This window comes from Allorhizobium sonneratiae (assembly GCF_023700755.1).
GTDB classification, from domain to species: Bacteria; Pseudomonadota; Alphaproteobacteria; order Rhizobiales; family Rhizobiaceae; genus Allorhizobium; species Allorhizobium sonneratiae.
In genome coordinates, this window is record NZ_JAMKOJ010000005.1 from 57,672 (window position 1) to 115,013 (window position 57,342).

The window sequence follows — 57,342 nt, forward strand, 5'->3', positions numbered from 1 at the left end:
TTCGCCAGAAAGAGGGCGCATTGTTCATCACCGATGGCGGCCATTATATCCTCGATGCTTCTTTTGGCCGCATTCCTGATGCAGAGGCCCTTTCAGATGCATTGTTTGCCATACCCGGCGTTGTCGAACATGGCCTGTTCCTCGGTCTTGCAAAACTCGCCATCGTGGCGGGGCCTGTTGAGGCGCGAGTGATTGAACCGAAATGAATGTCAGGACACACCGCAAGAGCGGTGGTGTTCGTCAGACGAAATGACAATCGAGCGGCGGTTAAGGACGAGACCATGCCGTGGACGAAAAACAGGAGCTATAATTCATGAGACAGTATCGAACGATCGGTCGTCTGGCCGCTGGCGTTTTTGTGGCGGCATCGCTTCTGGCCGGCACTGTCGCCGCTCAGGCGCAGGACGTGACCGATGCCCAGATTCAGACCGCTCGCCAGGCCATTTCCGCCCTCGGCGTGACCAATGTTTTCGACAACATCCTGCCCAATCTGGCCGCCCAGCTCAAGGAACAGCTCATTCAGGCCTATCCCAACCTGGAAGAGCAGATCACCAAGACGGTTGATGAGCAGGCGCTGAAACTTGCTGCCCGCCGCGGTGATCTGGAGCGTGAAGCCGCCATCGTTTACGCCAAGGCCTTTACCCAGGACGAGTTGAAGCAGATTGCCACCTTCTTCAACAGCGAGGCCGGCAAGAAGCTGTTGCGCGATCAGCCGGTCGCCAACCGCGAACTCGGAAAGTCTGCCGATATCTGGGCGTCGGGCATTGCCCGCGATCTGGAAAAGAACACCAATGATGCGCTGAGCAAGGTTGCCGGCAAAGAGTTGAAGCCGATTGCGCCTCCGGCTGCACCGGCCCCCAAGCCCTGATCCAGGCGCATTTTAAACGTCAAAAGCCCGGAGACCTTCCGGGCTTTTATTTTTGAAGATGCATCGCCATATGTGGCAGGCATCTTACCGGCCCATTGCCCGTTTCTCAGGAGCTTTTGATGTCCACTTACGATTATGATCTCTTCGTCATTGGCGGCGGTTCCGGTGGTGTGCGCAGCGCCCGTCTTGCTGCCTCCATGGGCAAGCGTGTGGCCATCGCCGAGGAATATCGTTTTGGTGGCACCTGCGTCATTCGCGGCTGTGTGCCGAAAAAGCTCTTTGTCTATGCTTCGCAATTTCACGAGCATTTCGAGGATGCCGCCGGTTTTGGCTGGACGGTGGGCGAAAGCCGGTTCGACTGGCAAAAGCTGGTGGCCGCGAAGGATCAGGAAATTGCCCGTCTCGAAGGCCTGTATCGCAAGGGTCTGGACAATGCCGGAGCCGAAATCATCGAAAGCCGGGCGGAACTCACCGGTCCGCACAGCATACGGCTGACAAAAACCGGACGCGAAGTGACGGCGGAACGCATCGTCATCGCCGTCGGTGGCGCGCCCAATCCGCATGAAGCCTTGCCCGGTCATGAACTGTGCATCAGCTCGAATGAGGCCTTTCATCTGGACACATTACCGCGCTCCATCGTCATTGCTGGTGGCGGCTATATTGCGGTGGAATTTGCCAATATCTTCCATGGGCTCGGCGTGGAGACGACGCTGATCTATCGTGGGCGCGAAATTCTGTCCCGCTTCGATCAGGATCTCAGGCGCGGCCTGCATCAGGCCATGGAGGCGAAGGGCATCCGCATTCTTTTGACCGATGTCATCGAAGAGGTGACAAAGACGGAAGAGGGCCTTGCCGCACGCACCAAATGCGGTGAACTGCTTCTGGCCGATCAGGTGATGCTGGCACTGGGCCGTGAGCCGCACACAAAGGGGCTGGGGCTCGAAGCGGCAGGCGTTCAGGTGAATGAGCGTGGTGCCATCACCGTCGATGCCTATTCACGCACCAATGTGCCGCATATCTTTGCTCTGGGCGATGTGACGGACCGTGTGCAACTGACCCCGGTCGCCATTCACGAGGCGATGTGCTTCATTGAAACCGAGTATAAGAACAATCCGACCTCGCCCGATCACGATCTGATTGCAACGGCTGTGTTTTCCCAGCCGGAAATCGGCACGGTGGGGCTGAGCGAAGAAGAGGCCGCCAGCCGTTACCCGGAGATCGAGGTTTATCGCGCCGAATTCCGTCCGATGAAGGCAACGCTGTCGGGCCGGGCGGAAAAGATGATGATGAAGCTCATCGTCGAGAGTGCAGGCCGCAAGGTGATCGGCGCGCATATTCTCGGCCATGATGCGGGCGAGATGGCGCAGCTTCTCGGCATTACCCTGAAGGCTGGCTGCACCAAGGATGATTTCGACCGCACCATGGCCGTGCATCCGACGGCGGCGGAAGAGCTGGTGACGATGTACAACCCCAGCTACCGGATCAAAAACGGCGAGCGCATTTGAGCGCGAGGCAAAAGCGCTTTCCAACCCGGGCCTAAGCAGTTATAAGCCCCGCCAACTCGACAAAAAACGATGATCGCAAGGTAAAAGACCATGGCACAGAACTGGACACCGATGAGCTGGAGGCAGAAGCCGATCAAGCAGGTTCCGGCCTATCCGGATCAGGCAGCGCTGGTGGATGCCGAAGCGCAGCTTTCCACCTATCCGCCTTTGGTGTTTGCCGGTGAGGCGCGCCGTTTGAAAAAGTCTCTGGCCCAGGTGGCGGAAGGCAATGCCTTCCTGCTTCAGGGTGGTGACTGCGCCGAAAGCTTTGCCGAACATGGCGCCGATACGATCCGCGACTTTTTCCGCGCCTTCCTGCAGATGGCCGTCGTACTGACCTATGGCGCGCAATTGCCGGTGGTGAAGGTTGGCCGCATTGCCGGTCAGTTTGCCAAGCCGCGTTCTTCCGATATGGAGCGTCAGGGCGATGTCGAGCTGCCGAGCTATCGCGGCGACATCATCAATGGCATCGAATTCACGCCGGAGGCGCGCATTCCCGATCCGAACCGGCAGTTGATGGCCTATCGCCAGTCGGCGGCGACGCTCAACCTGCTGCGCGCTTTCGCCATGGGCGGCTATGCCAACCTCGAAAACGTGCATCAATGGATGCTGGGCTTCGTCAAGGACAGCCCGCAGGCCGAGCGTTATCGCAAACTGGCCGACCGGATCAGCGAGACCATGGATTTCATGCGCGCCATTGGCATCAGCGCGGAAAACCAGCCGAGCCTTCGTGAAACAGATTTCTTCACCAGCCATGAGGCGCTGCTGCTTGGCTATGAAGAGGCGCTGACCCGCGTCGATTCCACCTCGGGCGACTGGTATGCCACCTCCGGGCACATGATCTGGATCGGCGACCGCACCCGTCAGGCCGATCATGCCCATGTCGAATATTGCCGCGGCATCAAGAACCCGATCGGTCTGAAATGCGGTCCGTCCCTGCAGGCGGACGATCTTCTGAACCTGATCGACATTCTCAATCCGCAGAATGAGGCTGGCCGTCTGACGCTGATCTGCCGCTTCGGCCATGACAAGGTGGCCGAGCATCTGCCGCGCCTCATCCGCGCGGTGGAGCGGGAAGGCCGCAAGGTGGTGTGGTCCTGCGACCCGATGCACGGCAACACCATCACGCTCAACAATTACAAGACCCGGCCTTTCGAGCGGGTTCTGTCGGAAGTCGAAAGCTTCTTCCAGATCCATCGCGCAGAAGGGTCGCATCCGGGCGGCATCCATATCGAGATGACCGGCAAGGATGTTACCGAATGCACCGGCGGTGCCCGCGCCGTCACGCCTGAAGATCTGCATGACCGCTACCACACCCATTGCGATCCGCGCCTCAATGCCGATCAGGCGCTCGAACTGGCTTTCCTGCTGGCCGAACGCATGAAGCTGGGCCGCGACGAAAAGCGGCTGAAGGCGATCAGCCTGTAATGCACTTATGATAGTGGTAAAAAGCCCGCAAACCATGTTTGCGGGCTTTTTTGTTTCTGTTGGCTTTGTCTGGTTGCGGGGTGCTGGCACGATGCTTGCTTTTTGTCAGGCAGGAAAAGAGGGCAATATGACATTCAAGAAACTTATGAGCGCCGCCATCGGCACAATCGCATCCATCCTCCTGTTTTCTCAGGCGCAGGCTGCGGATAAATTCGACACGAAGCCGCGTATTGCCGTCATGTCCGCCTTTGCGCCGGAATGGCAGGTTTTGTTGAAGGATGTTGAAAATCCGAAGGAATACAAGCTTCACGGCCGCAGCTTCGTAACGGGCACGTTGCAGGGCAAGGATGTGGTGCTGTTTCTTTCGGGTGTCAGCATGGTCAATGCGGCAATGACCACCCAACAGGCAATTGATTATTTCAACATCAGGGCCATCGTGTTTTCCGGCATTGCCGGCGGGGCCGATCCCTCGCTGTCTATTGGTGATGTCGTTGTAAGCCAGCAATGGGGCGAGTATCTCGAATCGATTTTTGCCCGTGAAACGAATGGCAGCTTCAAAATCCCTCCATTTCTGAAGACGCCATTTCCAAATTTCGGCATGATCTATCCCAATACATCGCAAGTGCTGACGGATGGCATGGACAAGCCGGAAGACAGATTCTGGTTTCCCGTCGATGGAAAACTGCTTGAAACTGCAAAAGCTGTGGCCGGCAGTGTTACGCTCGGAAAATGCGCGGGTGATGAAAAATGCCTTAACCACCAGCCGAAAATCATCGTCGGCGGTAATGGTGTTTCCGGCCCGGCTTTTATTGATAATGCCGCTTTCCGGAAGTTTGCTTTCAAGACGTTTCACGCAGAGGTGCTGGACATGGAAAGTGCGGCAACCGCTCATGTCGCCTTCGTCAACCAGGTGCCGTTCATCGCTTTCAGAAGCCTTTCCGATCTTGCCGGCGGCGGTGAGGGCGAAAACGAAATGAGCGTGTTCATGACGCTTGCGTCCAGCAACTCAGCCCGGGTTGTTAAGGCGTTTCTGGCAAAAATGCCCTGAGAACCGCGCCCGGTGTTCGGGTATGCAAAGGGCATGCTCTTGTGCCCTTTTTATCTGAATGGCTCATCTCGGCGCTCCAGTCATGGCGACTGCATTTTGAAAATCGCCATGAGCCGTCCATGTTTCACAGATGAAACGCCGATTTGATCCCATCGACGACGAATTGTACCGAGAGGGCTGCAAGGATTACCCCAAGCAGACGGGTGAGGATGGCGCGGCCAGTTGAGCCAAGAAAACGGTCGATGCGGTCAGCGATCATCATGGCTGCGAAGACGATAAAAATGGAGACGGCAATGACGAGGATCAGGGCCGCACGCTCCAGCGGTTCGGATAGCGATCCGGAAATCAGGATGGTCGCCGAAATCGAACCGGGACCGGCAATCAGCGGCAAGGCCAGCGGAAAGACGGCAATGTTTTCGATGTGGTCATCGGTGATGGCTTTTTCCGTCGTCTTTTCCTTGCGTTCATGCCGCTTTTCAAAAATCATCTCGAAAGCGATGAAAAACAGCATCAAACCACCTGCTATGCGAAAGGCGCCGATGGAAATACCGAGTGTGCCGAGAATGCCATTGCCGAAGAGCGCAAAGACGGTGAGAATGCCAAGCGCGATCAGGGAGCCGCGCAGCGCCACCTTCTTGCGTTCGGCGCTGTTCATGCCGCGGGTCAAGCCTAAAAACAGCGGCGCCATACCGGGCGGATCAAGCGTGACGAGCAGGGTAACGAAAGCGTTCAACAGGACTTCGGTTCCGGCCATGCGCGCTCCTTTTTTATCTGTTTTATCGTAAGTGGCGCTTCATAGCACGGATAACGGAAATTTTGCCGGTTTTCTCGTACAAAACCCGGAAAAGCCTGTTCAAAACCTCGCCTGAAATTGGCGCTGGCCAAGGCTTTGGGCTATAGGTTTTAAGGTGATTCTGGAGCGTTTCCGTTTTCTTGGGAATCGCATGCGATGTCAGGAAAATCGCGCTTTGGAATTTGGTTTTACGCATGTCCGCATGAAGCCGGTTTGAGGTTTCCCGACATGCCGAAAAAGGCGTGATCCGTTTTGACTGAGCAAAGCACACCCGGCTCCAAGGGGCCATCCGATATCGAACCCATCTCGATCATGACGGAGATGCAGCGGTCCTATCTCGATTACGCCATGAGCGTTATCGTGTCCCGCGCCCTTCCTGACGTGCGTGACGGGTTGAAGCCGGTGCATCGTCGCATTCTCTACGGCATGTCCGAACTCGGTATCGACTGGAACAAGAAATACGTCAAATGCGCCCGCGTGACCGGCGACGTAATGGGTAAATACCATCCGCATGGCAATGCCGCGATCTATGATGCGCTGGCGCGCATGGCGCAGGACTGGTCTTTGCGCCTGCCACTGATCGACGGTCAGGGCAATTTCGGCTCCGTCGACGGCGATCCGCCCGCAGCCGAACGCTATACCGAATGCCGCCTGCAAAAGGCCGCCCATTCGCTGCTTGACGATCTCGATAAGGAGACCGTCGATTTCCGCGATAATTATGACGGCACGCTGCATGAGCCGGTTGTCGTTCCGGCAAAGTTTCCCAATCTTCTGGTCAATGGCGCGGGCGGTATTGCCGTCGGCATGGCCACCAATATTCCGCCGCACAATCTTGGCGAAGTGATCGACGGCTGCATCGCCTTGATCGAAAACCCGGCCATCGAGCTGCCGGAGCTGATGCAGATCATTCCGGGTCCGGATTTTCCGACCGGCGCAATGATCCTCGGCCGCAGTGGCATTCGCTCGGCTTATGAGACAGGCCGCGGCTCGGTGATCATGCGTGGCGTTGCCCGGATCGAGCCGATGCGCGGTGATCGCGAGCAGATCATCATCACCGAAATTCCCTATCAGGTGAACAAGGCGACGATGATCGAGAAAATGGCCGAACTGGTGCGTGAAAAGCGCATCGAGGGCATTTCCGATCTGCGTGACGAGTCCGACCGTCAGGGCTACCGCGTCGTCATTGAGCTGAAGCGTGACGCCAATGCCGAGGTGATCCTCAACCAGCTTTATCGGTACACGCCGCTGCAGACCTCTTTCGGCTGCAACATGGTGGCGTTGAATGGCGGCAAGCCGGAACAGCTGACGCTGATCGACATGCTGAAGGCCTTCGTCTCCTTCCGCGAGGATGTCGTCAGCCGCCGCACCAAGTTCCTGCTGAAGAAGGCCCGTGACCGCGCCCATGTGCTGGTCGGTCTGGCCATTGCCGTTGCCAATATCGACGAGGTGATCAACCTCATCCGTCGCGCGCCCGATCCGCAGACGGCGCGGGAACAGTTGATGGAGCGCCGCTGGCCGGCCCATGACGTGGACGCGCTGATCCGGCTGATCGACGATCCGCGTCACCGGATCAATGAGGACAACACCTATAATCTCTCCGAAGAGCAGGCCCGCGCCATTCTGGAACTGCGTCTTGCCCGTCTCACCGCTCTTGGCCGCGACGAAATCGATGAGGAACTGAACAAGATCGGTGCGGAAATCTCCGATTATCTCGATATTCTGTCGTCGCGCCTGCGCATTCTGCAGATCGTCAAGGACGAACTGATTGCTGTGCGTGACGAGTTTGGCACGCCGCGCCGCACCGAGATCATGGAAGGCGGCCCGGACATGGACGATGAAGACCTCATCGCCCGTGAAGACATGGTCGTCACCGTTTCCCATGCCGGCTATATCAAGCGCGTGCCGCTTGCCACCTATCGCGCTCAGCGGCGCGGCGGCAAGGGCCGTTCCGGCATGGCAATGAAGGATGAGGATTTCGCCACCCGCCTCTTCGTCGCCAATACCCATACGCCGGTGCTGTTCTTCTCCTCGCGCGGCATCGTCTACAAGGAAAAGGTCTGGCGCCTGCCGATCGGCACGCCGACCTCGCGCGGCAAGGCATTGATCAACATGCTACCCCTGGAAGCGGGTGAGCGTATCACCACCATCATGCCGTTGCCGGAAGACGAGGCGAGCTGGGATAATCTCGACGTCATGTTCTCCACGACACGCGGCACGGTGCGGCGCAACAAGCTGTCGGATTTCGTGCAGGTCAACCGCAACGGCAAGATTGCCATGAAGCTGGATGAGGAGGGCGATGAAATCCTCTCCGTCGAGACCTGCACCGATCGCGACGATGTGCTGTTGACCACCGCACTCGGTCAGGCGATCCGCTTCCCGGTCGATGAAGTGCGCGTCTTTGCTGGCCGCAACTCCATCGGTGTTCGCGGGATTTCGCTGGCCGATGGCGACCGTCTCATTTCGATGACCATTCTGCATCATGTCGATGCCGATGCCGCCCAGCGTGCCGCCTATCTCAAGCGCTCCGCGACCGAACGTCGCGCAAGCGGTGTCGAGGAGGACGATATTGCGCTTGTCGGCGAAGAGGTCGGAGAAATCCAGGACCTGCCGGAAGATCTCTATCAGGAACTGAAGGCGCGCGAGCAATTCGTGTTGACAGTCTCCGAACGCGGTTTCGGCAAGCGTTCTTCGTCTTACGATTTCCGCACTTCCGGTCGCGGCGGTAAAGGCATTCGCGCCACCGATACCTCGAAAACCAATGAAATCGGCGAGTTGGTCGCCGCCTTCCCGGTCGAGGAGAAGGATCAGCTCATGCTGGTCTCCGATGGCGGTCAGTTGATCCGCGTGCCGGTGGACGGCATCCGTATCGCCAGCCGCGCCACCAAGGGCGTCACCATCTTCTCCACGGCCAAAGACGAGAAGGTCGTCTCCGTCGAGCGCATCAGTGAGCCGGAAGGCGAGGAAGATGCGGGCATCGAAGAGATTGAAACGCCCGCGGCCGATGGCGGCGAGGCTGCGCCGGAATAACCAGCCAGCGTGAGGTCAGACATCCTATCCGCCATGAAACTCTGGTTTCATGGCGGATTTTTATTATGAAAGCATTGGCCGAAAACTGGGAACCAGTTTTCGGAAAAATCCGTTGCGAAACAAAAACTTAGAGCACTTCACTGTCTCACGAAAACACCGAAGCGCTCTAGACGCTGTAGACCTTGCAGATGGCGGCATCGATTGTCCGATAACGCCTGAACCCCATGGCTTCATAATAGGCAAGACCGGTTTCGTTGGTGTCTCCGATCGTCGCATCGATGTTTTTCAGGCCAAAGCTTTTGGCAGCTTTCAATGTCGCGGAGAATAGGGCCTTTCCCACACCTTGCCGGGCGGCTTGCGGGCTGACATGGGTGCCGATGATGCCCCAGCCTTCCGCAACACCATAGGGATTGTCGGCGACTGCATAACGCAGGGATTGAAAGCCGAGAATCCGCCCTTCGTCGGTGACTGCGAGCGAGCATTCAATCCGGTCCTTATGGTTGATGTAATGCTCCAGAACCCAATCTGCGTCACCAGTGGTTTTGCGCAGTCCGGTGGCAAAAATCTCCTCGATAACACGCACCATACCGGCGGCATCGGACGGATTTGCAGGTCTGATCAGCATTGTTTTGTCCTTTAAGCGTAGACTATCGCATTCAGTGCGATTGTCCTTGATGGGGCAAATTATAAAGCCCGCGCAAGAAATAGCCATCAAACCGTTGCGCTCATTTATGCAGAGCGATACATCAATGACCATGAGCGAGATCGTTACCAGACCCGACCGGCTGCGCATCGCCGTGGCCCAGTTCAACCCGACTGTCGGCGATGTCGCCGGCAATCTCGAAAAGGCGCGGACTGCGCGCAAACAGGCGGCGGAGCAGGGCGCAGACCTGCTGCTTCTGACTGAATTGTTTCTGTCCGGCTATCAGCCCGAAGATCTGGTGCTGAAACCGGCTTTCCTCAAAGCCTGCCTCAAGGCGGTTGAGGCGCTGGCCGCGGATACGGCTGATGGCGGGCCGGGGGTGATTGTCGGTTTTCCGCGTCAAGGTGAAACCGGACGCCACAATTCCGCAGCTCTGCTGGATGGCGGAAAGATTGTCGGCATCCGCGACAAGGTCGATCTGCCGAATTACGGCGAATTCGATGAGAAGCGGGTTTTCGTTCCCGGTGACATGCCGGGTCCGGTGAATTTTCGCGGCATAAGGATCGGTATTCCGATCTGCGAGGATATCTGGAACGATCTGGGCGTCTGCGAAACGCTGGCGGAAAGCGGGGCTGAACTGCTGCTGGTGCCGAATGGTTCGCCCTATTATCATGGCAAGGTCGATATACGCCATCAGGTGGCTCTGCGTCAGGTCATTGAAAGCGGGTTGCCGCTGGTTTTCGCCAACCAGTTGGGTGGGCAGGACGAAATCGTCTATGACGGCGCAAGCTTTGCCTTCAATGCCGACAAGACGCTGGCTTTCCAGATGCCGCAATTTTCCGAAATGCTGGGGATCAGCGACTGGATCCGGGATGGCGAGGGCTGGCGCTGCGCGCACGGCCCCTTTGCCACCGTGCCGGAAGGCGAGGAGGCGGATTATCTCGCCTGCATGCTGGGCTTTCGCGATTACGTGAACAAGAACGGTTTCAAGAGCGTGGTGCTCGGCCTTTCCGGCGGCATCGATTCGGCATTGTGCGCTGCCCTTGCCGTCGATGCGCTCGGCCATGAGCGGGTGCGCACCATCATGCTGCCCTATCGCTATACCTCGGAAGAAAGCTTCAAGGATGCCGCCAATTGCGCCAGGGCGCTTGGCTGCCATTACGACATCGTGCCGATTGCCGAGCCGGTGGAAGGCTTTCTTGCGGCGCTGGGCGACATGTTCGAGGGCACGGAAAGCGGCATTACCGAGGAAAATCTGCAAAGTCGCACGCGCGGCACCATCCTGATGGCCGTCTCCAACAAGTTTGGCTCCATGGTGGTGACGACCGGCAACAAGTCGGAAATGTCGGTCGGCTATGCCACGCTCTATGGCGATATGAATGGTGGTTTTAACCCGATCAAGGACCTCTACAAGATGCAGGTCTATGCGCTGTCGGCCTGGCGCAATGGGCATGTGCCGGAAGGGGCGCTGGGGCCATCTGGCGAGGTGATCCCGGCCAATATTCTCTCCAAGGCACCCTCTGCCGAACTCCGTCCCGACCAGAAGGATCAGGACAGCCTGCCGCCTTATCCGGTGCTCGACGACATTCTTGAATGTCTGGTGGAAAAGGAAATGTCGGTGGAGGAGATCGTGGCGCGCGGCCATGATGTGGCGACGGTGCACCGGGTTGAGCATCTGCTTTATCTTGCCGAATACAAACGCCGCCAATCGGCGCCGGGCGTGAAGATCACCAAAAAGAACTTTGGCCGCGACCGTCGCTATCCGATCACCAACCGCTTCCGGGATCGCTAGGCGGATGCGCAGTTCGGTCGAGATTTTCAATATCGACACCCGTCAGTCGCGCGTGATCTGGCAGAGCGAAAGTCTGGTGGAAGCGCCGAACTGGTCGAGGGATGGGCAATTCCTTATCCTCAATGGAGACGGGCTGATCTATCGCCTGCCGCTGGTCGAACACTCGGTGCCAGAGAAGATCGATACCGGCTTTGCCACACTCTGCAACAATGATCACGGCCTCTCGCCCTGCGGCGAATGGCTGGCCATCTGCGACAAGGTCGAGCATGGCAGGACCTGCCTCTATATCCTGCCCGCAGAAGGTGGCACGCCGATCCGCATCACCGAAAACCTGCCTTCCTACTGGCACGGCTGGTCGCCGGACGGCCAAAGGATCAGCTATTGCGGCATTCGCGATCAGATCTTCGATATTTACACGATTTCCGTCGAGGGCGGTGAGGAGCAGCGGCTGACCCATGGCGAGGGCCGCAATGACGGGCCGGATTGGTCAGCAGACGGACAGTGGATTTATTTCAACTCCAGCCGCACCGGCACAATGCAGATCTGGCGCATGCGCCCTGATGGCAGTGGCCTTGAGCGGTTGACCGATGACGGCTATGGCGACTGGTTTGCCCATCCCTGCCCGAACAACCGCAAGGTCGTGTTTTTATCCTATGATGCCGATGTTTTCGACCATCCGCGCGATCATCATGTTCGGTTACGGATGATGGATTTTGATGGCGGTAATGTCGAAACCCTGTTCGAACTGTTTGGCGGGCAGGGCACGATCAATGTCCCGAGCTGGTCGCCGGACGGTCGTGAATTTGCCTATATACGGTATTTTCCCGAAGAGGGCTGATCCGCTCTTGGAGCGGCCTTCAGTTTACGCTATCTGAGCTTCGTCAGGTGCCCGTGTGATCACGGGAGAATCGGGAATGCGGTGAAACTCCGCAACGTGCCCAACGCTGTGAGGTGGAGGCTGCGACAGAAGCCACTGATCGAGAGCATATTGCGCAAACGCGATAACGACATGCTCGAACAAAGATCGGGAAGGCGTCGCATTCGGTGAAACCCAGTCAGAAGACCGGCCTGACAGGATAGCCCGGCGCGCATGGACGGCGTGAGGGGTGTTTCGGCTGGGTGAACTGTCATCCGGCCCCGCATTGTTGGGGACCAAACGATGCAGACGGACAGCATGACCGAAGCGGGCACTTTTTCCGAGGAAGAGCGCGCCGCCGTTTACCGCGCCATCATGACCCGCCGGGATGTGCGCGACGAATTCCTGCCCGATCCGATTGAGGATGATGTGCTCTGGCGCATCCTGACAGCCGCCCACCACGCCCCTTCGGTCGGCTTCATGCAGCCGTGGAATTTCATTCTCGTGCGCGACGAGGCGCGGCGGAAAGCTGTCTGGCAGGCTTTTTCCAAAGCCAATGACGAGGCCGCTCGTCTTTTTGAAGGTGAAAAGGCAGCCCTCTATCGCAATCTGAAACTCGAAGGCATTCTCAAGGCTCCGCTCGGGATCTGCGTCACCTGCGATCCGGACCGCGCCGGACCCGTGGTGCTCGGCCGTACCCATAATCCGCGTATGGACAGCTATTCCACCGTCTGCGCCATCCAGAACCTCTGGCTCGCCGCCCGCGCCGAAGGTATCGGAATGGGCTGGGTCAGCATTTTTCACGATGCCGACTTGCGCGCCATTCTCGGCATTCCCGACCGCATCGAGATCGTCGGCTGGCTCTGCCTCGGCAAGGTGAGGGAGCTTTACAGCGAACCGGAATTGCAGGTGAAGGGCTGGAGGAAGCGTCTGGTGCTGGAGGAACTGGTGTTTGAGGAGGGGTGGCAGGGGCCGACGTGAAAAGCATTCGCTATCGCTGAACTGCCTATACTGAAGCGCGATCTCACGAGGAAGTGAAACGGCTGCCATTGCCTTGCAATGACCGCATCTTATGATGCGATGGTATTTAAGCTTTTCTTTTATTTCAAGGGCTTGAACCCCTATGGCCGGTATAGAACAACGATCCCCACTTGCCAGTTTTCGCGATCCCGATAGTTCAGAGCGGGTCGTCATCATTGCGGAAATCTATCACGCGATCCGCCGTTACTTCGCACACGCGGAGGGCCTTCCCGCAGGTTACGATTTTGAGGAACAGTTCGCCGCCTATGTCAAGGCGGCTATGGACGCGCCCGACCGGCGGGGCTTTTCTTTGGCCAGCATGCGATTATTTGCTGGCTTGCGCAATGGCCACACTCGCTTCATGGACGATCAGCTCTGGGTAAATCAGAACGAGGGGCCTATGAGGATTCAGCTCGTTGAAGGGTGCTGGACCGTGGTTTGGACGCGCCTCCATGAGCTTTCCCCAGGCGATGTCATTGTCAGCATTGATGGTCGACCGGTAGCAGACTGGGTGGCGCCGTTTTATGATTATGTTGGTAGCTCTAGTCCTGCCTCGCATTTTGAAGGTTGGCATTTTGCAGAGATCTTCCCGAAACGCTTCACGGTGCTAACTGACGACGGGCGCCAGATCATGCTCGATCTCGATGATGCCGTGGAGCAACAGGCGCGGGGACGGCTTTATCCTGTCGAGGTCGAAACCATTCATCGTCACGACGGGCTGATGGTGATCAGAATTCCGGCGTTTAACGATCCGCGATATGAGCAGGCTGCGATTTCAGCGCTGCGCGATGCGACGGATGCAAAGGCTGTCTTGCTTGATTTGCGCAGCAATCGCGGCGGAACTACCCCGATGAATCTGCTTTCGGCAATCATGACCAAGCCTTATCCCGGTACAGTCTTTTCATCGCCGATGACAATTGCATATTCTGATGCATCCCGAGATGAGTATGAATTTCCCCAGTTCCCAATAACGGCGTATCGATACGGACCTTACATCGCGCAACCCAAGCCGGATGCCTGGCCTGGCTCGATGGCGATCTTGGCCGACGCTGGCTGCGCATCCGCTGGGGAAGATTTCGTCCTGCGTTTTCAGCAGGGCGGACGCGGGCTTGTGCTGGGGGAGCCGACCTGGGGCTCGACAGGTAAGCCCTATTGCCGCCGTTTCCCAGAACTCGGCATGTCTTTCCGGGTATCGACCAAACGCGAATATTTTGCCGATGGCAGACCCTTCGAAGGTGTCGGCGTGACCCCGGATAGAGCCATTCCTTTGACCCGCAAAGAGTTGCAGACGGGAGAAGATGCTCAGTTAGAAGAAGCTGTCAGAATTTTATTGTTGGCTTGACCTACAGCATCATTCTTTAAATCTGAGAGGATTTGAGATGCAAATCATGCTGCGGATATAACGTCCACCAGCGAACCTTTGTGTGCCATATATGCCGCACGGCGCTTTAGAGTTTGTCGAGGAAAACCGGATTCCACTTTTCCATGAGAAAATCTAGGCTTTTCGGTAGTTTAAGGCATCTGCTGAATGTGGCCGCTGCCTCTTATCTCGGAACGTCGCAGAACCGGGTTGCCGAACAATTTGACATCACCGCTTCCGGAGATCGATACATCCGCATCTTTTTTCGCGGTGATATAGACATCGCCGCTGCCACGGATGTCGACCTGGGCGGTTTGGGCCGTCAGATCTTTTAATCTGGCCGTTCCCGAACCTGAAACATCCAGATCAACATCATGCACATGGCCGGAGGCAGTCACGCTGCCGCTTCCGCGAATGTTGAGAACCAGATGTGGCTGCTCAAGCTGGGGCAAAGCAAGTTTTTCACTGCCGAGCAATGTCCACCGCGTGATGGGAGGGGCTGTCACGGTGATGTTCAAAGAGGAGGAAACCCAACCCGGATGGCAATCCAGTTTCAATTCAGATCCTTCAATCTGAACATGATCGATCAATGCCGGATTACCGCTGACAGCGACTTGTGCCGTGTCTCCAACGGCATAGCGAATGGATGCCGGCAGGGCGATGGTCAGCTTGTCCGTTGCGGTAAAGGGCAGGATAATTTGGGTTTTACCGGAATTGATGGGCTGACATGTCGATTTCAACGATCCCCAAAGCAAGCTGGATGGCTGATTTTGGTCCGCAAGGCCGAAGCCAACCGTCAGGAAGACTGCCGAAATGATCAGTCCGGATGCCGCAATGAATGTAAGTTTTCTTGTCATTGACATGCTCCTTAGGGCAGTGCCCCGAGAAAAGTGTGAAACGGTTTTCAGTCCGGAAATGCGTAAAAACAATGCATTAGAGTGTTTTCGTGAAACACTGAAACGCTCTAAGGGAACGTGTTGCCTGGATCTTTGGGATGAGCGAACTGAAAATGCAGACGGCTATAATGTCCGATTACGCGGATACCGCCACTCAAGGCCATCAGCAGCAAGGCGCTGCCTCCGACGCAGGCGCTGATCAGTCCCACTCCAATAAAGACATGGCTTAAGGTTGAGGCGATGGTGTTACCGACCTGATCGCTCAAGGTGACAAACAAGATTTTCAGGCCAAGAGTACCGAGGACAATCATGGCGAACCCGGCGGCCAGAGTGACGAGTGCAAGAAACAGCAAGAATGGCAGCAGGAACAGGATATCGACAATGACCAGGCCCGTGAGCGCCAGCATGGCTCTCAACATGTTGGAAACGCTCCAGTCACGTTCAAGCCGGCGTAAACCGGCATCGGCGCGCAGCTCCCGGGCCAGTCTGGCGGGGTCCCCCAGAGCGATGGCAACCTCTTCCTCCTGACGGCCGCAAGCAGCGGAATCTGCGAAATGAGCGGCATAATCGCCGAGAATTTCCTCGATTTCTTCGGGCGGCAGGCCCTTCAGACCCTGTTTCAGTGTTTGCAGAAACGTGTCCTTGCTCATGTCGACCCCTTGAGAAGTGTTTCAACGGCATCGGCAAAGCTGCGCCAATCGCGGCAATGTGCTTCGAAAACCGTCTGGCCCAGCGGTGTGAGCCGATAATATTTGCGGGGCGGTCCGCTGCTCGATTCAACAAGCCGGGTCGCAACCAGACCGTCATTTTGCATCCGCCGCATCAGTGGATAGATCGTGCCTTCCCCCATGCCGACGGCAGCAGTGAGCGTGCTGGCGATCTCGTACCCGTAACTCTCACCGCGTGACAGAACGGCGAGAACGCAGAGATCCAGCGCACCTTTGCGCAATTGGACTTGGATTGAATCGGCCATGCCATTCCTCGGATTTACAGATTATATATAACACGGTACTGTTTAATACAAGGTAGTGAGTTATGTTTTGTACCGCTACTCAACAGATTGCATTGCTATCCTTCTAATCTCCTGAAATTTCTGGGTAATCCTATCCCTTGGAGCATTGATCATGTCCTTACTGCGTTTCGCTCTTGCAGCGGCTCTTTGCTTTGCTGCGCCCGTTGCCGATGCGGCGGGCCTCACATTCATCCAGATACCAGCCGATGCAGTGGGCCCCGCCATGGATGCCGCCCTCTGGTCGCCCTGCGCCAAGTCGCCGGAAAAGATGAAAATCGGATCGCTCACTTTGCCTGCTGTGCCAGATTGCCCGATCAAGGGTGAGAAACTGCCGCTTATCGTTATCTCGCATGGCTATGGCGGCTGGTATTTGGGGCACCACGATACGGCCGAAGCACTGGCCGATGCCGGTTTTATGGTCATTGCGATCAACCATCCCCATGCCAATCATTTCGACATGAGTCGGGGAAATGGGCTGGGCGTGCTTGTCGAACGCCCTCTCGATATCAAGCGCACCGTCGATTACATGCTCATGGATTTTCCAGAGACCGCCAAGATCGATCCGAATGCTGTCGGCTTTTATGGTTTTTCCCAAGGGGGATATACCGGCTTGGTCGTTGCTGGCGCCAATCCGGATTTCAATGCTTTGCCACCCCGATGCGCGGACCCGAAAGCCTTAGGATGTCCTCCAGCCATGAAAATGCAATTGCATCGGCCAAAACTGGCAATCCCGTCTCTGGTGCATGATGTCCGTATCAGGGCGATGGTTGTCGCCGATCCGCTCAGCGTCGTCTTTCCAACCGCAGACAGTGTGAAGGACGTCACAATACCGCTACAGCTTTGGGGATCGGAACTTGGCGGCGGCGGCGGCGCCTCACCGGAAAACGTTGCGGCACTTGCTCGGGAGTTGCCAAGAAAACCAGATTTTCACGTGGTGAAGAATGCCGTCCATCTGTCGTTTTTGACACCCTGTCCGCCCATCGATCATGTTTCGCAAGCCTGTGTCGACGCGCCCGGCTTCGACCGGGCGGAATTTCACCGCATGTTCAATGCGGATGTCGTGGTCTTTTTCCGCGAGCATCTGATGGCCGCAAAATAGCATCGTTGACGATAACGGCACCCTGCGCCAATTCAGGTGCAGGATGCCTCCATGTCTCAAACCGGCCGCACCAGAATGTGCTTTTTCTTGCCGACCGATAGCTTGATCACCCCGTCTGCCGTCACCTCGCTCGTGCCGATCATGGCGCGCTCATCTGAGACGCCCTGATCGTTGATCTTTACCGCGCCGCCCTGGACGTGGCGGCGGGCTTCGCCGTTGGATGTGGCAAGGCCTGCCTTGACGATCAGGGCGAGCAGGCCGATCCCGGATTCAAGCTCGGCTTTTGCCACATCGATCGAGGGCAGGCTGTCGGCCAGTGCGCCTTCCTCGAAGGTCTTGCGGGCGGTTTCGGCGGCAGCTTCGGCGGCGTCGTGGCCATGCAGGATGGCGGTGATTTCGGTGGCCAGCACCTTTTTCGCTTCGTTGATCTCCGCGCCGCCCAGTGCGGCAAGCTTGGCGATTTCATCCATCGGCAGCGTCGTGTAGAGCTTCAGGAAGCGTTCCACATCGGCATCTTCGGTGTTGCGCCAGTACTGCCAGAAATCATAGACCGAGAGCAGGTCCGCATTCAGCCAGACCGCGCCGGAGGCACTCTTGCCCATTTTGGCGCCCGAGGACGTCGTCAGAAGCGGCGCCGTCAGCGCATAGAGCTGCGGCGTACCCATGCGATGGCCGAGATCGATACCGTTGACGATATTGCCCCACTGGTCGGAGCCGCCCATTTGCAGACGGCAGCCGTAACGCTTGTTCAGTTCGACGAAATCATAGGCCTGGAGAATCATGTAGTTGAATTCCAGGAAGGACAGCGACTGTTCGCGATCGAGACGTGTCTTGACGCTATCGAAAGACAGCATCCGGTTGACCGAAAAATGCTTTCCGACATCGCGCAGGAATTCGAGATAGTTGAGCGAACGCAGCCATTCGGCATTGTTCAGCATCAGCGCGCCGCCCTTCGGGCCGCTGTCGTAGTTGAGGTAATGGGCAAAGCAGCGCTTGATCGAGGCGATATTGTCCTCGATTTTTTCGACGGTCATCAATTGACGCGCCTCTTCCTTGAAGGAGGGGTCGCCGACCATGCCCGTGCCGCCACCCATCAGCGAAATCGGCTGATGACCGGTTTTTTGCAGCCAGTGCAGCATCATGATCTGGATCAGCGAGCCGGCATGCAGGCTCGATGCGGTCGGATCGAAGCCGATATAGGCCGTCACGCTTTCCTTGGCGAACAGATCGTCCAGCCCGGTTTCATCGGAAATCTGATGAATGAAACCGCGCTCGGACATGATGTGCAGGAAATCGGACTTGAACTTGGCCATGATGCTCACGCCTTCTGGTGTCTGGACTTTTTCCGGGCGGCTTTAGCATTGTTTTTTGAATTGTGCATCTCTTTCAGTCATGAATTGCGCAGGCTTTGCAGGAGAATCGCATGACAGACCTGATCCGGGCCCTTGGCCTGATGAGCGGTACATCGATGGATGGTATCGACATCGCCCTTGTCGAAACGGATGGGGAGGGTATCGTCAAGCGCGGTCCCGCCCTGATGCTTGCCTATGAGCCTGCCTTTCGCGCCCGGCTGAAACAGGGGCTGGAGGAGGCGAAATCGATCACCACCCGTCACGAACGGCCGGGTTCACTTGCTGAACTGGAGCGGGATCAGACTCTGTTGCATGCCGAAGCGGTGCGGCAGTTTCTCCGCCGTCATGGTTTGCGGCCCCGCGATATCGACCTCATCGGTTTTCATGGGCAGACGGTGCTGCACCGGCCCGATCAGGCGCTGACCGTGCAGATCGGCGATGGCAATCTTCTGGCCAGAACGTTGGGTGTGCCGGTCATCTACGATATGCGCGCCCATGATATGGAGCGTGGCGGGCAGGGTGCGCCGCTCATTCCGGCCTATCATGCCGCGCTGGCAGCGGGGCTTGGTGAGGAGGCATTTCCCGTCTGTTTCGTCAATATCGGTGGCATTTCCAACCTGACCTATATCGGCAGGGATGGCGAGATCGTCGCCTTTGATAGCGGGCCGGGCAACAGCCTGATCGATCAATGGGTGGAAGCACTGACCGGAAAACCCTATGATTCGGAAGGGCAGATTGCCGCAAACGGCCGGCTCGTTCCGGCTCTGGCCGACCACTATTTGTCGCAGCCCTTTTTCACCAGCAACAGCCGTCGCTCACTCGACCGCAATGATTTTCTGCCGCCGAAGCCCAATGCGGCCAGTCTGGAGGATGGTGCACGAACGCTTGCCCATGTGACGGCTGCGGCGATCTTTGCCTCTGGCCGTCACCTGCCGCAAAAACCGAAGACCTATGTGATCTGCGGCGGCGGGCGTCTCAACCGGGTGATCATGGCCGATCTGCGTCATATGGCGGAAAAACAGGGCGCCACACTCCTCTCCGCTGACGATATGGGGCTCGATGGCGATGCGATGGAGGCGGAGGCCTGGGCCTATCTCGCCGTGCGCAGCCAGAAATCTCTGCCGCTGACCTTTCCCGGTACCACCGGTGTGGCGCAGCCGGTGACGGGCGGCGTGCTGGCCCGACCCGTGATTTTGGAGACGGAACGACTGATTCTCCTGCCCTGGGAAAGAGACGATGCGCGGCTGATCGCCTCTTTGCATGACAGCGAACGGACCAGCCGCTTCGTTAGCACCAGAAAGCCGTGGAGCCTCGACTATGCGAGCCATCGTATGCAGGGCTGGCTGGATGAGTTTGAGACGGACGGAACGGGTAAAATGAAAATTCTGAACAAAGCCGATGGCCGTTTTATCGGTCGGGCAGGGTTTTCCCGGTCAAAAGAGCATGGCAGCGGCTATGAACTGGGTTATTCGATTGCCGAGAAGGAGTGGGGCAAGGGCTTTGCCACGGAAATCGCCAGGGGCCTTTCCCGCTGGTTTTTTGAAACGCAGCGTGGTGATCATTTCATTGCCTTTGCCCATGTCGATAATGCCGCGTCTCTCGCCGTTCTCAGAAAAATTGCGACGAAAGATCTGGGTGTTGCCGAGCACAAGGGCGACCCGTTCCATTTTTTTGAAACGGTCAGGACGAGTATCGCCGAAAACGATTTCTGAAACCTGTCGCTATGATGAATAACTGTCTCACGACACGTTCATCTAACGGAACCTATAGTCTCTCCATACGTTGATGCGACACAAAAGCATAAGGAGACTGAGATGAAAAAGATTCTGGCTGCCTGTGTTCTGGGCCTTGGCACTTTCGCGGCAATGGCGGCTCCGTCATTGGCGCAGGATGCAACCGTCATTATTCGGGATGGTCAACCCGGCCCGAGATATGACGGCTATCATGATCGTCATCATCGCTGGCATCCGCGCCATCATTGCCGCACTGAGGTGCAGAAATTCCGCCATCATGGCCACTGGGTCGTGAAAAAGACCACAGTCTGCCGCTGATCGTGCGATAGAAGCTTGAACATGACGACCTCTTGGGCGGGAAAACGATAAGAACATCGTTTTTCCGCTCTTTTCCCATTCAAAAATTGCCGAAATTATAGTTTTCAAGCAATTTCGCTGTCATTCGCGTTGTTGTGATAAGCTTGACAAGGAAAAAATGGCTCCCCGGGCCGGATTCGAACCGGCGACCTGTCGATTAACAGTCGAATGCTCTACCGCTGAGCTACCAGGGAATAACCGTGAGGCGTTCGTTTTCGTGCGCCCCGCGTCGGTGAGGTGGCTTCTACTCAGGCTTCATCGATTTGCCAAGACCTTTTTTGAAAAAAATTTGTCTCTTTTGGAATTTCAGTGATTTCGAATGTGGATAACTGTCGGGCAAAGGAGGGCAATTTATGGCTAAGCGCCGGAAAAACCGGTTTTTTCATCTGGATGCAGCGGCGGGTCGCTTGCATGTGCATCGGTTTTCCATGTCTTTTCCCCGGTCGCGGGCGGCGCGCATGGCGATTGGTGTCCTGTTTATTATCGGAGGATGTCTTGGTTTTCTGCCTGTTCTGGGATTCTGGATGGTGCCGGTCGGGCTGGTTATCCTGTCGCACGACAATCCGATGGTTCGTCGCTTTCGTCGCCGTTCAGAAGTGGCGATCATGCGTCGGCTGAAACAAGCAAAGTGACATTCAGCGCACTGAAACTGCATCATTTTGCATCGCACCTTGCCTTTTTCGACGGCACAATCTTTTATAGACCCGAAGAATGATAGGGTGATTGGGAACGATATGACACCGAATGTGCGTCCGCTTGTGGCGGGTAACTGGAAGATGAATGGCACACGCGACTCACTTGACCAGATCAAGGCGATGGCCGAGGGGGTCAAGGGTGCGTTGTCGGAAAAGATCGATAGTCTGATATGTCCTCCCGCGACACTGCTTTATGTCGCGACGGCGCTGTGCGATGACAGCCCTTTGATGATCGGCGCGCAGGATTGCCACCAGATGGCGTCCGGCGCGCATACCGGCGATATTTCGGCCGAGATGATCGCGGATTGCTTCGGTACCCACGTGATTGTTGGCCATTCTGAACGCCGGACCGATCATGCCGAAACCGATCATCTCGTGCGTGCCAAGGCTGAAGCCGCTCATGCCGCTGATCTGGTGGCGCTCGTGTGCATCGGCGAAACCGCCGATGAGCGCAAGGCTGGTCAGACCCTGGATATCCTCAGGCGTCAGCTTGCCGGATCTCTTCCGGAGGGGGCGAATGCTCACAATACCGTGATTGCTTATGAGCCCGTCTGGGCGATCGGCACAGGCGTGACCCCGACGGTGGCTGATGTCGCAGAGGCGCATGCCTTCATGCGGGCGGAGCTGAAAAAGCGTTTTGGCGCAGAAGGTGCGGCCATGCGCATCCTGTATGGCGGCTCCGTCAAACCGGGCAATGCCCGGGAACTGCTTGGCGTGGACAATGTCGATGGAGCGCTTATCGGCGGCGCCAGCTTGAAAGCGAGCGATTTCCTTGCCATTTACGGGGTCTATTCAGAGCTTATGGCGTCATAAGGGCTTCCTTTGACGCTTCACCTCGTGTAGAGAGCGGCCAAACAGTAATTTGACTTGGCCCTGAAGGGGCAGGGGATATTCCATGCAAACCGTTTTGATTGTCGTTCACCTTCTGATCGTCATTGCGCTGGTTGGCGTTGTGCTGATTCAGCGCTCGGAGGGCGGTGGTCTTGGCATTGGCGGCGGTTCCGGCTTCATGTCGGCGCGTGGCACGGCCAATGCATTGACCCGGATGACGGCAATTCTGGCAGCCTTGTTCTTTGCGACCTCGCTTGGACTGAATGTCCTGTCGCGGTTCGAGAGCAAGCCCACCGATATTCTCGATCGGATCAAGGCCGACGAGAAAACCCATACGGGCAATGTTCTCGATCAGCTTCCCGGCGCTCCCGCAGCGCCTGCTGCAAAAACGGGTGAGTCTGCGCCTGCTGCTCCGGCATCCGGCGCTGCGACACCGGCTCCGGCCTCGCCGGGCGCTGTTCCGACCGGCAACTGACCGGTCACAGTTTCTTTCGCTCCGGCGGGCTTTCAAGGTCCGCCGGTTTTTCTTTGTGTGAAATTCCCGAAGCGGCAAAATAACGCTGGCGGAATCAATTCTGAAACGGTATCCGGTGAAGCCCATGGCGCGATATGTATTCATCACTGGCGGCGTGGTTTCCTCTCTTGGCAAAGGAATTGCGGCCGCGGCACTCGGAGCATTGTTGCAGGCGCGGGGCTACCGCGTGCGCCTGCGCAAACTGGACCCTTATCTCAATGTCGATCCCGGCACGATGAGCCCGACCCAGCACGGGGAAGTGTTCGTCACCGATGACGGCGCGGAGACCGACCTCGATCTTGGTCATTACGAGCGCTTTACCGGTCGCTCGGCTACGAAGACCGACAACATCACCACCGGTCGCATCTATAAGAACATCATCGACAAGGAGCGGCGCGGCGATTATCTCGGCGCAACCGTTCAGGTCATTCCGCATGTCACCAATGAAATCAAGGATTTCGTGGTCGAAGGCAATGACGATTATGATTTCGTCATCTGCGAGATTGGCGGCACGGTCGGCGATATCGAGGCCATGCCTTTTGTCGAGGCGATCCGCCAGCTTGGCAATGAATTGCCGCGCGGAACAGCGGTTTATCTGCATCTGACCTTGATGCCCTATATTCCGGCAGCGGGTGAATTGAAGACCAAGCCGACCCAGCATTCGGTCAAGGAATTGCAGGCGCTTGGTATTCATCCCGATATTCTGCTCGTGCGGGCAGATCGGGAAATTCCCGAGGCGGAGCGCCGTAAGCTTTCGCTGTTCTGCAATGTTCGCCCCTCCGCCGTCATTCAGGCGCTGGATGTGGCGAATATCTATGATGTGCCGACGGCCTATCACAAGGAAGGGCTGGACAACGAGGTTCTGGCCGCTTTCGGTATCGAACCTGCTCCCAAGCCGCGACTTGATGCCTGGGACGAAGTCTGTAACCGCATTCGCACGCCGGAAGGCGAGGTAACGATTGCCGTTGTCGGCAAATATACCGGCCTCAAGGATGCCTATAAATCGCTCATCGAAGCGCTTCACCATGGTGGGATTGCCAACCGGGTTAAGGTAAAGCTGGAATGGATCGAATCGGAAATCTTCGAAAAAGAAGACCCCGCGCCTTGGCTCGAAAAGGTGCATGGTATTCTTGTGCCCGGTGGGTTCGGTGAGCGTGGCTCCGAAGGCAAGATTCTAGCGGCGCAATTTGCCCGCGAACGTAAGGTTCCTTATTTCGGGATCTGTTTCGGCATGCAGATGGCGGTTGTCGAAGCTGCTCGTCATCTCGCTGGTATCGAAAAAGCGTCTTCCACCGAGTTTGGACCGACCGAGGAACCGGTTGTTGGCCTGATGACCGAATGGATCAAGGGCAATGCGCTGGAAAAGCGTACGGCCTCCGGCGATCTGGGGGGGACGATGCGCCTCGGTGCCTATAAGGCGGCCTTGAAAAAAGGCTCCAAGATTGCTGACGTCTATGGCTCGACAGAGATTTCCGAACGTCATCGTCACCGCTACGAGGTGAATGTCGATTACAAGGAACGTCTTGAAGGCTGCGGCCTGGTTTTTGCCGGAATGTCGCCCGATGGCGTCCTGCCAGAAACGGTGGAATATCCGGACCATCCCTGGTTCATCGGCGTGCAATATCACCCGGAACTCAAATCGAGACCGCTGGAGCCGCACCCTCTTTTCAGAAGCTTCATTGAAGCAGCTCTGGAGCAAAGCAGGCTCGTCTAGAGCAGCTCCAGGAAAAGTGTGAAACGGTTTTCCGTCCGGAAATGCGGAAAAACAAAGAGTGAGAGCTTTTCAGTGTTCCGTTAAATACTGAAAAGCTCTCATAACTGAGACTTCAGTACTCTTTTATGCACATGATTTGGTTTTGATCACGCTTCTGAAGAGATATCTTGTATGCCGTCCTGTGAGATGTCATGGGACGGCTTTATTTTGGTGATCTGATTGCGCTATTGCAGCATCGTGCGTTGTATCAAGCGCAGATAAGATGCTGTAACGCTTTAAATCTGCTGCATGATTTTCTCCTTAAACCGATTCCGGTTTAAGGAATTATGTTTTAGTCGCAGCGCTGTGCAGCAATTGCAACAACGGCGGCTAAAACCGCCACCAGGGAAATGGAAGCAAGCCTCCATTTCCTGCTCCTATCCCCCGGACTTTGATCTCAACGCAGTTGTCTTCGCCAAAATCAAGGCCATCGTGCACATTGCGGCCCCAAGAGCATTTTAGATCGCCTGCGACACCTTCCGATCAGCACTCGAGACACTATTGATCATCGGGCTTTTGTTTCAAACCGATCAATTAAAGCGACCTGCAGCATGGGCGAGCATGGTGTAAACCTTGCCCGTATCGGACGTCAAATAAGACTGAGTGACGCTCTTGTCGCGATCCGTGCGGGATACGTCGGTCAGCAGCTTTTCGAAGTCAGCGATATAGCGGTCAACAGCCGTGCGGAATTCTGGTTCCCGGTCATATTTACGCTTGATCTCATCAAAGGTCTGCTGACCTTTCAGAGTATAGAGCCGCCGGGTGAAGACATCGCGTTCTCCACGCTGGTAACGACGCCACAGATCGACCGAAGCATCGTGATCAATGGCGCGAGCGATATCGACGGAAAGCGAGTTCAGCGATTCGACCATGTGGCGTGGATTGCGTGCATCGTTGCTGCGTGGCGGTTCGGCAGGACGTGTGCGGGAGGAGGGCGACGTAATGGTCTGCTCCTCACGGGAGGCGCCGCGCAGCAGGTCGCTGATCCAGCCGCCTGAAGGTTCAGAGGGCCCGGAGTTGTGGGATGCCTGATCGCTGGACATGCTACCGCGTAGACCGAGCATATCCGTTGCCGGGCGTGCTGCGGCAGGCTGTGCCGCAGGTGTTTGCGCAGCAATGGCGGGGCGCTGGGCGGCAGGGGCTGCCGGTGCGCTGGTGTAAGAGGCAGGCTGTTGTGCCGGGCGACGGTCAGGCTGGCGCTGTGGTTGCGCAGGCTGAGCGGCCTGTCGTGGGGCCTGCGGAGCTGACACTTCAAGCTGCTGCGCCGAGCGACCAACCAACTGGGAAATGTCCTGCAGTGCCTTGATCTGTTCGGCGACCGCACGGCGCATGGCACCGGCACTTTCCTTGGCTTCCTCCGGCAAGTCGAATGCTCCGCGCTTCAACTCATCGCGGGTCATGTCGAGTTCCTGGCGGATATCCTGAGCGGCACGGCGGATTTCATCCGTTGCACCTGAGAAGCGGTTGAGGGCATCTTCAACGGCTTGACGAACCGCATCGCGCATCTTCTGTGCCGTTCCATCCGATTTCTGACCGGCTTCGGAAAGAATTTTGTCAACATCGGCAAGAGATGCGGACAGGCCACCGCGCAGTCGGTTTGCCAGATCGGCAGAACGCTGTTCGGCTTCGCTGAGGGTGGATTGGATCGAGCGTGTCGCGTCCTCTCCAGCTGATAGAAGGGCATTGCGCATCGAGCTTGCAGTCGATTTGGCACGCTGTTCGGTTTCACCGAGAATCTGGCCGATATCGGAGAAGGACTGTTCGATGCTGCCGCGCAAATTGCCGGTGACCTGCATGGACCGGCTTTCTGCTTGATCGAAGGCCTGCGCCACCATGCCAGCGAGGGACTGCATGGTCTGCTCGATCGATTCCGACCGCTTGACGATACCGATGGAAAGATCACGCAGAGCTTGCTGGCGTTCCTCCAGAGTGCCGGCCAGATTGGACTGGGCTGCCGCCAGAAGATCGGAAGCCTGACCGAGAATTTTGGTGTGGTCGCCAAAGCGACCGACAATGCTGGTAACCTGATTGAGCGCCTGATCGGAAACGGCCGAGAGTCGTTCAAGATTGCTTTCCAGCAGACGGCCCGATGTACCCAGCACATCCGCAGCCTTGCTGGTGGTGGCTGCCAGACGATCGGTTGTTGCACCAAACTGACGATCGGCATCGTTGAGAGAGCGTGCAGCCTGCTCAACCGTTGTGTGAAGCGACTGGTTTGTTTCGGAAATCCGCTCGATCATCTGGGTGGCGCTTGTACTCAGAGACTGCTCGGTGGCGTTCATCTGGCGGGCTGCTTCGGCAGCACGCGCTGCAAGTTGATCGGCAAGCTGATTGTTTTCCTGGCGCAACAGGCTGGCGCTCTGCTCTCCGGCCCTTGCGATACGCTCGGCAGCTTCACGACCCACCTCGGAGACCTGCTCAACCGTTGGTCTGGCCTTTTCATCGATCAGGCGCGACAGTTCAGCCGTGCGTCCGGCGAGCATCGAGTTGAGGTCACGAGTACGCTCATCAAGCGTTGCGCGGATGGCGTTGCCACGGGCATCGAGGGCCTTGTCCACTGAAGACAAGGTCGAGGCAATGTCCTCATTGGTGGCCGACAGTGTGGTGCGAATGGCTTCAGCGCGCTCGTTCAGCGCCTTTTGTGCTTCGTTCAGAGAGCTTGCCACTGTCTCCGCCTTGCTGGTGAGCGTGGTCTGAGCATCGGCAACCTTACGCACAATGGCGTCGCCTGCTTCGGAGAAGCTCTGGGCGAGAAGGGCACCCTGACCGGCCAGACGGTTCTGGGTCTCGCCCAGACGGCGGCTCAGATCCTCAGACTGTTCGCGAACCGTGCGGGTAAAGTCCTCATTGCGGGCGCTCACCGTCTCGGCAAATTGCTGGCCTGTTCGGCTCATCAGTTCGGCGGCGCGCTGGGCTTCGCTGTCCATCTCGCGGGTGGTGCCGGCCACGGCCTCGCGCAGAGACGAGGCAAGACCTGCAGCCTTGCCCTCGATTGTGTCGTTCACGCTTTGCAGGCCCATGGTGAGCGCGCGGTTCATCGTAGTCAGACGTTCATCAATCTGGCTCGTGCGGGTGTCGAAGGTTTCGTTCACCCTGTCGGTTGCCGCCCCCAGCGTCTGTTCCAGCCTGCTTGCAGCCGTGTCGCTGGCCTGTTCCAGATGGGCGATATTGTCCGACAGCTTGGCAGCGACTTTTTCACCGGCTTCGGTGATCTTGACATCTGCGCCTTCCAGGCTGTTCTGGATATGATTTTCCAGAGAGCTGAGGCTTGTCTCGATCCGACCGCTTGTTTCGGACAGGCGGTGGGTAACACTGTCGATGGAACCTTCAATCCGTGTGGAAAACTCCTCTGCCGTGCGGCTAATGCCCTGTGCGGCTTCGCTGAACTGGCCAGCGATGGCACCAGCGGAGCCGCGCAGGCGCTCTTCCAGATCACGGCTGCTGGTTTCGATTGCTGCCCGCAGGCTGTCCTGCTTTTCCTCAAGCGTCATTTCCAGCATTCCGGCGCTTGCAGCAATGGTTGCGCCGATAGCAAGTCCCTGTTCTTGAAGTGTATTTTCAATATTGGTCGAGGCTTGGCCAAGCGTGGTGGCAATGGCGTTGCCCCGCTCGTCAAGGGTCTGGCGCAGACGGCTATGATTGGTTTCAAAGCTGTCCTGCAGCCGATGCGCTGCACTCGAAAGGCCTTCTTCTATGCGCGAAACGCCAGCGCCGAGTGACATTTCGATCCTGTCGCCATTCGTCTCAAGGGTCGATGCAAGATGCCTTGTATGGGTTTCAAGCGACTGGTCGAGCCGCATCTGGCTGCGCTCGTAAGCTCCGATAATCTGCTCGGCCTTGTTGCTGACACTGGCCTCGATCCGGCTGTCCGCATCACTGGCCGTTTCAATCAAGTGGCTGAGTTTCTGATCGATTGCGCCGGATAGGCGAGCTTCTCCATCCTGGAAGACTGAACGCAGCACGTCAGTCTTGCCTGAGAGAGCAAGTTCAATCCGCATATCGGCATCGTTTGCAGCATCCGCGATCTGCTCGATTTTGCTATCAAGCGTCTTCGCCAGACGGGCTTCACTGTCCTCATATGCGCTGCGAATGGCATCGGCCTTGCCGCCGAGAGCCCGCTCAAGACGATAATCCGCCTGGCCGAGGGTCTCAGTCAGTTCGGAGAGCTTGGCGTCAACGGTTTCTGACAGGCGACCGTGATTGTCTTCGTAAACCGAGCGAATGGCGTCCATGCGGTTGCCAAGCGTCAGCTCGAGCCGCATGTCAGCATCGGCGGCAACCATGCTGATCTGCTGGACTTTCGCATCGAGAGTGCGGGTCAGTCGTTCCTGGCCTGCCTCGTAAACGCTGCGCATAGCCTCGGCGCGTGATCCGAATGCCTGCTCCAGACGGTTGTCCGTCTGGTCTGCCGCTTCGATCAACTTGTCAAGCTTCTGATCTATCACGCCGGAGAGACGGTTTTCTCCATCCTCGAAGACGGAACGGATCACGTCGACCTTGCCGGAAAGGGCCAGATCAATCCGCATGTCGGCATCGTTTGCGGCATCGGCAATTTGCTCGACCTTGCTGTCGAGTGTGCGGGCAAGACGGCCTTCACCTTCTTCGAATGCCGCACGCATGGCGTCAGCCTTGGAACCCAGCGCCTGTTCGATACGGCTGTCGGCATTGTTAAGGGTTTCTGCGAGGTCGGAGAGCTTGGCGTCAACCGTACCGGCAAGACGTCCTTCGTTTTCCTCGTAGACGGCGCGAATGGCATCCATGCGGCTGCCCAGCGTCAGTTCAAGGCGCATGTCGGCATCGTTTGCGGCATCGGCAATCTGCTCGACCTTGGTGTCGAGTGTGCGGGCAAGACGGCCTTCACCTTCTTCGAATGCCGCACGCATGGCGTCAGCCTTGGAACCCAGCGCCTGTTCGATACGGCTGTCGGCATTGTTAAGGGTTTCTGCGAGGTCGGAGAGCTTGGCGTCAACCGTACCGGCAAGACGTCCTTCGTTTTCCTCATAGACGGCGCGAATGGCATCCATGCGGCTGCCCAGCGTCAGTTCAAGGCGCATGTCGGCATCGTTTGCGGCATCGGCAATCTGCTCGACCTTGCTGTCGAGTGTGCGGGCAAGACGGCCTTCACCTTCTTCGAATGCCGCACGCATGGCGTCAGCCTTGGAACCCAGCGCCTGTTCGATACGGCTGTCGGCATTGTTAAGGGTTTCTGCGAGGTCGGAGAGCTTGGCGTCAACCGTACCGGCAAGACGTCCTTCGTTTTCCTCATAGACGGCGCGAATGGCATCCATGCGGCTGCCCAGCGTCAGTTCAAGGCGCATGTCGGCATCGTTTGCGGCATCGGCAATCTGCTCGACCTTGCTGTCGAGTGTGCGGGCAAGACGGCCTTCACCTTCTTCGAATGCCGCACGCATGGCGTCAGCCTTGGAACCCAGCGCCTGTTCGATACGGCTGTCGGCATTGTTAAGGGTTTCTGCGAGGTCGGAGAGCTTGGCGTCAACCGTACCGGCAAGACGTCCTTCGTTTTCCTCGTAGACGGCGCGAATGGCATCCATGCGGCTGCCCAGCGTCAGTTCAAGGCGCATGTCGGCATCGTTTGCGGCATCGGCAATCTGCTCGACCTTGGTGTCAAGTGTGCGTGTAAGGCGGGATTCACCCTCTTCATAGGCGGCACGAATGGCTTCGGCCTTGCCTTCAAACGCGGCTGTCAGACGGGAATCTGCACCCTCCGTTGCTTCAACGATCGTGCGCGCCGTCTGGTTCAGTGTCTCGGCAAGACGTGTTTCCGTCGTCGTCACGGCCTCGACGATCGAGCCGGAGGTTTCTGTCAGCAGACCGGAAATCCGTTCCTGACTTTCGGACAGCTGATTGACAATGGCACCGGAACGGTTGGCCAGAGTCTCATCGAACCGTGTCTGGCTATAGTTCAGGCTGTCGTTCAAGGCCTGACTACGCTCGGCCATGATCTGGTCGATGCGGGTCTGGGCATGGGCAATCGTCTTGTCAAGCTGCTGGCGGCGCAGTTCCAGCGCATCGGCCAGTTCCTGGGAATGGCGGGCAAGGGCGCTGGTCATCACCTCCTGATTGCTGCCGAGTGTGGCAGCAAGGGTCAGGGAATGATCGGTCATAGTGGTTCCGAGCCGCTCGAGCGAGGTCGTCAGAATGCCGTCTATGGCCGTCGATCCGCCCGAAAGCGTCTCGTTGATACGGGTGAGACTGTCATGCAGCTTGCCATCCAGCGTTCCGGCGCGGCTGTCGAAGGCATTGGCGAACTCGTTCATCCGATCGTCGAATGTTGTGTTCATCTGGCCGATCGTTGCTTTAAGCCGATCTTCGAAAAGACCGGTTCTGAGCTCGATATCGACCATGGCGTCTTCGGCATTGGTCTCCAGACTTTGCCGGAAGGAGGCCGATTTTTCGTCCAGGGACGTGTTCAGTCGGTTGAGTGCCTCCGTCAGGCTGCCGGAAATTTTCGCCTCGCCGTCGTTGAAGCCCTGGGTAATGTCACGGGTGCGGGCGGCAAGCGTTTCATTGAGCTGCTTGGCCCGTTCGTTCAGCGCGAGATTGAGCTTCTCTGCACTGGCATTCAACGTGGTGGCGCGGGTTTCGAACTGTTTCAGTATTGCATCGCCATGGTCCGACATGGTCGATGTCAACGATTTCAGGCGATCATCGAATTCGTTGGAGAGCGAGAAACCGGCAGCGCTCAGCGTCTGCACCATGTCATCGGCTTTCGACGACAGAAGCTGATCCAGTGCACCAACAGCAGCATTGGATTTTTCTGAAATAGCGGCTGCTCTGGTGTCGATCATCGAGGCGAAAGCCTCGCCGGAGGTGGCCAGCCGGACACCGATTTCTTCGGCAGCAAGCGACAGCTCTTCTTTCAGAAGATCGTGTGTGCCGACAATCGAGGAGCGGATGCGGTCGGCATGGTTGACGATGGCGTCACGCTCGGCAGACAGTTCCTGCACCAGATTGCGCACGCGCATTTCATTGTCGCTATAGCTGCGCTCCAGCGCGTTGACCTCGGAGTGGACGAGGGTTTCCAACTCGCTTGCCCGGGCAATGGTGCGTTCGATACCTTCGTTCATGGCCGCGACCTCACGGCGTACGGCCTGACCGACCGACATGATGCGTTCGCTGGCAATGGTTTCCGGCTCGGAAAGACGCAACGCAACTTCAGCCATGGAGCGTGCGGCATTGCGCATGTCCTGCGCGCGCGACATCATGATGGCGAAGGAAAAGAAGACAAAAACCGGCAGAATGGTCCCGACAATCAGGGCCACCAGACCCGGATTGGCCGCAAGACCGGCGGCACCGCCGGTCCACAGCGACGATCCGTAGATAAACTGGGCAAAGCCGAAACCGGCTGCTGCCCACAGGATGGAAACGATCGTGGCATTGCGCATGGGGTGACCGCCGCCGGAGGCGTTTTCCAGCGATTTCATCAGAGCCGTCGGGCTGCGGCGCGAGCCGTCATTGGCTGGTGCAAGCGAAGGCGATTTTGCCGGCGCCTGCTTCTGCTTCGGTTCGGCTGCAGTTTTTACCGGCTTTTGCGATTTTGTCAGGGCTTCCCTTGCGGCAGGCTTGGTTGCGGCAGACTTTGCCGAACTTGCCGGTTTGGCTGCTTCTGGCGCCGCTGCTGGCTGCTGGACTGGCGTATCGTCGTCATCGTCCTCGAAGTCGATCCTCAAGGCGGCCTCAAGGGCCTGGAAAGCGCTATCGTCGATCGACTCGCTTGTCTTGTTGTTCGCCATAGGTACGCCTCGCTAACACCAAACTCATGCCGGACGCCTCAGTGGATACCAACCGGTTTCCGTGCGGATCCGTTTACTGAAGCAGGATTTTGTCCGAAAGCAGGAACGGTGTTTTGCTGCCGTTCTACCAGAACAATCCCACTATGCCGTTCATGCTAAAACGGCCTTGCGGCTGAAACCGTCTCCCGTCTCGGCGACCCAGTGTACCGCGCCTTAGCACAAAGCTCGAGGCGTATCGGCCACGTCTGCCGCGCAGGCCTTTAACCGTTGCGCCAGTCAGCTGTCGCCGGACCGTATTCGGCCCCAGCCTATCCATAGCACCACGCAGCCGGAACGGCAAAAACCCGTGCCATGGACAAATTTCCACTCGTTCCGTAGTGACACATAACCTGCGAGGATACAATTAATTCCGGGACTTATCCTGTGGTGATCTCAGGCTTATTAACATAATTTAAAGGATCACGGGCTCGAAAACACGAAATTTATCAGATTTTAACGGAAATTAACCATATATCAAAATTTTATCGCTGTGTCAGACAGAATTTAACCCCATTCCGAGGTTTGAGAAGCATGGTCAAAGATAACAAAAGAAATGACTAAATAAGGATTGTATGTGATGGCTGTTCCCAACATTGCCTTCGAGGCCCCGGAAATGGACTCCGGGCGTGCGTTAAAGCAGGGCCGACCAATCGATCTCGTGCATCTTGCCACGCAGACCATGGGTGACAAGACCCTGGAAATGGAAGTTCTTCAGATGTTTGCCAAACAGGCTCGTTCCTGCCTGCAGGCGTTGGCGCGCGAAGGGGAAAATGCAGGTGCTGTAGCGCATCGGCTGAAAGGCGCGGCCAATGCGGTTGGCGCTTTCGATGTGGCTGCCATTGCTGCTGAGATTGAGGCGAAAGGGGCTGATGCATCGCGCATTGCAGCCGTGACGCTTTCTGTCATCGAGGCGGAAAATTTCATTCTGAAATTGTCTCGAGCCTAAACTAACTGTCCTTTTATGCTTGACGCAGGGTATGTGCCGAAATGGTGCATCTTTTCTGTTTTGATACAGGGCAGGGAAGTGCCGTGCTGACATGATTGAGTATACCGGTTTGGTCCAGATGGTGTTTCCTCCGGTTGACCGGGTTTAAAAATCGTGGAACACGGGTCGTTCAGAGCCTGATGGTTGTTTTACGGGCAGCCACAGGCATGTGAACGACAACAGGACAGGCCTATGACGAAACTCACCATTATTGCCTTTGACGGCACCCGTTACGATCTCGATGTGGCCAAGGGTTCGACGGTGATGGAAAATGCGGTGCGCAATTCAGTGCCCGGAATCGACGCTGAATGTGGCGGTGCCTGTGCCTGTGCCACCTGTCATGTCTATGTCGACGATGCCTGGACGGCTGCGGCCGGCCAGCCGCAGCCGATGGAAGAAGATATGCTGGATTTTGCCACAGATGTGCGGCCCAATTCACGTCTGTCCTGTCAGATCAAGATGACGGATGCGCTCGACGGACTTGTCGTCCATGTGCCGGAACGGCAGGGATAATTTATGTCTCAGTGATATCTGGCAAAGGCTTCATGGCGCGTTGCGGCTGGGTTTGTAAAAACGGCCATCGCGCCATTCCAGAAGCTGGAACGGGTTGTGCGTCATCTCATGAGCGCTGCTGAAGCTGATGGGGCCGATTACGGTTCGGGTTTTGGTTTTGTTGATGGCTGCATCCCAGCCGATCTGCTGATCGTGACGGACTGTGTCGGCGGCGGCGAGAAACTGAATTGCCGCATAGGCTGGCAATGTATAGCCATCCGGTTCAGTTGAATGCCTGCGCAGGCTTGCGACAACGTCCTTGGCCTCTGGCAGGTCGGCATAATCGGGCAGCGTAATGGCGAGTACGCCATCTGGCAGGGGAACAGCGCCGTCTGCCGCTCTGAGTGCGTCGCTTCCCATGATGGTCAGAGGAATTTTTTCTAAACCGGCATCGCGCGCAATCATGGCGATGTCGTTTCTGTCGCCGCTGATGAAGGCATGACTGACGCCTGCGCGCTGCAAACGCCGCACCAGGGCGATCTGCTGGTCCTGTCCAGGCCGGTAGGTGTCGGTGAAAACCGGTTTCATGCCGCGCTCTTCGAGCGGCTGGCGTATGACATCCACCAGTGAGCGTGCGCCAATCGTGCCATCGTCGATGATGGCGAAGGCATCGCTGGCCCAGTTGCCGACAATGGCGTCAACAATCTTATCCTGCTCGTCCCTGCCGGATGGCCCCATGCGAAACAGTGGCCAGCCGTGTTTGACAGCATCGTCCATGATGGTCTGACCGCGAATGGACAGCGTGAGGGCAGGGATATCGGCCTGCGCCAGAGCGGCCAGCGAGCCTTCCAGACTTTCGCTACACAGAAAACCGATGGCGGCATCCACTTTCGCCGCGAGCAATTTACGGGCAATGGTGTCGGCGCTGCCATCTGTGCACGGTTCGTCAATCGGCAAGACAGTCATGTCGAGAGAATCGGCTGCGGCATTCGCACCAGCTCGGATTTCATCGCCCAGAATGGCAAAAGTTCCCCCCTTTGGTGCCACCACGCCGATGGTGAAAGCCTGGGATGGAGAGGCGGCGAACACAAAGGCCATGGTGATGCAGACCGCACCTTTCTGGCGTAAAACATCGATAAACATAATAAGACCGGATTTCTGAACGTGTCCTGCCAGTTCTGGCGCATTCAGTGCTGGAGAACAAGCCGCTTGAGGCGTTTTCACTCTCGTCTGAACTGTCGCCGGGGTTTTTCCCTGTCGTTTGATTCTGGCATGTGTCTCCTGTGGGCGAAACGGTCGTGAGCAAATCTCACAATCATGAAAACGGCGCGTCCCCTTATGATTTCACCTCTCCACGTGCCGGAAAAGGGGCGTGAACACGAAATTGTTTCCTTTTGATGTAAGTCAAAGCTGCTATGGTTACCGATGATAATCTGTCTTCAGCTCATAAAGCAGACATGAGCAGCGCTTGAAACAATTTCGCCTGCAGACGTGGTTGATAGCGTTATCTTTGTCCTGATAATCCCGTTAATATAGAATATAATGCATGTCTGAAATTTTATAATATAAATTATATTTAATTATATATTTTAAATAAATAGTGTGCGTGATTCAGACCTGAAGAAAGATGCAACCTGAAGAAAGGTAACGATAATATGGTTTCCCTGGAGAGCGGCGCTGTCGGTTCGATATCGGCAGCACAAGGTCGCAAATCAAGCATAAGCGAAACGTCGATGTGGCAGATCGTCGGGGCTGCGGTTCTTGCCAACCGGCTTGTTCTCGGCTGGGTTTATTGGGGCGGAGCGTCTAGACGGTTTATCTATGCAACCCAGAAAATTGATCCGACATCCCCGGGATATCTGGGCAACAAGCTTGTTCACGCGGCGCCCGGAGCAGCGTTCGGGGTGGAGAGCATTTTGCATTGGTTGCTCAGCATGCCGGCGCTTTTGCAGTTTGCCGTCATTTTTTTCAGCCTTGTCGAACTGGTGGTCGGTGTTGGCCTGATTGTCGGCTTTGCCACCCGTTTCATGTCCATTCTCGGTCTTGGCCTGGCAACGGCCCTGATGATTATCTTTGGATGGATGGGATCGACATGCCTGGATGAATGGACCATGGCCGCCAACGGCTTTGCCATGGCCAGCGTGACACTCATGGCCGGTAGCGGTCCCTATTCCGTGGATAACTGGATGCTCTCACGCAGCAAGACACAGCCATCCGCCTTGCGTCTGTGGCTGACGAGCGGGCCGCTGCCGGTTGACCGGAAAGGTTTTATCCGGATTTCGTCCATTCTGGGTATGGCTGCATTCATCTTCACCGTGTTTTTTTACGGCTACAATTTTGACGGTATCGTCAGCCCTCTGGGAAAGCGCATCGATAACAGCTATCCGCACATGATGCTGTCCAATGCCACCGTTTCTGGCGGTCTTCTATCGGTCAACAGCTATGTCAATGCCGGTCCCGACACACAAGGGCTTTACATTGTGCGGGCGGTTTTGGCACCAAGCTCTGCAAAGGGGCAGGAGGGCGCAATCTTCGATTACAATGCCGCTCAGCTTTCCCAGAAGGGTTTCGTCAAAATCGCCAATACCTATGCACCCTGGTCGTCCTGCAAGGTGGTTGCCTATGGTGTACGCTGCGAACTTGGCAGCAAGGCAAATCTTGGCTTCCCGCTGCCTGAAACGGCAACAAAGACGTCAACGCCGCTGACCCTGACCCTCTATGACATCGAGGGCAAGAAAACCGCGATCGCTGTCAATGACTGACATATCAGGTTACTGAAATACCAGGTCGCAGTGAACCTTCTTCACTGCGACCTGCTTTCTTGTCCACGGGGGCTTAAACGCGGGTGGCTGTCGTGAGGAAGAGCAGCTTGTTTCCGAGGCTGTCAGGTCGCCGGTCCAGTCTTTGCCTCCTGCCAGAGCGCTTCCATTCGTGTGAGATCGGCCTCGGTCAGGCTTTCGCCCGCCGCAGACAATTGCTGCTCGATATAGGCGAAGCGGCGGCGGAATTTGAGGTTTGTCCCGCGCAGCGCCTCTTCCGGCTCGCTTTTGACGTGGCGGCCGATATTGACCAAAGCAAAGATCAGATCGCCGAGTTCGTCCTTGATCCTGTCCTGCTGCCCCGTCTGCAATGCCTCGCGCAATTCGCCGATTTCCTCCTCGATCTTGTCGAGGATCGGTTCAGCCTCAGCCCAGTCGAAACCGACCTTGGCGGCTTGTTCCTGAAGCTTCAGCGCTTCCGTCAGCGCCGGGAAATTGCGCGGTACGGAACCGAGATGGCCGGCATTCAGCACCTCCGCCGTGCCACGGGCCGCGCGGCGGGTGGCACGTTCGGCCTTTTCTTCTTTCTTGATCGCATCCCATTGCGCCTTCACCTTGTCAGGCGTATCGGCGTCGGAACGGGCAAAGACATGCGGGTGTCGGCGGATCATTTTCCGGGTGATGGCCTCCACCACATCGCCGAAGGAAAACAGCCCTGCCTCTTCGGCGATGCGGGCATGAAACACCACTTGCAGCAGAAGATCGCCCAGTTCCTCGCAGAGATCGTCCGGATCGTTGCGGTCGATGGCGTCGGCCACTTCATAGGCCTCTTCCAGCGTATAGGGCTTGATGGTCTCAAAGGTCTGCACGATGTCCCAGGGGCAGCCGGTTTCCGGCTGGCGCAAGGCGGCCATGATCTCGATAAGACGAGAAATGTCCTTGGAGGGCAGCATGGGCTTTTCTCTCAGTTGAGCGGAATGTCGTTGCCGCTCTTGCCGGATTGATAGGTTCCGGAAAGCCCGTCATAGAGGCTGCGGATTTTCTGTGCCTGCGCCAGCAACCGACCGCGGCGGGAATCGTCTTCCACCTCGATCATGTCTTCGATGGCGAAACTCTTCCAGAAGGCGTTCTGCTTGCGATAACCGCCCGGTTCCAGCCCGAAGACTTCTTTGAGGATTTTCAGATCATGCGGAATGGCGAAGGCGTCGCGGCTGTCTTCATGGCTGAAGAAATAGTAGAAATTGTCGAACCCCGCCCAGGTGATTGACGACATGCACATGGTGCAGGGCTCGTGGGTGGAGAGGAAAATCAGCTCCGAGGTCGCCGGACGCTCCGCCATCTCATAAAAGCGTTTCAGCGTGTGGACTTCGCCGTGCCAGAGCGGATTTTCCAGTTCGTTATTGGTCTCGGCCAGCACCAGAGACAAATCGGATTTGCGCAAGATCGCTGCGCCAAATATCTTGTTGCCGCGTTGCACACCTTGTTCCGTCAGCGGGATGATGTCATGCTCGATCACGTCGAGCAGGCGGGTCGTGAGGTTCGTCTCTGTCATGCCTCTTCCTCCGGAAACAGGATTTGCTCCATTTCACCTTTCTCCTAGCACAGAAATATCGTTGTGGAGCGGCAGACAGTTTTATGTTTCTTCAAATTTCGCCCCGGCCCACAGATAATGTCGACATCATTGAAGGATTTCAGTCCCGTGACCACTGACAGCGACAAGCTTGCCGTTTTTCCCGCCTTCTTCCGTGTGGAAGGGGTGAAGGTTGGCGTGTTCGGCAATGGTGACGAGGCCTTTGCCAAGGCGCGGCTCTTGTCCAACACCTCGGCGGATGTCGTGGCCTTTGCCGATCACCCCGAGCCAGCCTATGCGGCATTTCTGAAGCGCAAGGGCTATGCGGTCGAGGCGCGCAGTTTTACGCCAGACTGTCTCGCCGGGCTGACGCTGGTTTTTGCCGCCACCGGCGAGAGTGAATTGGACCGGCAGATCGTGGAAGCGGCCCGGGCGGCGAAAATTCCGGCGAATGCCGTCGATCAGCCGGATTATTGCGATTTCTATACACCGGCTCTGGTCAATCGCGCCCCGATTGCCGTGGCGATCGGCACGGAAGGGGCTGGCCCCGTTCTGGCGCAGATGATCCGTGCCGGGATTGATCGGCAATTGCCGCGTTCGCTTGGCCGTCTGGCGCGTCTTGCGACAAGCTATCGTGGGGCGGTGGAAAAGCTCGTGCCGCGCGGCGTGGCCCGTCGGCTGTTCTGGCGTGCCTTCTTTCAGGGTGATGTGGCTGATGCCGTCGAGGCGGGCGATGTCAGTCAGGCAAGGCGCTTTGCTACACGGCTTCTGAAAGGTGCTGCGGCGCAGAGGCTGGAAGGCAAGGTCTATCTGGTGGGTGCAGGGCCTGGGGCAGAAGATCTTCTGACGCTCAGGGCGCATCGGCTGATGATGGAGGCCGACGCCATCGTCTTCGATGCGCTTGTGCCGCAGGCCGTGGTCGATATGGGCCGTCGTGACGCCGAGCGCATTTCCGTCGGCAAGCGCAAGGGCTGCCACAGCAAATCGCAGGAGGAGATCAACGATCTTCTTGTTGAGCTTGGTAAGGCTGGCAAGCGCGTGGTGCGGCTGAAATCCGGCGATCCGCTGGTCTTTGGCCGGGCAGGCGAGGAAATGGCGGCGCTGCGTGCCGCGAATGTTGCCTATGAGGTGGTGCCGGGCATTACCTCAGCCTTGGCGGCGGCGGCGGATTTCGAGCTGCCTTTGACGCTGCGCGGTGTGTCGTCCTCGCTGGTGTTTACCACGGGTCACGATCTCAATGGCGATGTTCTGCCCGACTGGGCGCGGCTGGCGCTTTCCGGCGCAAGCGTTGCCGTCTATATGGGGCGCAGCGTGGCTGCCTCCGTTGCGGGGCGGCTGATCAAGGCGGGTCTTGCCGAGGACACCACCGTTGCCGTGGTGGAAAATGCCGGGCGCGCCACGCGGCGGCTTATGCATGGCACGCTGAAGGAATTGCCGGGTCTTGAGGCCCGAACGGAACTGACGGGGCCGGTGATGGTGATCATTGGCGATGCGGTTGCGGGCGCCAATTTCGCCGGATCGCAGGTGCTAAGCGAGACCATTGCGGCTGAAAACGAGATGATGAGGGTATGACCATGGCAGACAAGGTTTTGACCGCCAACAGGCTGACGGATGGCATTGCTGTCTGGCTCGATGCCGCCGGACACTGGAACGAAAACTTGCAGAGCGCTTTTGTCGCCCGCCATGCCGAGGCCGTTGCTGCTCTGGAAGACACGGGCAAGCGCGCCTTTGCCGATAATCTCGTCGTTGACGTCAATGTCGTCGATGTGGAAGAACGCGACGGCATTTTGTGGCCGCTTCGCCTGCGTGAGCGCATCCGCGCCCAAGGGCCGACCATTGCCTATACGCAAGGCCATGGTTTTGCCGATCCCGATTTCATTGCCGCCTGAGGATAAGCATGTATCGTTACGATGAGTTCGACCACGCCTTCGTCTCCGCCCGCGTGGAGCAGTTTCGCGACCAGGTGGCGCGGCGTCTGTCCGGGGAGATCACCGAGGATGCCTTCAAGCCGCTGCGGCTGATGAATGGCGTTTACCTGCAATTGCATGCCTATATGCTGCGGGTCGCCATTCCCTATGGCACGCTGAATGCGAAGCAGATGCGGATGCTGGCCCATGTGGCGCGCAAATATGATCGCGGCTATGGCCATTTCACCACCCGGCAGAACATCCAGTACAACTGGCCGAAGCTGAAGGATACGCCGGATATTCTCACCGATCTGGCCAGCGTGGAGATGCACGCCATCCAGACCTCGGGCAATTGCATCCGCAATGTCACGGCCGACCATTTTGCCGGTGCGGCCCGCGACGAGGTTGCCGATCCGCGCCCCTATGCCGAAATTCTCAGGCAATGGTCTTCCGTTCATCCGGAATTTTCCTTCCTGCCGCGCAAGTTCAAGATCGCCGTCACCGGCGCGCCTCATGACCGTGCTGCCATTCAGGTGCATGACATCGGGCTTCATCTGAAAAAGGATGAGGCTGGAAGGCTCGGCTTTGCTGTTTATGTCGGCGGCGGGCAGGGGCGCACACCGATGATCGCCAAGAAGATTCGCGATTTTCTGCCGGAAGAAGACCTGCTCTCCTATGTCACGGCGATTGTCCGGGTTTATAATCTGAATGGCCGTCGCGACAACAAATACAAGGCTCGCATCAAGATCCTTGTGCATGAAACCGGCACGGAAGAGCTGACGCAGCAGGTTGAAGCCGAATTTGCCGCATTGCGCGACAGCGTTCTGAAATTGCCGGAGGCCGATATTCGCGCCATCGAACACTATTTCGCTCCGCCCGCGCTGAAGGACCGGCCCGAGGGCTGGGAAGTGCTGGCCAAGGCGAAGAAGGCCGATGACGGTTTCGCCGCCTGGGTGGCGCAGAATGTGCAGCCGCACAAGCACCCCGATTACGGCATGGTGACGATTTCGCTGAAGCCGATCGGCGGCATTCCGGGCGATGCATCGGACGCGCAGATGGAACTGGTTGCGGATCTCGCCGAACGCTATGGTTTCGATGAAATCCGTGTCAGCCATGAGCAGAACCTGATCCTGCCGCATGTCGCCATGGCCGATCTTTATGCCGTTTATGAAACGCTGAAGACGGCCAATCTCGCCACCGCCAATTCCAACCTGATCACCGACATCATCGCCTGTCCGGGGCTGGATTATTGTGCGCTGGCCAATGCCCGCTCGATCCCGGTGGCGCAGGCAATTTCCGAACGGTTCGGCTCTCAGGCGCGTCAGGCGGAAATCGGCGAGTTAAAGATCAAGATTTCCGGCTGCATCAATGCCTGCGGGCATCACCATGTCGGCCATATCGGGCTGCTCGGTGTGGAAAAGAAGGGCACGGAACTCTACCAGATCACGCTGGGTGGTTCCGGCGATGAGAACTCCTCCATCGGCGAAATCATAGGGCGCGGTTTCGAGCCGGAAAAGGTGACGGATGCGGTGGAAACCGTGGTCGATACCTATCTCGCCCTGCGGCTCAGCCCCGAGGAAACCTTCCTTGAAGCCTATCGCCGTGTTGGCCCGAAACCGTTCAAGGATGCGCTTTATGGCGCTGCCGCCGAAGCCGCTTGAGGATTTTTCATGACCCGTATCTGGACAGAAAGCGGCTTTGCCGAAAAGGACAACTGGATTATAGAGACCGAGGAGGTAAAGGCTGGCGAGGGTGAGCGTGCGCTCCTGCCGCTTGACGATTTTCTCCATGCCGTCGAGGAGACCAATGACATCGATCTCGGCGTTCTGGTCCGTCCTGCCGATGATGTGATGCGGCTCAAGTCCCATCTTGACCGGATTGCACTGATTGCGGTGCAGTTTCCCGCTTTCAACGATGGCCGCGGTTTCAGCCACGCCTCTCTGTTGCGCGAGCGCCTTGGCTATCAGGGCGAATTGCGCGCCGTGGGCGATGTGCTGATCGATCAGGTGCCATTGATGCTGCGCACCGGCTTTACCAGCTTTGCCGTGACGAATTCCGTGGCAATCCGTCGGCTGGAAGAGGGACGTCTGCCGGGCATCGATAACCACTATCAGCCTGCTGCACGACCGGCTTCGGCAGAGGGCGGTTTCAGCTGGCGCAGACGCAGTGTGGCCGGCTGATGGCGTGTGATCTCTGTCCGTAACGAAACAGGTCTTATGTGCCCGCCGAACGGCTGGTGTGCCGCATCCGGGCTTTCTCCCCAGCAGGACTGGGTGTATAGGAAGCCTCGATTGCGGGCGAAGACGAGATGCAAGGTTGAACTATCGATGAATGCTCCTGTGAGAACCGAACAAGCCGAACTGATCGTGCCGGAAGGCGTTTATGCCGAAACCGTGCTGAGCGTGACGCATTATACCGATCGCCTGTTCCGCTTCCGCATGACCCGCCCGCAAGGCTTCCGCTTCCGCTCCGGCGAATTTGCCATGATCGGCCTGATGGTCGGCGGCAAGCCGCTCTACCGCGCCTATTCAGTGGCCAGCCCCTCCTGGGATGAAGAGCTGGAATTCTTTTCGATCAAGGTGCCGGATGGACCTCTGACCCAGCATTTGCAGGCCATTCAGCCGGGCGACAAGGTGCTGATGCGCAAGAAACCGACCGGTACGCTGGTGCTTGATGCGCTGACGCCTGGCAAGCGGCTTTACATGTTCTCGACCGGAACCGGCATTGCCCCCTTTGCCAGCCTGATCCGTGACCCGGAAACCTATGAGAAATTCGAGGAGGTCATCCTCACCCATACCTGCCGCGATGTGGCCGAACTGAAATACGGTTTCGATCTGATCGACGAGATCCGCGGCGATGAAATGCTGAGCGAAATCGTCGGCGACAAGCTGAAGCATTATGCCACCGTCACCCGTGAGGATTATCCTTTCATGGGTCGCATCACCGATCTCATCGACAATGGCAAGATGTTTGCCGATCTCGGCGTGCCGCCACTCGATCCGCAGGTGGATCGTGGCATGATCTGCGGTTCGGCCGCCATGCTGAAAGACACCAAGCTGCTGCTGGAAAAGGCAGGTCTTAACGAAGGCGCCAATAACAAACCCGCCGAATTCGTTATTGAGCGCGCTTTCGTTGGCTGAGCCACAAGCATTTCCAGGGAAAGTGGATGCCCGGTTTCCCGTCCGGAAATGCGCAGAACAGAGAGCATTTCCGGAGGAAGCGGTTGCCAATTTTCTGTCCGGGACTGCCAGAAGCAAAGAGTTAGGGCTTTTCAGTGTTTTCGTGAAGGACTGAAAAGCCCTATGATTGCCTGATATGGCCGATGAGCGCGCGCATCGTCTCTTGCGCCTGGGCGTGGTCACGGCTTTTAACGGCACGAATGACAGCAATATGCATGGCCGCTGCGACATGAAGTTTGTCAACTGTTGCGCCAGCATACCAGATGCGGCGCGAGTGAGTTTGCAGCGGCTGGAGCGCCGAGATCAGAAAGCCGTTGGGACAGGCACTTTCCAGAACTTCATCAAAATACTTGTCAGCGCTGAGAAACGCATCCAGATCGCCCAGGCGGGAGGCATTTTCCATGGCGTCTGCGCATTCGTCCAGCGTCGTGCGTTGGTCGGCGGTGGCGTGTCTGGCTGCAAGAGAGGCAGCAAGCGGTTCCAATTCGGCGCGAACCATCATGATCTGTTGGTGATGTTCCGGATGAATGCGGCTGATGCGCAGGCCAACGCGGGGCCGCACTTCGATCAGCCCCTGCCATTGCAGTTTCTGGATGGCCTCACGCACCGGTGTACGTCCGTAACCCGCCATCAGGATCAGCTCCCGTTCCGTGATCGTGCTACCCGGCAGAAGCTTCAGCGTCACGATCATCTGTTCCAACTGGCGATAGGCAAGATGACTTAAGGACATTTGGTGCTGAGGCATAAATTCTCCGCAAAAAGGACTATCGTCCCGCTTTTTGAAAGGCCGTCATGCCCGCTTGCAATATCAGGTGCTATGCGTGCTGAAAACTGCGAATATCGTTAAAGTGCACGTTCTGAATGACGCTGCGAAGGTAGAACGTCAATATGTGTTCTCGATACTGTGCCTTTCCGCGGCTAAAATGACCTGCACGCGTTAAACAGGCACGAATGCAGCGTGGGGTTCTTTCCGTCATCGCAGGCAGGAGGCCGATCAAACAACGAAACATCAACAGCATTCGCGTCACTTTGAATCGCATTTTAATAAAACATTAACCATAACCTGAGCTTTTTAAGGTAAGTCTTTAACCATATTCGCATTTCTGCCATTTTGTCCCCATGATAATAAGGCATCGGCGTTTGCTTGAGGGATTGGTTTTGCGGGTACGGGTATTGGGTGGCCGCGTCGCGGTCCAAGTCTCAGTCTTGGTGCGATGATGGGTGTGCGTGTTTTGAAGCTGTCGAATTATGCGGTTGTCGGGTTCCGGCTTGCATCGCTGCTGTTTGCCGGCGTGGCTGTATCGTCCTGTGGTACGGCAGAGACCGGCAAGACGGCGTATCGCAAGCATGGCAAGGAATATTTCGCTGAATCCGCCTATGGCGTGAAGGCGAGCAAGCGTGTCGTTGAAAACGGACCGGTTCCCAAAGGTGGCGGTCGCCGTTTGATTGGCGATCCCTATACCGTGGCCGGAAAGGTCTATACCCCCCGGGAAAATCCCGGTTATGACAAGGTTGGCCTCGCCTCATGGTACGGTTCGGCATTTCATGGGCGCTATACTGCCAATGGTGAGATTTACGACCAGTACAGTATTTCTGCGGCCAGCCCGACCATGCCGTTGCCGAGCTATGCCCGTGTTACCAATCTGGACACAGGAAGTTCGTTGATCGTTCGCGTCAATGATCGCGGACCATTTCATCAGAACCGCCTGATCGATCTTTCCCAGCGCGCTGCCGAGCTTCTAGATGTGCGTGGCCACGGAACAGCGCATGTGCGGGTGAAATATGTCGGCCCGGCGCCGCTTGAGGGCAATGACGCGCCCTATATGCTGGCCTCTTATATCCACAAGGGTGATCGTGGTCCGCGCATTACCCCCGATGGCGGATATGGTTCCGATGTCATGGTGGCATCGAACAGCAATACCAATACGCTGGAAAATTTCTTTGATCGTCTCGGTGGTGGTTCTTCGAGGCCAACTCCGGTCCGAAGCGAGCGCGTGACCCATACTCGTTCGAGCAATGTGGAAGCGGTTGCCTATCGCAAACCTGCTTCGCAGCCGTCTATTCAGCCAAATCTCGTTGCTTCGGCCGATTTGCCGGTTCCGGTCGTGCGTCAGTCGCCATCGGTTCAGCGGGCGCCGTCTTCCCAACGCTGGCAGCCGTCTGCCGCCCCTGTTGCCGTGGCCCGTCAGCCGGTGCGCACTGCAGCTGTAGAACCTGTAGCGTATTCTGCACCCCGTGCTGCTGCAAGTTACAGAAGACCGGTGGAGCACAAGAGCTTTAATGCGCCCGCATCGAATGGCGGTCTTCCTCCTGGCTGGCACGTTGGTGCACAACCTGTTTCCTTCACAGGGTCAGGGGACGGCTGAAGTTTGGCTGGCATATAAGAGACCCCATTCACGATCACGCGGATGGGCTCTTTCTTCTCGTGAGAAGAGTTAGGGCACGTGCTGGTTGGTTGCGGCCTTTGTTTCTTGGAAATTTAAAGGTGAATTTTTTCCTGTTTAATGCGCCATTATGTTTTGCGTAGCAGGGAAAACGTTGCTCGATATACGACTGCATCACTCCTGAAATCGGGTAGGATTGAAGGTGAAAATGATGCAGCAGATGAAAAGCGTTACAATGATCTTTATGCGCCATATTTGGCGCACCGCGCTGTAAAGCGTATGGCGGCTTATCAGCCTCAGTCAACCTGCTTTAAGCCTTTGTTTTTTTGCATGTTCGTTATTGTTTTAGAGAGGACAATAAAACGCGACATGCTTTACCGCGTTCAACCGGTGACGAGTTAAAGGCGAAGGTTTATGGTCAATCTTCGGTTAATCATTTCCCATTACCATTATTTTAATTCGTGACGAATTCGTCGGTCCGTGAACGGATGCCGTCACGCTGTCGATTTTTGTGTTATCTCTTGTCTTTTCAGTGAGGTGCGGTCGTCGTCCTTGCTGACTGGCTCCAGTGTCGAAAGTTCCGAGTTCCCTATGTGGACACGTCATCATAAGAACAGAAAACTCGGACGTTTCGTCCTTCCCGCCGTTACCGTCGCTTTTGTTAGCTATTTCGGTTACCATTGTGTCCATGGCGAGTATGGGCTTGAAGCCGCCAAGAAATTCGATGCCTTGCGTATTGTGCGTAACGATGAGTTGGCGGCATTGGTCAAGAAGCGCAAACGGCTTGAAACGGCTGTCAAAATGCTCAGCGACGGATCTTTGGATAAAGATATGGTTGATGAAAAAGCACGATTCCAGCTTAACATGTCGCGCCCGGACGAGATTGTGATTTTCAATCGATAACCTCCTTTTTTGTAGGGGGTTCTGAATTAACTGAAATCTGGTTAATCTCAATAAATCAATAAAAATCAATTATTTATATTGAATGCTAGACTTGCATTTAATGCATTGCGGCCCGGGCGTTTCTTGCTTATGGTGTGTCACAACGACAAACCCTTGCAAAACCCAGGGAGGGATGAATGGCGCTTCGCAAAAATGCGTCTGCTTCAGGCCGCAAATCGTCGGCCAAATCGGCCAAGGATGAATTCGACGTCGGAGCTGTGGCGGAATTCGACCGCGACACGGAAATGAAGGCCTATCGCGAAATGCTGCTGATCCGGCGCTTTGAAGAAAAGGCCGGTCAGCTTTATGGCATGGGCTTCATCGGTGGTTTCTGTCACCTCTATATCGGTCAGGAAGCCGTTGTGGTCGGCATGCAGATGGCGCTGAAGGATGGTGATCAGGTCATCACCGGCTATCGCGATCACGGCCATATGCTGGCCTGCGGCATGAGCCCGCGCGGCGTGATGGCGGAGCTGACCGGCCGTCGCGGCGGCCTGTCCAAGGGCAAGGGCGGCTCCATGCACATGTTCTCGAAAGAGAAGAATTTCTATGGCGGTCACGGCATCGTCGGCGCGCAGGTCTCGCTCGGCACCGGTCTCGCTTTCGCCAACAAATATCGCGGCAATGACAATGTCTCGCTCGCCTATTTCGGCGATGGCGCGGCAAACCAGGGTCAGGTCTATGAGAGCTTCAATATGGCTCGCCTGTGGAACCTGCCGGTGATCTACATCATCGAAAACAACCGTTACGCCATGGGCACCTCGGTTGCCCGCGCATCGGCCCAGACGGATTTCTCCCAGCGTGGCGTCTCCTTCAACATTCCCGGTATGCAGGTGGATGGCATGGATGTGCGCGCCGTCAAGGCAGCAGCCGATCAGGCTGCCGAGCACTGCCGCGCGGGCAATGGTCCGGTCATTCTGGAAATGATGACCTATCGCTATCGTGGTCACTCCATGTCCGACCCGGCGAAATACCGCTCCAAGGATGAAGTGCAGAAGATGCGCTCCGAGCATGACCCGATCGAGCAGGTCAAGGCACGGCTGATGGAAAAGGGCTGGGCCAGCGAAGACGATCTCAAGGCCATCGACAAAGAGGTGCGTGACATCGTTTCCGATAGCGCCGATTTCGCCCAGGCCGATCCGGAGCCGGATGTATCCGAGCTCTACACCGATATTCTGCTCTAAGGCGAAAGGGAGGGTTAGCCCATGCCAGTCGATATTCTCATGCCCGCCCTTTCTCCCACCATGGAGGAAGGCACGCTTTCCAAATGGCTGAAGAAGGAAGGCGATAGCGTCAAATCCGGCGATGTGATCGCTGAAATCGAAACCGACAAGGCGACCATGGAAGTGGAAGCCGTGGATGAAGGCGTGATCGGCAAGCTGCTGATCGATGCCGGCACCGCCAATGTCAAGGTCAACACGGTTATCGCCGTGCTGTTGCAGGATGGTGAAAGCGCCGATGCCATCGGCACGTCCAAGGCGGCACCCGCAGCCAGTGAGCCTGCTGCCGCTGAGGCACCTGCACCTGCTGCGGCTCCGGTTCCGGCAGCTCCCAAGGCTGAAATGGCTTCCGATCCGGCCATTCCGGCAGGCACCGAAATGGTGACGATGACGGTGCGTGAAGCGCTGCGCGAAGCCATGGCCGAGGAAATGCGCGCCAATCCGGATGTCTTCATCATGGGTGAGGAAGTCGCCGAATATCAGGGCGCCTACAAGATCACGCAAGGGTTGTTGCAGGAATTCGGCCCGAACCGGGTTGTCGATACCCCGATCACCGAGCATGGCTTTGCCGGTATCGCTGTTGGCGCCGCCATGTCGGGTCTGCGCCCGATCGTCGAGTTCATGACTTTCAACTTCGCCATGCAGGCGATTGACCAGATCATCAACTCCGCCGCCAAGACGCTTTATATGTCCGGTGGTCAGATGGGTGCGCCCATGGTGTTCCGCGGTCCGAACGGGGCTGCTGCCCGCGTGGCCGCTCAGCACAGCCAGGATTACGGCGCATGGTACAGCCATGTTCCGGGCCTCAAGGTCATCCAGCCCTATACGGCTGCCGATGCCAAGGGTCTGTTGAAGGCTGCGATCCGCGATCCGAACCCGGTCATCTTCCTTGAAAACGAAATTCTCTACGGTCACTCGTTTGAAGTGCCGAAGATGGATGATTTCGTTCTGCCGATCGGCAAGGCCCGCATTCACAAGGCCGGCAAGGACGTCACCATGGTTTCCTGGGGTATTGGCATGACCTATGCCGTCAAGGCCGTGGAAGAGCTGACCGCTGCCGGGATCGATGTCGAGCTGATCGACCTTCGCACCCTGCGTCCGATGGACCTGCCGACCGTGATCGAATCGGTGAAGAAGACCGGCCGTCTGGTCACGGTGGAAGAAGGCTTCCCGCAGTCTTCCGTTGGCGACTTCATCGCCAATACCGTGCAGCGCGAGGCTTTCGATTATCTCGATGCGCCGATCATCTCGATTGCCGGCAAGGACGTGCCGATGCCCTATGCGGCCAATCTCGAAAAGCTCGCTCTGCCGAATGTCGGCGAAGTGGTCCAGGCCGTCAAAGCCGTCTGCTACAAGTAAGAGGAGGCGAGGCTCATGCCGATCAATATTACCATGCCTGCGCTTTCTCCGACCATGGAAGAAGGCAATCTGGCCAAATGGCTGGTCAAGGAAGGCGATACGGTTAAATCCGGCGATGTGATCGCCGAGATCGAAACCGACAAGGCGACCATGGAAGTGGAAGCCGTGGACGAAGGCGTCGTGGCGAAACTGGTCGTGCCGGCTGGAACGCAGGCTGTGAAGGTCAATTCGCTCATCGCCATTCTGGCGGCTGACGGCGAAGATGTTGCCGCAGCGGCTGCCGCCGGTGGTGCCGCACCCGCGAAGGCCGAGGCTCCCAAGGCTGAAGCCCCTGCTCAAAAGGCAGAGGCTCCGGCACCGGCCCAGGCCGCGACCCCGGCTCCACAGGCTGCCGCTCCGGCGGCAACCTCCGGTGAGCGCGTCTTCTCGTCGCCGCTTGCCCGCCGTCTGGCGAAGGAAGCCGGTCTCGATATCAAGGCGATTTCCGGCACCGGCCCCAAGGGTCGTGTGGTGAAAAGCGATGTCGAAAAGGCAGTCTCCGGCGGCACAGCCAAGCCTGCCGCGGCACCGGCTTCCGCACCTGCCGCTGCTGCTCAACCGGCAATGGCCAAGGGTCCGTCGGAAGAGGCCGTGCTCAAGCTGTTCGAGCCGGGCTCCTACGAGCTTGTGCCGCATGACGGCATGCGCAAGACCATTGCCAAGCGCCTGCAGGAATCGAAGCAGACCATTCCGCATTTCTACGTCACCGTGGATTGCGAACTGGATGCTCTCTTGGCGCTGCGCGCCCAGCTCAACGCTTCTGCGCCGCAGAAGGATGGCAAGCCGGTCTACAAGCTCTCGGTCAATGACATGGTGATCAAGGCCATGGCGCTGGCGCTGCGCGATGTGCCGGATGCCAATGTCTCGTGGACCGACACCAATATGGTCAAGCACAAAAACGTTGATGTCGGCGTGGCTGTGGCCATTCCGGGCGGATTGATCACCCCGATCATCCGCAAGGCCGAACTGAAGACGCTGTCTGCCATCTCCAACGAGATGAAGGATCTCGGCAAGCGCGCGAAAGAGCGCAAGCTGAAGCCTGAAGAGTATCAGGGCGGCACCACGGCTGTCTCCAACATGGGCATGATGGGCGTCAAGCAGTTTGCCGCCGTCGTCAACCCGCCGCACTCCACCATTCTCGCCATCGGCGCGGGTGAAGAGCGCGTTGTGGTGAAAAACGGCGAGATGAAGGTGGCCAATGTCATGACCGTGACGCTCTCCACTGACCATCGCTCCGTCGATGGCGCTCTGGGTGCTGAACTGATCGGCGCCTTCAAGGGCTACATCGAAAACCCGATGGGCATGCTGGTCTGATGAGATCGGGAGAGGCGGCGTCCGCTGCCTCTCCGCTCGTTTTCGGGAGGTGTAGCGCGCATGAAAACCGTTCTTGCATACGGCGACAGCCTGACCTGGGGCTATGACCCGGTCCATCTGGGCCGTCACGCCTATGAGGATCGCTGGACCAGCGTCTTGCAAAAATCGCTCGGTCACGGTGTTCGGGTGATTGCCGAGGGCTTGAACGGGCGCACCACCGCCTATGACGACCATCTGGCGGATTGCGAGCGCAATGGTGCAAAACTTCTGCCCAGTGTTCTGGCAACGCATAAGCCGCTCGATCTCGTCATCATCATGCTCGGCACCAATGATCTGAAACGCGGCATTCAGGGCACGGCGATTGCCGCGACCAATGGGGTGAAGCGTCTGGTCAAGCTGGTTCATCATCATGACTGGGGTTTCGATTTTGAAACGCCCGATGTGCTGATCGTTGCGCCGCCGCCGACCTGCGAAACCGCCCATGGCCTGTTCGGTCCGCTGTTCAATCATGCGCTCGAAGAGGCAGCGATGCTGGCGAGCCTTTATCGCGATGCAGCCGATGAGCTGGGGTGCAGTTTTTACGATGCCGGTTCGGTGGCGAAGACCACGGCCCTCGACGGCATTCATCTCGATGCCGACAACACCCGCGCCATCGGGCGCGGTCTGGAGTCCGTGGTGCGCATGATGCTTGGCCTGTGATGTGCTTTGCAGGGGCATGACGGATTGATTGGTGTCAAAGGATAAACCGCGTGTGAAGGGTAACATGCTGTCGTAGCCTTGAGGGGAGATGACATCATGGCCAACACACCGCATGAACTGGCAGAGGAATTTCCGCAATTTGTCGCATTGATACGGCATCTCAAAGAAACGGACGGTCATTTCGCCCGCCTTCATGACGCCTATCACGAGATAAACCGGCAGATTCACCGCGCCGAAACCGATATCGAGCCGCTCGATGACTTCCATATGGAAGATCTGAGGAAGCAACGGATGCGGCTCAAGGATGAAATTTACGGGATGCTGGTTCGTCACGAACCGGAGGCCGAGACACCGGCGGTTTGAGCCGGGCGCGCTTCCCATCCCGTCACGGGCAGACTGTCACAGGTCTGTCTCAAGAAAACCGAGGAGTGGAAGCGCCCATGTCGAATGCTTATGACGTCATCATCATCGGCTCCGGTCCGGGGGGCTATGTCACGGCCATCCGGTCGGCCCAGCTTGGCCTGAAGACCGCCATTGTCGAGCGCGAGCATCTGGGTGGCATCTGCCTCAACTGGGGCTGTATCCCCACCAAGGCGCTGTTGCGCTCGGCGGAAATTCTCGATCACGCCAACCACGCCAAGAGCTTTGGTCTGACGCTGAATGGCACGATGACGGCAGACGTCAAGGATGTCGTCGCCCGCTCGCGTGGCGTCTCCGCCCGCTTGAACGGTGGCGTCGCCTTCCTGATGAAGAAGAACAAGATCGACGTCATCTGGGGCGAGGCCAAGCTGACCAAGGCGAATGAAATCGTCGTCGGCAAATCCACAAAGCCGGTCGTCGAGCCGCAGAACCCGGTTCCGAAGGGTGTTCTGGGTGAGGGCACTTATAGCGCCAAGCATATCATCGTCGCCACGGGCGCACGTCCGCGCGCTCTGCCGGGCATCGAGCCGGATGGCAAGCTGATCTGGACCTATTTCGAAGCGATGAAGCCGGATTTCATGCCGAAATCGCTGGTCGTCATGGGCTCGGGCGCGATCGGCATTGAGTTCGCCTCCTTCTATCGCTCCATGGGCGTCGATGTGACGGTGGTGGAAGTCATGCCGCAGATCATGCCGGTGGAAGATGCGGAAATCTCTGCCATGGCCCGCAAGCAGCTGGAAAAGCGGGGCATGAAGATCATCACCGAAGCCAAGGTGTCGAAGGTCGAGAAGGGCGCTAATTCCATCACCGCCCATGTCGAAACCAAGGACGGCAAGGTGCAACAGATTACCGCGGATCGTCTGATCTCGGCGGTCGGCGTGCAGGGCAATATCGAAAATCTCGGCCTTGAGGCACTGGGCGTCAAGACGGATCGCGGCTGCATCGTCATCGACGGCTACGGCAAGACCAATGTGCCCGGCCTCTATGCCATCGGCGACGTTGCCGGTCCGCCGATGCTTGCTCACAAGGCCGAGCATGAGGGCGTGATCTGCGTTGAGAAGATTGCGGGCGTTCCTGGCGTTCACCCGATGGACAAGGCCAAGATCCCCGGCTGCACCTATTGCAATCCGCAGGTCGCCTCGGTTGGCCTGACGGAAGCGAAGGCCAAGTCAGAGGGCCGCGATATCCGCGTCGGTCGCTATTCCTTCGGCGCCAACGGCAAGGCGATTGCGCTGGGCGAAGATCAGGGCATGATCAAGGTCATCTTCGACAAGAAGTCGGGCGAGCTGATCGGCGCGCATATGGTCGGTGCAGAAGTCACCGAACTCATTCAGGGCTTCGTCGTGGCCATGAACCTCGAAACCACTGAGGAAGAGTTGATGCACACCATCTTCCCGCATCCGACACTGTCGGAAATGATGAAGGAAGCCGTGCTCGACGCCTATGGCAAAGTCCTCAATGCTTAAGATTGCCTGATGAAGCCCGGCCTACTATATAGGGGCCGGGTTTATGCTTGAGGCGAGGGCGATTGCATGGAAAATGTCGGCTGGTTGACGGCGATTATCGTGGGCGGGTTGGCCGGGTGGCTGGCGGGAAAGCTCATGGATATGCGTTTCGGCATTTTCATGAATATCATCATCGGCATTGTCGGTTCGGTGATTGCCAATGCCATCCTGCGGCGTTTCGACATCTTCGTCGCAGGCGACTGGCTGGGCTATCTGATCACCAGTTTCATCGGCGGCTGCATTCTGCTGTTCGTCGCCAAGCTGGTTCGCAAGTAGAGCATTTCCGGGAAACTATAAGCGGTTTTTCCTCCGGAAATGCATAAAGCAATCAATTGCATCATATCCGGTGACCTCATGCGCACGGGATATGATGCAGGTTTTGAAGGTCGCCTTTTGGCGGCAAAGGACACCACGATGGTTACCATCCTCGATAGAACCCAGCCGGGCGAAAAGCGCGTCCGTCACCCGGAAAAGGCCCATAAGCCTGATACGGAAGTGTTGCGCAAACCGGAATGGATCAGGGTCAAGGCGCCCACCTCCAAGGGCTATCAGGAAACCCGTGACCTCGTGCGCTCCCACAAGCTGGTGACGGTCTGCGAGGAAGCGGGCTGCCCGAATATCGGCGAATGCTGGGACAAGAAGCACGCCACCTTCATGATCATGGGTGAAATCTGCACCCGCGCCTGCGCCTTCTGCAATGTCGCCACCGGCAAGCCGAATGCGCTGGACCGGGAAGAGCCCGAGAATGTCGCCAAGGCGGTGAAGCAGATGGGGCTTTCCCATGTCGTCATCACCTCGGTTGACCGCGACGATCTGGCTGATGGCGGTGCGGAGCATTTCGAGCAGGTGATCTGGGCGATCCGTGCGGCCTCGCCCGAAACCACGATTGAAATTCTCACCCCCGATTTTCTGAAAAAGCCCGGTGCGCTGGAGCGCGTGGTTGCCGCCAAGCCGGATGTGTTCAACCACAATATGGAAACCGTGCCCGGCAATTACCTGACGGTGCGTCCCGGTGCGCGCTATTTCCACTCCATCCGCCTGCTGCAACGGGTGAAGGAGCTGGACCCGACCATGTTTACCAAATCCGGCATCATGGTCGGCCTTGGCGAAGAGCGCAACGAAGTGCTGCAATTGATGGACGACCTGCGCACCGCAGATGTCGATTTCCTCACCATCGGCCAATATCTTCAGCCCACCCGCAAGCACCACAAGGTGGAGCGTTTCGTCACGCCGGAAGAGTTCAAATCCTATGAGGATATTGCCTATACCAAGGGTTTCCTCATGGTCTCGTCCAGCCCGCTCACCCGCTCGTCGCATCATGCGGGCGATGATTTTGCCCGGCTGAAGGCCAACCGGGAAAAGCTGCTCGCAGCCGGTTGAGGCAAAATACAGTGTTTTGGTAAAAGGGCGCCTCGTTCTCAGGCGCCCTTTTCAGTTATAACGTCTTTTGGTGGCGTGACAGCATCAACAGCGTGATTGCGGAAAGCGCCGATGCGCCCATCATATACCAGGCGACGGACGCCGCATTGCCGGTGGCGGCCACCAGCCATGCGGTGATGACCGGGGTCAGCGCGCTGCCCAGCACACCCGCCAGCATGTAGCAGATGGAAAGCCCGGTATAGCGCACGCCGGTGTCGAACAATTCGGCGAGAAAGGTGGCAATCGGGCCGAAATTGGCGGCAAAGGCCGTCATCATCAGCACGAAACCGAGAAGGGCGCCGAACGTGCCACCCTTGTCCATCAGCCAGAACATCGGAAAGGCAAACAGGATTTCAGCGATGATCCCGGCCATGATCACCGTTTTACGGCCAATCCTGTCCGATAGCCTGCCAAACAGCGGCAGCAGCGGCACGCAGATGGCGCAGGCAATCAGGATCATCGTCAGCACCTCCTGTTTTGGCAGTTTCAGCGTCTGCGTTCCATAGGAGAGGCCGAAAACGGCAATCAGGTTGAAGGTCGAGCCGATGGACAGCGTAGCAAAGCCGCCAAGCAGCACGGTGGCCCATCTTGTCTGAAACAGATCGGTCAGCGGAATGCGGTGGCTCTGCGCCTGTCTGGCGTGCTGGCGAAAGGCCGGCGTTTCCATGACGGTAAGACGGATATAAAGTCCGATGGCGACAAGGATGACGCTGACCAGAAAGGGAATGCGCCAGCCCCAGGCGAGAAACGTCTCCGGTGACAAGACCGATGACATGACAAGAAAAGCCGCATTGGCAATGAAGGTGCCAGCCGGAACGCCGATCTGCACCCAGGAGCCGTAAAGCCCGCGCCGATCCTGCGGCGCATATTCAACAGCCAGCAGCACCGCGCCGCCCCATTCGCCCCCCAGCGCCAGCCCTTGCAGCAGTCTGAGAACGACCAGCAGGATGGGCGACCATATGCCGATCTCCGCATAGGTTGGCAAAAGGCCGATACAGAAGGTGGCCAGTCCCATCAGGCTGAGCGAGATCATCAGCGTCGATTTCCGCCCCAGCCGGTCGCCGAAATGGCCGAAGAGGGCAGCACCCACCATGCGCGACAGATAGGCCGAGGCAAAGGTGCTGAAGGCGAGCAACGTGCCGGTCAACGGATCGACGCTTGGGAAAAACACCTTGTTGAACACCAGCGCCGAGGCCGTTGCAAAGATGAAGAGATCGTACCACTCGATTGTGGTGCCGATCACGCTCGCCAGCATAATGCGGATCAGGCTGCGGCTCGGCCCGGAGCCGGCGTCGGAGAGCGCCTTGTCGGCAGAGGGAAAGGGCATGAATTCCTCCATGTTAAAATACTATTGTTCTTGAATAACATAGCAAAATTTTTCTTTAAGCTATCATGCGATAACAGACGCTGCCACCAACCGGAAATAACAGATGCCAATTGCGCGTGAGAGCCGTTTTCGCCGATGTTATTGCCTGCTAGAACGCTGCCAGACCCATGAGGAACCCGGCAATGGCAAGCTTTGTGACGAATATGAAGGACGCTGCGTCACGGCTTGCCAGAAGCCGCCGCATCATGGTGGCAGGCTGTTCCGGCAGCGGCAAATCCACCCTGTCACAGGCTTTGTGCAGTCGGTTAGATCTCACTTACATTTCCATGGATCGCGATGTCTTCTGGATGCCCGGCTGGCAGTTGCGCCCGCGTGAAGAGGCGACGCAGCGTATTGCGGCCTATGCGGCGCGCGAGCGCTGGATCATCGACGGCAACAGTCCCCGCACGATGGGGCTACGTCTTGCCCGCGCCGATCTGGTCATCTGGATGCGTCCGCCGCGCCATGTTTCCGTCTATGGCATTTTATCCCGCTGGCTGAAACATCGCGGCACGGTGCGGCCGGAAATGGCGGAAGGCTGCCCGGAAAAAATCGACTGGGATTTTTTCAAATATGTCTGGAATTTCGAGAAAAACGAAGTGCCGCAGTTTCTCGAGCAGTTTGAAAAGGCCCGAGACGATCTGCCGATCATTGTCGTAACGTCTCGGAAACAGAGTGTAGACCTTCTATCGGAATTGGCCAAAATTCGCCCGTGAGGTGTCAATCATGGTGCATTACGTTGAAAGCGTCGAGATTGCGGCTGAAATTCTGAAGGGCAGCAATCGGGTGATGGTGGTTGGGTGCTCTGGCGGGGGGAAAAGCACTCTGTCCATGCGGCTCTGCAAGCGATTTTGTCTCGATTTTATCTCTATGGACCGGGACTTTTTCTGGTTGCCCGGCTGGAAGGCCCGTGCCCGCGAGGAGCAACGGGCGCTCATCTCCCAAAAAATCACGCAAGAGCGCTGGTTGATGGATGGCAGCAATCCATCCAGTTTTGATCTGCGTTTGCCAAGGACGGATATTGTGCTTTGGGTGCGCATGCCGCGATGGCTTTGCCTGCTGGGTGTTTATCGTCGTTCGATGCAAAATTATGGCAAAACAAGGATTTCGATGGCCGCAGGATGCGTCGAGAAATGGCCGGACAGAGAATTTCTCTCCTACATCTGGAATTTTGAGCGCAAACACGCCCCCATCTTCATCCGCAATTTCGATCTTTACGGCCCGCATGTGCCGGTCTTGGTGTTAAAATCGCGTCGGGATGTGGCGCGGCTCCTTGATCTTGTCGATGCGTCTGATTAAGTCGATTTCATGCCCAAGTTCGAAACCCGCCGCATCGTCAATCACTCGCCCGACCGTATGTATGATCTGG

Annotated in this window: 51 protein-coding genes, 1 tRNA gene, 1 pseudogene and 1 riboswitch (2 of these 54 running past the window's edge); of the genes and pseudogenes, 39 read left to right on the forward strand and 14 right to left on the reverse strand. The window is 57.2% G+C overall.

The window, feature by feature from the left end; translation table 11 throughout:
• From rpiA to NAC44_RS10840, 5 genes are all read left to right on the forward strand, one after another.
• Positions 1-206 carry the end of a ribose-5-phosphate isomerase RpiA gene (gene rpiA / locus NAC44_RS10820; protein WP_250940676.1) on the forward strand. 490 nt of this gene lie to the left of the window's left edge, so the window shows 206 of its 696 coding nt (coding positions 491-696); its start codon lies off the left edge, out of view; the stop codon is at positions 204-206.
• 107 nt (positions 207-313) lie between these two features.
• Positions 314-868, forward strand: a complete 555-nt coding sequence (locus NAC44_RS10825; RefSeq protein WP_250940678.1) for a DUF2059 domain-containing protein — start codon at positions 314-316, stop codon at positions 866-868.
• 119 nt (positions 869-987) lie between these two features.
• Positions 988-2,373 (forward strand): glutathione-disulfide reductase, encoded by a 1,386-nt coding sequence (gor, locus tag NAC44_RS10830; RefSeq protein ID WP_250940680.1) that lies wholly within the window; start codon positions 988-990, stop codon positions 2,371-2,373.
• A 90-nt stretch (positions 2,374-2,463) separates the two neighbouring features.
• On the forward strand, positions 2,464-3,840 hold the full coding sequence (locus tag NAC44_RS10835) for a class II 3-deoxy-7-phosphoheptulonate synthase (RefSeq protein WP_250940682.1): 1,377 nt from the start codon (positions 2,464-2,466) through the stop codon (positions 3,838-3,840).
• A gap of 127 nt (positions 3,841-3,967) precedes the next feature.
• On the forward strand, positions 3,968-4,888 hold the full coding sequence (locus tag NAC44_RS10840) for a 5'-methylthioadenosine/S-adenosylhomocysteine nucleosidase (protein WP_250940684.1): 921 nt from the start codon (positions 3,968-3,970) through the stop codon (positions 4,886-4,888).
• A 124-nt stretch (positions 4,889-5,012) separates the two neighbouring features.
• On the opposite strand, the gene NAC44_RS10845 is transcribed toward NAC44_RS10840, so the two are convergent.
• On the reverse strand, positions 5,013-5,642 hold the full coding sequence (locus NAC44_RS10845; RefSeq protein WP_250940685.1) for a MarC family protein: 630 nt from the start codon (positions 5,640-5,642) through the stop codon (positions 5,013-5,015).
• A gap of 291 nt (positions 5,643-5,933) precedes the next feature.
• Between NAC44_RS10845 and gyrA the strand changes: the two genes are divergently transcribed.
• A complete protein-coding gene (gene gyrA / locus NAC44_RS10850) occupies positions 5,934-8,708 on the forward strand; it encodes a DNA gyrase subunit A (RefSeq protein ID WP_250940687.1) in 2,775 nt (924 codons plus the stop codon).
• Positions 8,709-8,874: 166 nt separating this feature from the next.
• On the opposite strand, the gene NAC44_RS10855 is transcribed toward gyrA, so the two are convergent.
• The gene (locus tag NAC44_RS10855; protein WP_250940689.1) at positions 8,875-9,333 is read right to left on the reverse strand and encodes a GNAT family N-acetyltransferase; all 459 of its coding nucleotides are present in this window, start codon (positions 9,331-9,333) and stop codon (positions 8,875-8,877) included.
• A 130-nt stretch (positions 9,334-9,463) separates the two neighbouring features.
• Here NAC44_RS10855 and NAC44_RS10860 point away from each other — a divergent pair, with 130 nt between their 5' ends.
• The 4 genes from NAC44_RS10860 to NAC44_RS10875 all read left to right on the forward strand — a co-directional run bounded on the left by NAC44_RS10860 (position 9,464) and on the right by NAC44_RS10875 (position 14,361).
• Positions 9,464-11,143 (forward strand): NAD+ synthase, encoded by a 1,680-nt coding sequence (locus tag NAC44_RS10860; RefSeq protein WP_250940691.1) that lies wholly within the window; start codon positions 9,464-9,466, stop codon positions 11,141-11,143.
• Positions 11,144-11,147: 4 nt separating this feature from the next.
• On the forward strand, positions 11,148-11,981 hold the full coding sequence (locus NAC44_RS10865; protein ID WP_250940693.1) for a TolB family protein: 834 nt from the start codon (positions 11,148-11,150) through the stop codon (positions 11,979-11,981).
• 28 nt (positions 11,982-12,009) lie between these two features.
• Positions 12,010-12,229, forward strand: a riboswitch (cobalamin riboswitch).
• 73 nt (positions 12,230-12,302) lie between these two features.
• Entirely contained in the window at positions 12,303-12,980 is a 678-nt protein-coding gene (gene bluB, locus NAC44_RS10870; protein ID WP_250940696.1) for a 5,6-dimethylbenzimidazole synthase, read from the forward strand.
• A gap of 142 nt (positions 12,981-13,122) precedes the next feature.
• Positions 13,123-14,361, forward strand: a complete 1,239-nt coding sequence (locus tag NAC44_RS10875) for a S41 family peptidase (RefSeq protein ID WP_250940698.1) — start codon at positions 13,123-13,125, stop codon at positions 14,359-14,361.
• Positions 14,362-14,531: 170 nt separating this feature from the next.
• Here the strand turns inward: NAC44_RS10875 and NAC44_RS10880 are convergent, their stop codons facing one another.
• From NAC44_RS10880 to NAC44_RS10890, 3 genes are all read right to left on the reverse strand, one after another.
• Entirely contained in the window at positions 14,532-15,236 is a 705-nt protein-coding gene (locus NAC44_RS10880) for a head GIN domain-containing protein (protein ID WP_250940700.1), read from the reverse strand.
• Positions 15,237-15,343: 107 nt separating this feature from the next.
• Entirely contained in the window at positions 15,344-15,925 is a 582-nt protein-coding gene (locus NAC44_RS10885) for a DUF1700 domain-containing protein (RefSeq protein ID WP_250940702.1), read from the reverse strand.
• The gene (locus tag NAC44_RS10890; RefSeq protein WP_250940704.1) at positions 15,922-16,248 is read right to left on the reverse strand and encodes a PadR family transcriptional regulator; all 327 of its coding nucleotides are present in this window, start codon (positions 16,246-16,248) and stop codon (positions 15,922-15,924) included. Before NAC44_RS10890 ends, NAC44_RS10885 begins: the two co-directional genes overlap by 4 nt.
• Before the next feature lie 151 nt (positions 16,249-16,399).
• Between NAC44_RS10890 and NAC44_RS10895 the strand changes: the two genes are divergently transcribed.
• Positions 16,400-17,386 carry an alpha/beta hydrolase family protein gene (locus NAC44_RS10895; RefSeq protein ID WP_250940706.1) on the forward strand — a complete coding sequence of 329 codons (987 nt, stop codon included), beginning with the start codon at positions 16,400-16,402 and terminating at the stop codon, positions 17,384-17,386.
• 56 nt (positions 17,387-17,442) lie between these two features.
• Here the strand turns inward: NAC44_RS10895 and tyrS are convergent, their stop codons facing one another.
• Complete coding sequence (gene tyrS, locus NAC44_RS10900; protein ID WP_250940708.1) at positions 17,443-18,699, reverse strand: tyrosine--tRNA ligase; 1,257 nt, start codon at positions 18,697-18,699, stop codon at positions 17,443-17,445.
• Positions 18,700-18,809: 110 nt separating this feature from the next.
• Here tyrS and NAC44_RS10905 point away from each other — a divergent pair.
• The 3 genes and pseudogenes from NAC44_RS10905 to NAC44_RS10915 all read left to right on the forward strand — a co-directional run.
• Positions 18,810-19,919 (forward strand): annotated as a pseudogene (locus tag NAC44_RS10905) (anhydro-N-acetylmuramic acid kinase); the annotation flags it as partial.
• A 6-nt stretch (positions 19,920-19,925) separates the two neighbouring features.
• Positions 19,926-20,450 carry a GNAT family N-acetyltransferase gene (locus NAC44_RS10910; protein WP_250941086.1) on the forward strand — a complete coding sequence of 175 codons (525 nt, stop codon included), beginning with the start codon at positions 19,926-19,928 and terminating at the stop codon, positions 20,448-20,450.
• 102 nt (positions 20,451-20,552) lie between these two features.
• A complete protein-coding gene (locus NAC44_RS10915) occupies positions 20,553-20,789 on the forward strand; it encodes a hypothetical protein (RefSeq protein ID WP_250940710.1) in 237 nt (78 codons plus the stop codon).
• A 158-nt stretch (positions 20,790-20,947) separates the two neighbouring features.
• Here NAC44_RS10915 and NAC44_RS10920 read toward each other — a convergent pair.
• A tRNA-Asn gene (locus tag NAC44_RS10920) sits at positions 20,948-21,022 on the reverse strand.
• Between the two features lie 54 nt (positions 21,023-21,076).
• Positions 21,077-21,241 carry a hypothetical protein gene (locus tag NAC44_RS10925; RefSeq protein WP_250941099.1) on the reverse strand — a complete coding sequence of 55 codons (165 nt, stop codon included), beginning with the start codon at positions 21,239-21,241 and terminating at the stop codon, positions 21,077-21,079.
• 45 nt (positions 21,242-21,286) lie between these two features.
• On the opposite strand from NAC44_RS10925, the gene NAC44_RS21350 reads away from it, so the two are divergent.
• From NAC44_RS21350 to NAC44_RS10945, 4 genes are all read left to right on the forward strand, one after another.
• On the forward strand, positions 21,287-21,460 hold the full coding sequence (locus NAC44_RS21350) for a hypothetical protein (RefSeq protein WP_338022081.1): 174 nt from the start codon (positions 21,287-21,289) through the stop codon (positions 21,458-21,460).
• Between the two features lie 102 nt (positions 21,461-21,562).
• Positions 21,563-22,336 (forward strand): triose-phosphate isomerase, encoded by a 774-nt coding sequence (gene tpiA / locus NAC44_RS10935; RefSeq protein ID WP_250940713.1) that lies wholly within the window; start codon positions 21,563-21,565, stop codon positions 22,334-22,336.
• Positions 22,337-22,418: 82 nt separating this feature from the next.
• Complete coding sequence (secG, locus tag NAC44_RS10940) at positions 22,419-22,829, forward strand: preprotein translocase subunit SecG (RefSeq protein ID WP_250940715.1); 411 nt, start codon at positions 22,419-22,421, stop codon at positions 22,827-22,829.
• Between the two features lie 115 nt (positions 22,830-22,944).
• Positions 22,945-24,582: a CTP synthase gene (locus NAC44_RS10945; protein ID WP_338022082.1), complete on the forward strand. Its 1,638-nt coding sequence runs from the start codon at positions 22,945-22,947 to the stop codon at positions 24,580-24,582.
• Between the two features lie 569 nt (positions 24,583-25,151).
• Here the strand turns inward: NAC44_RS10945 and NAC44_RS10950 are convergent.
• Positions 25,152-32,375, reverse strand: coding sequence for an apolipoprotein A-IV repeat region-like domain-containing protein (locus NAC44_RS10950; RefSeq protein WP_250940719.1), 7,224 nt, complete (start codon positions 32,373-32,375; stop codon positions 25,152-25,154).
• Positions 32,376-32,991: 616 nt separating this feature from the next.
• On the opposite strand from NAC44_RS10950, the gene NAC44_RS10955 reads away from it, so the two are divergent.
• Together NAC44_RS10955 and NAC44_RS10960 are read left to right on the forward strand one after the other, a co-directional pair.
• Positions 32,992-33,360 (forward strand): Hpt domain-containing protein, encoded by a 369-nt coding sequence (locus NAC44_RS10955; RefSeq protein WP_250940721.1) that lies wholly within the window; start codon positions 32,992-32,994, stop codon positions 33,358-33,360.
• Positions 33,361-33,591: 231 nt separating this feature from the next.
• Positions 33,592-33,912 (forward strand): 2Fe-2S iron-sulfur cluster-binding protein, encoded by a 321-nt coding sequence (locus NAC44_RS10960; protein ID WP_250940723.1) that lies wholly within the window; start codon positions 33,592-33,594, stop codon positions 33,910-33,912.
• A 30-nt stretch (positions 33,913-33,942) separates the two neighbouring features.
• Here the strand turns inward: NAC44_RS10960 and NAC44_RS10965 are convergent, their stop codons facing one another.
• Positions 33,943-35,034 carry an ABC transporter substrate-binding protein gene (locus tag NAC44_RS10965; RefSeq protein ID WP_250940724.1) on the reverse strand — a complete coding sequence of 364 codons (1,092 nt, stop codon included), beginning with the start codon at positions 35,032-35,034 and terminating at the stop codon, positions 33,943-33,945.
• Between the two features lie 512 nt (positions 35,035-35,546).
• On the opposite strand from NAC44_RS10965, the gene NAC44_RS10970 reads away from it, so the two are divergent.
• Positions 35,547-36,653 (forward strand): TQO small subunit DoxD, encoded by a 1,107-nt coding sequence (locus NAC44_RS10970; protein WP_250940726.1) that lies wholly within the window; start codon positions 35,547-35,549, stop codon positions 36,651-36,653.
• Positions 36,654-36,775: 122 nt separating this feature from the next.
• On the opposite strand, the gene mazG is transcribed toward NAC44_RS10970, so the two are convergent.
• Positions 36,776-37,603, reverse strand: coding sequence for a nucleoside triphosphate pyrophosphohydrolase (gene mazG / locus NAC44_RS10975; protein ID WP_250940728.1), 828 nt, complete (start codon positions 37,601-37,603; stop codon positions 36,776-36,778).
• 11 nt (positions 37,604-37,614) lie between these two features.
• A complete protein-coding gene (locus NAC44_RS10980) occupies positions 37,615-38,202 on the reverse strand; it encodes a tRNA-specific adenosine deaminase (RefSeq protein ID WP_250940729.1) in 588 nt (195 codons plus the stop codon).
• A gap of 117 nt (positions 38,203-38,319) precedes the next feature.
• Between NAC44_RS10980 and cysG the strand changes: the two genes are divergently transcribed.
• From cysG to NAC44_RS11005, 5 genes are all read left to right on the forward strand, one after another.
• The gene (cysG, locus tag NAC44_RS10985) at positions 38,320-39,792 is read left to right on the forward strand and encodes a siroheme synthase CysG (RefSeq protein ID WP_420839921.1); all 1,473 of its coding nucleotides are present in this window, start codon (positions 38,320-38,322) and stop codon (positions 39,790-39,792) included.
• A 2-nt stretch (positions 39,793-39,794) separates the two neighbouring features.
• Entirely contained in the window at positions 39,795-40,109 is a 315-nt protein-coding gene (locus NAC44_RS10990; protein ID WP_250940733.1) for a DUF2849 domain-containing protein, read from the forward strand.
• An 8-nt stretch (positions 40,110-40,117) separates the two neighbouring features.
• Positions 40,118-41,788, forward strand: a complete 1,671-nt coding sequence (locus tag NAC44_RS10995; RefSeq protein WP_250940735.1) for a nitrite/sulfite reductase — start codon at positions 40,118-40,120, stop codon at positions 41,786-41,788.
• 9 nt (positions 41,789-41,797) lie between these two features.
• Positions 41,798-42,307, forward strand: a complete 510-nt coding sequence (locus NAC44_RS11000; protein WP_250940737.1) for a DUF934 domain-containing protein — start codon at positions 41,798-41,800, stop codon at positions 42,305-42,307.
• A 147-nt stretch (positions 42,308-42,454) separates the two neighbouring features.
• Entirely contained in the window at positions 42,455-43,267 is an 813-nt protein-coding gene (locus tag NAC44_RS11005) for a ferredoxin--NADP reductase (protein WP_250940739.1), read from the forward strand.
• Positions 43,268-43,427: 160 nt separating this feature from the next.
• Here the strand turns inward: NAC44_RS11005 and NAC44_RS11010 are convergent, their stop codons facing one another.
• Positions 43,428-44,051: a GntR family transcriptional regulator gene (locus NAC44_RS11010; RefSeq protein ID WP_250940742.1), complete on the reverse strand. Its 624-nt coding sequence runs from the start codon at positions 44,049-44,051 to the stop codon at positions 43,428-43,430.
• A 472-nt stretch (positions 44,052-44,523) separates the two neighbouring features.
• Here NAC44_RS11010 and NAC44_RS11015 point away from each other — a divergent pair, with 472 nt between their 5' ends.
• From NAC44_RS11015 to lipA, 10 genes are all read left to right on the forward strand, one after another.
• Entirely contained in the window at positions 44,524-45,672 is a 1,149-nt protein-coding gene (locus tag NAC44_RS11015) for a septal ring lytic transglycosylase RlpA family protein (RefSeq protein WP_250940744.1), read from the forward strand.
• A gap of 609 nt (positions 45,673-46,281) precedes the next feature.
• Positions 46,282-46,593 (forward strand): FtsB family cell division protein, encoded by a 312-nt coding sequence (locus NAC44_RS11020; protein WP_250940746.1) that lies wholly within the window; start codon positions 46,282-46,284, stop codon positions 46,591-46,593.
• 176 nt (positions 46,594-46,769) lie between these two features.
• Positions 46,770-47,816, forward strand: a complete 1,047-nt coding sequence (gene pdhA, locus NAC44_RS11025; protein WP_250940748.1) for a pyruvate dehydrogenase (acetyl-transferring) E1 component subunit alpha — start codon at positions 46,770-46,772, stop codon at positions 47,814-47,816.
• 21 nt (positions 47,817-47,837) lie between these two features.
• On the forward strand, positions 47,838-49,211 hold the full coding sequence (locus tag NAC44_RS11030) for a pyruvate dehydrogenase complex E1 component subunit beta (RefSeq protein WP_250940750.1): 1,374 nt from the start codon (positions 47,838-47,840) through the stop codon (positions 49,209-49,211).
• 15 nt (positions 49,212-49,226) lie between these two features.
• Positions 49,227-50,564, forward strand: a complete 1,338-nt coding sequence (locus NAC44_RS11035; RefSeq protein ID WP_250940752.1) for a pyruvate dehydrogenase complex dihydrolipoamide acetyltransferase — start codon at positions 49,227-49,229, stop codon at positions 50,562-50,564.
• Between the two features lie 60 nt (positions 50,565-50,624).
• The gene (locus tag NAC44_RS11040) at positions 50,625-51,263 is read left to right on the forward strand and encodes an SGNH/GDSL hydrolase family protein (RefSeq protein WP_250940754.1); all 639 of its coding nucleotides are present in this window, start codon (positions 50,625-50,627) and stop codon (positions 51,261-51,263) included.
• A gap of 96 nt (positions 51,264-51,359) precedes the next feature.
• Positions 51,360-51,626 (forward strand): HP1242/YdcH family protein, encoded by a 267-nt coding sequence (locus NAC44_RS11045; RefSeq protein WP_250940757.1) that lies wholly within the window; start codon positions 51,360-51,362, stop codon positions 51,624-51,626.
• A gap of 77 nt (positions 51,627-51,703) precedes the next feature.
• Positions 51,704-53,149 carry a dihydrolipoyl dehydrogenase gene (gene lpdA, locus NAC44_RS11050; protein ID WP_250940759.1) on the forward strand — a complete coding sequence of 482 codons (1,446 nt, stop codon included), beginning with the start codon at positions 51,704-51,706 and terminating at the stop codon, positions 53,147-53,149.
• 66 nt (positions 53,150-53,215) lie between these two features.
• Positions 53,216-53,464 (forward strand): GlsB/YeaQ/YmgE family stress response membrane protein, encoded by a 249-nt coding sequence (locus tag NAC44_RS11055; RefSeq protein WP_250940760.1) that lies wholly within the window; start codon positions 53,216-53,218, stop codon positions 53,462-53,464.
• 138 nt (positions 53,465-53,602) lie between these two features.
• Positions 53,603-54,568, forward strand: coding sequence for a lipoyl synthase (lipA, locus tag NAC44_RS11060; RefSeq protein ID WP_250940762.1), 966 nt, complete (start codon positions 53,603-53,605; stop codon positions 54,566-54,568).
• A gap of 55 nt (positions 54,569-54,623) precedes the next feature.
• Here the strand turns inward: lipA and NAC44_RS11065 are convergent, their stop codons facing one another.
• Positions 54,624-55,934 (reverse strand): MFS transporter, encoded by a 1,311-nt coding sequence (locus NAC44_RS11065; RefSeq protein WP_250940764.1) that lies wholly within the window; start codon positions 55,932-55,934, stop codon positions 54,624-54,626.
• A gap of 203 nt (positions 55,935-56,137) precedes the next feature.
• Here NAC44_RS11065 and NAC44_RS11070 point away from each other — a divergent pair, with 203 nt between their 5' ends.
• The 3 genes in view from NAC44_RS11070 to NAC44_RS11080 are tightly spaced (at most 10 nt apart) and all read left to right on the forward strand, a layout consistent with a single transcriptional unit that may run on beyond the window.
• Positions 56,138-56,689 (forward strand): P-loop NTPase family protein, encoded by a 552-nt coding sequence (locus tag NAC44_RS11070; RefSeq protein WP_250941089.1) that lies wholly within the window; start codon positions 56,138-56,140, stop codon positions 56,687-56,689.
• A gap of 10 nt (positions 56,690-56,699) precedes the next feature.
• Positions 56,700-57,272, forward strand: coding sequence for a P-loop NTPase family protein (locus tag NAC44_RS11075; protein WP_250940766.1), 573 nt, complete (start codon positions 56,700-56,702; stop codon positions 57,270-57,272).
• A 9-nt stretch (positions 57,273-57,281) separates the two neighbouring features.
• Positions 57,282-57,342, forward strand: partial view of a type II toxin-antitoxin system RatA family toxin gene (locus tag NAC44_RS11080; RefSeq protein WP_250940768.1) — the 5' end (the start) only. The gene runs 392 nt beyond the window's last position; 61 of the gene's 453 nt are visible here — the first part of the coding sequence; its start codon is at positions 57,282-57,284; its stop codon lies off the right edge, out of view.

Coding starts and splice junctions, on each gene's coding strand:
- NAC44_RS11040 (WP_250940754.1), top strand. CDS start 50,625: ATGAAAACCGTTCTTGCATACGGCGACAGCCTGACCTGGGGCTATGAC.
- NAC44_RS10895 (WP_250940706.1), top strand. CDS start 16,400: ATGTCCTTACTGCGTTTCGCTCTTGCAGCGGCTCTTTGCTTTGCTGCG.
- cysG (WP_420839921.1), top strand. CDS start 38,320: ATGTCGACATCATTGAAGGATTTCAGTCCCGTGACCACTGACAGCGAC.
- NAC44_RS10840 (WP_250940684.1), top strand. CDS start 3,968: ATGACATTCAAGAAACTTATGAGCGCCGCCATCGGCACAATCGCATCC.
- NAC44_RS10995 (WP_250940735.1), top strand. CDS start 40,118: ATGTATCGTTACGATGAGTTCGACCACGCCTTCGTCTCCGCCCGCGTG.
- NAC44_RS10950 (WP_250940719.1), bottom strand. CDS start 32,375: ATGGCGAACAACAAGACAAGCGAGTCGATCGACGATAGCGCTTTCCAG.
- NAC44_RS10965 (WP_250940724.1), bottom strand. CDS start 35,034: ATGTTTATCGATGTTTTACGCCAGAAAGGTGCGGTCTGCATCACCATG.
- NAC44_RS11055 (WP_250940760.1), top strand. CDS start 53,216: ATGGAAAATGTCGGCTGGTTGACGGCGATTATCGTGGGCGGGTTGGCC.
- NAC44_RS11045 (WP_250940757.1), top strand. CDS start 51,360: ATGGCCAACACACCGCATGAACTGGCAGAGGAATTTCCGCAATTTGTC.
- NAC44_RS10875 (WP_250940698.1), top strand. CDS start 13,123: ATGGCCGGTATAGAACAACGATCCCCACTTGCCAGTTTTCGCGATCCC.
- NAC44_RS10855 (WP_250940689.1), bottom strand. CDS start 9,333: ATGCTGATCAGACCTGCAAATCCGTCCGATGCCGCCGGTATGGTGCGT.
- NAC44_RS11000 (WP_250940737.1), top strand. CDS start 41,798: ATGACCCGTATCTGGACAGAAAGCGGCTTTGCCGAAAAGGACAACTGG.
- NAC44_RS21350 (WP_338022081.1), top strand. CDS start 21,287: ATGGCGATTGGTGTCCTGTTTATTATCGGAGGATGTCTTGGTTTTCTG.
- lpdA (WP_250940759.1), top strand. CDS start 51,704: ATGTCGAATGCTTATGACGTCATCATCATCGGCTCCGGTCCGGGGGGC.
- NAC44_RS10825 (WP_250940678.1), top strand. CDS start 314: ATGAGACAGTATCGAACGATCGGTCGTCTGGCCGCTGGCGTTTTTGTG.
- NAC44_RS10970 (WP_250940726.1), top strand. CDS start 35,547: ATGGTTTCCCTGGAGAGCGGCGCTGTCGGTTCGATATCGGCAGCACAA.
- tyrS (WP_250940708.1), bottom strand. CDS start 18,699: ATGGCCAAGTTCAAGTCCGATTTCCTGCACATCATGTCCGAGCGCGGT.
- NAC44_RS10960 (WP_250940723.1), top strand. CDS start 33,592: ATGACGAAACTCACCATTATTGCCTTTGACGGCACCCGTTACGATCTC.
- NAC44_RS11005 (WP_250940739.1), top strand. CDS start 42,455: ATGAATGCTCCTGTGAGAACCGAACAAGCCGAACTGATCGTGCCGGAA.
- NAC44_RS10885 (WP_250940702.1), bottom strand. CDS start 15,925: ATGAGCAAGGACACGTTTCTGCAAACACTGAAACAGGGTCTGAAGGGC.
- NAC44_RS10990 (WP_250940733.1), top strand. CDS start 39,795: ATGGCAGACAAGGTTTTGACCGCCAACAGGCTGACGGATGGCATTGCT.
- NAC44_RS10925 (WP_250941099.1), bottom strand. CDS start 21,241: ATGCAAGCGACCCGCCGCTGCATCCAGATGAAAAAACCGGTTTTTCCG.
- bluB (WP_250940696.1), top strand. CDS start 12,303: ATGCAGACGGACAGCATGACCGAAGCGGGCACTTTTTCCGAGGAAGAG.
- mazG (WP_250940728.1), bottom strand. CDS start 37,603: ATGCTGCCCTCCAAGGACATTTCTCGTCTTATCGAGATCATGGCCGCC.
- pdhA (WP_250940748.1), top strand. CDS start 46,770: ATGGCGCTTCGCAAAAATGCGTCTGCTTCAGGCCGCAAATCGTCGGCC.
- NAC44_RS10880 (WP_250940700.1), bottom strand. CDS start 15,236: ATGACAAGAAAACTTACATTCATTGCGGCATCCGGACTGATCATTTCG.
- NAC44_RS10955 (WP_250940721.1), top strand. CDS start 32,992: ATGGCTGTTCCCAACATTGCCTTCGAGGCCCCGGAAATGGACTCCGGG.
- gor (WP_250940680.1), top strand. CDS start 988: ATGTCCACTTACGATTATGATCTCTTCGTCATTGGCGGCGGTTCCGGT.
- NAC44_RS11020 (WP_250940746.1), top strand. CDS start 46,282: ATGTGGACACGTCATCATAAGAACAGAAAACTCGGACGTTTCGTCCTT.
- NAC44_RS11035 (WP_250940752.1), top strand. CDS start 49,227: ATGCCGATCAATATTACCATGCCTGCGCTTTCTCCGACCATGGAAGAA.
- NAC44_RS10865 (WP_250940693.1), top strand. CDS start 11,148: ATGCGCAGTTCGGTCGAGATTTTCAATATCGACACCCGTCAGTCGCGC.
- NAC44_RS11015 (WP_250940744.1), top strand. CDS start 44,524: ATGGGTGTGCGTGTTTTGAAGCTGTCGAATTATGCGGTTGTCGGGTTC.
- secG (WP_250940715.1), top strand. CDS start 22,419: ATGCAAACCGTTTTGATTGTCGTTCACCTTCTGATCGTCATTGCGCTG.
- NAC44_RS11075 (WP_250940766.1), top strand. CDS start 56,700: ATGGTGCATTACGTTGAAAGCGTCGAGATTGCGGCTGAAATTCTGAAG.
- NAC44_RS10845 (WP_250940685.1), bottom strand. CDS start 5,642: ATGGCCGGAACCGAAGTCCTGTTGAACGCTTTCGTTACCCTGCTCGTC.
- tpiA (WP_250940713.1), top strand. CDS start 21,563: ATGACACCGAATGTGCGTCCGCTTGTGGCGGGTAACTGGAAGATGAAT.
- NAC44_RS11065 (WP_250940764.1), bottom strand. CDS start 55,934: ATGCCCTTTCCCTCTGCCGACAAGGCGCTCTCCGACGCCGGCTCCGGG.
- NAC44_RS11010 (WP_250940742.1), bottom strand. CDS start 44,051: ATGCCTCAGCACCAAATGTCCTTAAGTCATCTTGCCTATCGCCAGTTG.
- NAC44_RS10890 (WP_250940704.1), bottom strand. CDS start 16,248: ATGGCCGATTCAATCCAAGTCCAATTGCGCAAAGGTGCGCTGGATCTC.
- NAC44_RS10860 (WP_250940691.1), top strand. CDS start 9,464: ATGAGCGAGATCGTTACCAGACCCGACCGGCTGCGCATCGCCGTGGCC.
- NAC44_RS11070 (WP_250941089.1), top strand. CDS start 56,138: ATGAAGGACGCTGCGTCACGGCTTGCCAGAAGCCGCCGCATCATGGTG.
- NAC44_RS10835 (WP_250940682.1), top strand. CDS start 2,464: ATGGCACAGAACTGGACACCGATGAGCTGGAGGCAGAAGCCGATCAAG.
- NAC44_RS10915 (WP_250940710.1), top strand. CDS start 20,553: ATGAAAAAGATTCTGGCTGCCTGTGTTCTGGGCCTTGGCACTTTCGCG.
- NAC44_RS11030 (WP_250940750.1), top strand. CDS start 47,838: ATGCCAGTCGATATTCTCATGCCCGCCCTTTCTCCCACCATGGAGGAA.
- NAC44_RS10980 (WP_250940729.1), bottom strand. CDS start 38,202: ATGACAGAGACGAACCTCACGACCCGCCTGCTCGACGTGATCGAGCAT.
- lipA (WP_250940762.1), top strand. CDS start 53,603: ATGGTTACCATCCTCGATAGAACCCAGCCGGGCGAAAAGCGCGTCCGT.